Origin of the sequence: Sphingomonas sp., assembly GCF_036731925.1 — a bacterium.
In the GTDB taxonomy this organism is placed as follows: domain Bacteria; phylum Pseudomonadota; class Alphaproteobacteria; order Sphingomonadales; family Sphingomonadaceae; genus Sphingomonas.
In genome coordinates this window covers 653636-708634 of sequence record NZ_DAINDJ010000002.1, presented here as the reverse complement: position 1 = coordinate 708634, position 54999 = coordinate 653636, and the positions used below count along the sequence as shown (strand labels likewise).

Genomic DNA, 54999 nt, shown 5'->3' with positions numbered 1-54999 from the left:
CACGCCGGTGCCCATGTGCACCGCGATCTTGTTCTTCTTCATCAGGTGCGTGACGCCCTGATTGAGCTGCTTGGCGACGCCGCGCGAGCGCTTCACCACCGCGTCCAGATCGGCGCTGATCTGGTTGGCGATCAGGCCATAATCCTTGGCGTGCTGCATGTAGTGGAAGATTTCCGCCGAGCGCAGCAGTGCCTTGGTGGGGATGCAGCCCCAGTTGAGGCAGATGCCGCCGAGCAGCTCGCGCTCGACGATGGCGGTCTTCAGGCCCAGCTGGGCCGCCCGGATCGCCGCGACATAGCCGCCGGGGCCCGAGCCGAGAACGATGACGTCATAGGATTCAGCCAAGGTTTGCTTCCTTCTGCTCCCTTCCCCCTGTCAGGGGAGGGCTGGGGAGTAAATAGTGCGGACCCGGCGCATTGCAGCGCGCCGCGGTTCCGCGGGTGCATCAAGCGATCTGTTCCACGGGGCGCGGGCGCTTGTGCTCGTCGATGGCGACGAACACGAACTGTGCCTGGGTGACGAGGCAGCTTTCCTCGACATGCCGACCGCGCCGCCATGCCTGGACTTCGATGGTCATCGAGGTGCGGCCGACCTTGATCATCTCGGCATAGACCGAGACCTCGTCGCCGACCGAGACAGGGGAATGGAACTTCATTCCCTCCACCGCCACCGTCACCGCCCGGCCGCGCGAATAGCGCGAGGCGAACAGGCCTGCTGCCATGTCCATCTGGCTCATCAGCCAGCCGCCGAAGATGTCGCCATAGGGATTGGTGTCCGCCGGCATCGTCGTCACGCGGATCGCGGGCTGGCGATCCGGCGGGCCGCCATTCTGGTCAATCATTGCGATCCGCCTCCCGGGTTCCGCGCAAGCGCGCGCGATCCTCGGCATAGGCCCGCCGCAGCGGGCCGATGCCCATCACCACCACCGCGACCATCGCGACATAGGCGACGAGCCAGATGTCGTTCGTGGCGCGGCGGTACGACCAGGCGGCGAGCGACGCGATCACCATCGCCGCGAGCAAGCCCGCGATGATGTGAAGCACTTCGATCAATACGCGCACCGCCCGGCTCCGATCAGGCGATCATGCCCATCGGGGCTTCGACGAGTTCCTTGAAGATCTTCATCATCTCGGCCCCGTCCGCCCCGTCGATGGCGCGGTGGTCGAAGCTGCCGGTGGCGCTCATCACCGTCGCCACGCCCAGCGCGTCGTCGATGATGTACGGGCGCTTCTCGCCCGCGCCGATCGCCATGATCATGCCCTGCGGCGGATTGATCACCGCCTCGAACTGCTTGATGCCGTACATGCCCATGTTGGACAGGCTGGCGGTGCCGCCCTGATATTCGTGCGGCTGCAGCTTGCCCTCGCGCGCGCGCGCGGCGAGGTCCTTCATCTCGGTCGCGATGGCGGAAACCGCCTTGTTCGCCGCGTCCTTGATGATCGGGGTGATCAGGCCGGTGGGCGTCGACACCGCGACCGACACGTCGGCACGGTTGTACTTGATCAGCTTGTCGCCGGTGAAGGTGACGTTGCACTTCGGCGTGCGCGCCAGGGCGACGCCCAGCGCCTTGATCAGCAGATCGTTGACCGACAGCTTCACGCCGCGCGCTTCAAGCGCCTTGTTCAGCTCGCCGCGCAGCTTGAGCAGCGCGTCGAGGCGGATATCGACCGTGAGGTAGATGTGCGGGACGGTCTGCTTCGATTCGGTAAGGCGACGCGCGATCGTCTTGCGGATGTTCGAGAGCTTCTCTTCCTCGTGCGGAATCGAGTCGTCGTACCAGACGGCCTTGGTCTCCGCGGTCGCTGCGGGTGCGCCGACTGGTGCGGTCGTCGGCGCAGGCGCGGCGGCGGCCTGCGGAGCGGCCGGAGCGGCACCCGGCTTGGCGCCTTCGACGTCGGCCTTCACGATGCGGCCGTTCGGGCCCGAACCGCTAACGCCGGCGAGGTCGACGCCCTTGTCAGCGGCGATGCGGCGGGCGAGTGGGCTCGCCTTGACGCGCGATCCCGAAGCGGCGGCGGGCTGCGCCGGGGCAGGGGCCGGAGCCGGCGCAGGTGCAGGCGCGCTCGCGGCGGCAGCCGGTGCAGGCGCAGGGGTCGGGCTCGGCGCGGGGGCGGCGGTGGCGGACGACACGTCCTCGCCTTCGCCGGCGATCACCGCGATCACGGTACCGACCTTCACATTATCGGTGCCTTCGGCGACCAGGATCTTCCCGATCACGCCTTCGTCGACCGCTTCGAATTCCATCGTCGCCTTGTCGGTTTCGATCTCGGCAAGCAGGTCGCCGGATTTCACCGTGTCGCCTTCCTTGACGAGCCACTTGGCAAGCGTGCCCTCCTCCATGGTGGGAGAAAGTGCCGGCATCTTGATTTCGATTCCCATGAAGGTTCCCGTCGTTGGTCCTGGGGGTGGCTGGCCTCTCCTTTGCCGCCGTAAACCCTAGGGTCAAGCCCCGGTCTTGCGCTGGAGGCCGCGTCGGTCCACCTAACGCGTGACTTCAAGGAAGGGCCCCATGCGCACCTATCTGGTGGTGATCGACGATTCGCCCGAGGCCGAAATCGCGCTGCGCTTCGCCGCGCGGCGGGCGGCCAAGACGGGCGGAAACGTGGAAATCCTGGCCCTGATTCCGCCCGCGGAGTTCGTCCAGTGGGGCGGCGTGATGGCGACGATCGAGGAAGAGGCGCGCGAACGCGCCGAGGCGCTGGTGATGCGCGCGGCCGGCACATTGTTCACCGAATCCGGCCTGACGCCCTCCATCACCGTGCGCGAGGGCGACGGCGCGAAGGTGGTCCGCGAGATGCTTGCGGCCAATGGCGACATCGCGGCGCTGGTGCTGGGGGCGGCGCCCAGCGGCGCGCCGGGCAAGCTGGTCGCGCACTTCACCGGCGCGGATTCGGGCAAGCTCACCGTGCCGGTGATGATCATTCCGGGGTCGCTCGACATGGACGCGATCGACCGGCTGAGCTGATTGACCGGAGCGCCTGGGCACGTCAGCATAAGCCCATGCGCATCCTCGCTCTTTTGCCGCTCGCCCTGCTTGCCACGCCCGCCGCCGCGCAGGATCGCCCTGATCCGCAGCGCCTGAAGGCAACGGTGGAAAAACTGGTTGGCTTCGGTACGCGGCATACACTCTCCGATCCGGACAACCCCAGCCGCGGCATCGGCGCGGCGCGGCGCTGGTTTGGCGGCGAGCTGACGAAGATCGGCGCGGCCTGCGGCGGCTGCATCGAGACGAGCGAGGTCGCCCGCGAATTCAAGGGACCCCGCGCGCCGAACGGCGTGCGCATCGTCGACGTGCTCGGTATCCAGCGGGGCAGCGAGCCGGGCCGGGTGGTGATCGTGATGGGCCATATCGACAGCCGCGTCACCGACGTGATGAACGCCACCGCCGATGCGCCCGGCGCGAATGACGACGCCTCGGGTGTCGCGCTGGTGCTGGAGGCGGCCCGGATCCTGTCGAAGCACAAGTTCAAGGCGACCATCGTCTATGCCGCACTCTCGGGCGAGGAGCAGGGGCTGTACGGTGGCCAGCTGCTTGCGGAAACCGCGAAGGAACGCGGCTGGACCGTCTCGGCCGTGCTCAACAACGACATTGTCGGCAACACCATCGGCCAGGACGGCCGCCGCGCGGCGGACCGGGTGCGGGTATTCTCCGAAGGTGCGCGCGACACCGAGACGCTTGCAGAGGCCAAGGCGCGGCGTGCCGATGGCGGCGAGGATGACGGCCCCAGCCGCGCCCTCGCGAAGGCAATCCGGGGTGTTGCCGCCGCCGATCCCAAGGGATTGAAGGTGCTGATGGTCCGCCGTCCCGATCGCTTCGGCCGCGGCGGCGATCATACGCCCTTCCTCACGCTCGGTTATCCGGCGGTACGCTTCTCTGTCGGTGTCGAGAATTACGACGCGCAGCACCAGGATCTGCGCACGGAAGCGGGCAAGGTTTATGGCGATACCGTTGACCGGATGGACTTTCCCTATCTCGCCAAGGTGACGGCGCTCAACGTCGCGACGCTGCGCCGCCTCGCCAGCGCGCCCGCCGCACCGGAACCGGTGATCCTCAGCGGCGCCCTCGCCACCGACACGACCGTGAAGTGGCCGGCGGTCGCCGGCGCGGCGAAATACCGCGTCTACTGGCGCGCGGCCGACAGTGCGGACTGGGCCAGCCATGTCGACGTTCCGGCCGACAAGACCGAGACGGTTCTGAAGGGGATCATCGTCGACGATATGTTCGTCGGCGTGTCCGCATTGGCGGCGGATGGCGCGGAGAGCCTGGTGAGCTTCGGCGCCCGCCCGGTGCGCGAACGTTGAACCTTGGGCCGCATCGGTCCATAGGGGCCGTAATCGGGGGCGATCTGGTACAAGAGTCGAGTTTCAATATGGCAACCCACCCCGCTTCCGACGAACCCGCCACCCTGCTGGTGGTCGATGATGACCGCGACATCCGCCTGTTGCTCGCCAACAGCCTCGGCGCACGCGGTTATCGCGTCGAAACGGCCTCGAACGCGCGGGACATGGATGTCATCCTGGAGAAGATGCCGGTCGACGTGGTGATCCTCGACGTGATGATGCCGGGCGAAGACGGGCTTTCCGCCTGCCGCCGCATCGCCACCGCCGACGGCCCCGACGTGATCCTGCTGAGCGCGCTCGGCGAGGAGCAGGACCGGATCCTCGGGCTCGAGGTCGGCGCCGGACACTATCTGCCCAAGCCGTGCAGTCCGCGCGAGATCCTGGCGACGGTGCGCGCGGCACTGCGCAAGCGCGGCACCACCGCGGCGCCGCCTGCGGGTGACGTCTACACCTTCGAGGGCTGGCGAATCGACCTGGGCAGCCACGAGCTGTTCGATCCCGAAGGCGTGCTGGTCGGCCTGACCGACGGCGAATTCGCCGTGCTGCGCGTCTTTATCGAACGCCCGCGCCGGGTGCTGACCCGCGAGGCGCTGCTGGCAGCCGCGCGCGGTCCGGATTCGGATGCCTATGATCGCGCGATCGACGTGCAGGTCAGCCGGCTGCGCCGCAAGCTGCGCTCGGGCGCCGACGAGATCATCCGCACCGTGCGCAACGAAGGCTATCTGTTCGTGCCCCGCGTCACGCGCGCATGAGCAAGGGAACGGCGGCACCGCGATCGCCGCTGTTCCTGCGCATCTTCGCGCGGATGCTGGCCTGTGTGGTGGTGGTGCAGCTGCTCAATTTCGGGTTGCTGTTCGCCGTCCAGACGCCCAATCCCAAGCTCCACACCGTCGGCCAGATCGCGCAGGCGATGCGCGACCCGGTTGCGGCGCCCGACGGGTTCGAGGTCCGGCGCGCCGAGGCCGTCGAACCCCAGCCCTGGAACCCGCGCGCCGAGCGGACCGAGGTCGCCTTGGCGACGGCGCTGGGCGTTCGGCCGGAGCGCGTGATCCTGCGTTTCCCCGTAGGCTTCCTGCAGCGTCCGCAGGTCTATGACCGCGCCGGCGTGCCGCCCGCACCGGCGCCGGCGAACGCGGTAGCCGCGCAGGACGTGCTCGTCACCGGTGGGTTTGAAGCCTCGCTGCGCATGGCGGACGGAAGCTGGCGGACCGTCACCGCAGGCGCAGGGCTGGAGCCATGGCGCGTGTTCGTGGTGATGTGGCTGGTGTTGTCGGCGCTGGCGGCGGCGGTGTTCGCCTGGGCGATGGCGCAGCGCTTCGCACGCCCGATCGGCGCCTTCGCCCGCGCGGCCGAGCGGCTGGGCCGCGATCCGCGCGCGCCGCCAATCGAACTCGACGGACCCGCCGAAATCGCGGAGGCTGCCCGCGCCTTCAACGACATGCAGGCCCGGCTCAATCGCTATGTCGACGATCGCGCGACCATGATTGCGGCGGTCGCGCACGATCTGCGCACGCCGCTGATGCGACTGGGTCTTCGCATCGAGGATGCCGATCCGGCGATCCGCGCCGCCTGCGAATGCGACATTCGCGAGATGCAGGCGATGATCTCCACCGTGATGGCCTATGTCCGTGACAGCAGCCGGATCGGCGTGCGCCGGCCGCTGGATCTGCGTTCACTGGCCGAGACGGTGGTCGACGATGCCGCTGATCGCGGCGCGGCCGTCAACCTTGAAACAGGCGACCCGCTGGTGATAGAAGCGGACCCGGTGGCGCTGAAGGCGATGCTGGCCAATCTCGTCGGCAACGCGGTCAAATATGCCGGCGGCGCGGAACTGGTGCTGGAAGCACGCGAGCATGAGGCGGTGATCGCCGTCCGCGATCGCGGGCCCGGCATCCCCGATGAGGACATGGAGCGCGTATTCGATCCCTTCTTCCGCGGCGAGCGCTCGCGCAACCGTGATACCGGCGGCATGGGATTGGGCCTTGCCAGCGCGCGCGCGACGGCGCGGGCGCATGGCGGGGACATCATCCTGCATCGGCGCGAGGGCGGCGGGCTGTGCGCCACCGTAAAGCTTCCGCTTTGAATCCAGGCGCTTCGATCTAATACCCTGAGCTACTGGCTCGCCTCTCCCATTGTTGATACCGCTGTCGGCCGCGGCATTCAAAGGCTGCCGGGGACGAGGAGGAGGATCATGGGAACGCGACGCGACGTGCTCGGCGGGATCGGCGCCGGGGTCTTGGCCAGTGCGCTTGGCGGATCGGCGCAGGCAGCGCCCAAGCGCAAGCTCGGCTATGCGGTGGTCGGCCTCGGCTATTATGCCACCAAGCAGATCCTCCCCAACCTCAAGGACTGCGAATTTGCCGAGCTCAAGGCACTGGTGAGCGGCACCCCGGCCAAGCTGGAGAAGTACGGCGCCGAGTACGGCATCCCGAAGTCCCACTGGTACAGCTACGAGACGTACGATCGGATCCGCGACAATCCGGACATCGACCTCGTCTATGTCGTGCTGCCCAATTCCATGCACGCCGAATATTCGATCCGCGCGTCCCAAGCCGGCAAGCACGTGCTGTGCGAGAAGCCGATGGCGGTGTCGGTCGCGGAATGCCAGGCGATGATCGCGGCGGCGAAGAAGGCCGGCAAGAAGCTGATGATCGGCTATCGCTGCCATTTCGAGCCGTACAACCTGAAGGCGATCGAAACGGTGCAGTCCGGCGCGCTGGGCAAGCCCACGCTGATCTTCGCCGAGCATGGCTTCTACGCCTCGCCCAACCAGTGGCGGCTCGACAAGGCGCTGTCGGGCGGCGGATCGATGATGGACATCGGCATCTACAGCCTCAACGCCGCGCGCTACCTGGCGGGCGAGGAGCCGGTCGAGGTCAGCGCGATGGAATATACCGATCGCAGCGATCCGCGCTTCAAGACGGTGGAGGACCGGATCGACTGGCAATTCCGCTTCCCCAGCGGGCTGATCGCCGATTGCGTGTCGAGCTACAGCTCGAACCACAATCATTACCGCGTCACCGGCCAGAAGGGCTGGGTCGAGCTGGAGCCCGCCACCAACTATGAGGGGCAGGAGATGTGGACCCGGCTCGGCGGCAAGCGCGAGCGGGTGGTGCTGCCCAAGCCGGCCAAGAACCAGTTCGTCCGCCAGCTCGATCACCTCGCCGAGTGCGCAATGAGCGGGCGCGAGCCGATCGTCTCGGGCGAGGAAGGGCTGCGCGACATGCGGCTGATCGAGGCGGTCTACCGCTCGGCCCGCGAACACCGGGCGATCCCGCTGGCATGAAGCACGGACAGATGAACCGACGGAACCTCCTGGCGGCGGGCGCGATGCTCGCCGCTTCCGCGTGGACGCCGCTCGCCCGCGCGGCACGGCCGCTGAGGGCCGACACCCGTGCCCGTATCCAGGCGCTGCTCGGCCAGATGACGCTCGCCGAAAAGGTCGGGCAGATGAACCAGATCGCCGGCGGGCGGCAGAAATCACTCAACTCGAAGCTCGATGCGGCGATGCTCGACCGGGTGCGCAAGGGCGAGATGGGTTCGTTCCTGCATGTCGCCGGGGCCGAGCCGCTGCGCGACCTGCAGCGCGTGGCGGTGGAGGAATCGCGGCTCAAGATCCCGCTGCTCTTCGCGATGGACGTGATTCATGGCTATCGCACCATCCTGCCGGTGCCGCTGGCGCTGGCGGCGAGCTGGGATCCGAAGGTTGCCGAGCAGGCCGCGCGGATCGCGGCGGAAGAGGCCTGGGCGGCGGGGCTGCACTGGACCTTCACGCCCATGGTCGATGTCGCCCGCGATCCGCGCTGGGGCCGGGTGGTCGAAGGCGCGGGCGAGGACGCCTATCTGGGCTCGCGCATGGCCGAGGCGCAGGTCGCGGGCTTCCAGGGCGCCGATTTGGCCAAGGGCATGCGGATGATGGCCTGCGCCAAGCATTTCGTCGGCTATGGCGCGGCGGAAGGGGGGCGCGATTACGACAGCGCCGAGGTGGGGCCGCGCACGCTCAACGAAGTCTATCTGCCGCCCTTCCATGCCGCCGCACGCGCAGGCGCGGGCAGCTTCATGACCGCGTTCAACGCGCTCGACGGCGTGCCGATGACCGCCAATGCCGATCTCGTGCGCGGCTTCCTGCGCGCGCGCTGGAATTATCAGGGGCTGGTGGTGAGCGACTGGAACGCTATCCGCGAGTTGGTCAACCACGGCATCGCCGCCGATGCGCGCGAGGCCGCGGTGCTGGCGCTGAAGGCGGGCGTCGACATGGACATGGCGAGCGGCAGTTACGCCACCTACCTCGCCGAAGCTGCCACGGCCGACGCGAGCCTCGTGCCGCTGATCGACGAAGCCGTAGGCCGCATCCTCGCCACCAAGGCGCGGCTGGGGCTGTTCGACGATCCCTATGGCTTCGGCGATCCCGGGCGCGACAAGGCGCCGCTGCGGCGGACCGAGGCGCGCGATCTCGCGAAACGTTCGGTCGTCCTGCTGCGCAACGAAGGCGCGGTGCTGCCGCTCAAGCCGGGTGCCAGGCTCGCGCTGATCGGCGCGCTGGCGGACGACGCATCCTCCGCAATCGGTTCGTGGCGCGCGCGCGGGCAGGCGACCGACGCGGTGACGCTCAAGGCAGCGCTCGCGGGTGCCGACTATCAGTCGGGCACCGATCTCGCTGCGGCGGTAGAGGCGGCGAAGCGTGCCGATGTCGTGCTCGTCGCGCTCGGCGAGGACTTCAACCGCACCGGTGAAGCGCGCAGCTATGCGGAGATCGGTCTTCCCGACGGCCAGGCCGCGCTGCTGGAGGCGCTGAAGGGCACCGGCAAGCCGATCGTCGCGATCCTGATGGGCGGCCGCCCGCTCGCGCTCGAACGCGCGCTGGCCGGTGTGCCTGCCGTGCTGCAGACCTGGCTGCTCGGCATCGAGAGCGGTCCGGCGATTGCCGAGATCCTCACCGGCAAGGCCGCCCCCGGCGGTCGCCTGCCGATCGGCATGCCGCGCCGGACCGGCCAGTCGCCGCAGAGCTATGCGCACCTGCCCACCGGCCGCCCGGCCAACCCGGACCTCGCGGTGGACAGCGCGCGCTATCACGATACGGATATCGGCCCGCTCTTCGCCTTCGGGCACGGCCTCACCTATGGCGAGATCGCCTATGGCCCGCTGACGCTGGGTGCCGAGACGCTCGCCCCCGGCGGCCGGATCACCGCATCGGTGCAGGTCACCAACCGCGGCACGATGGCGGTAGAGGAAGTGGTGCAGCTCTACGCCAATGATCCCGTGGCGTCGGTCTCGCGGCCGGTGGCGGAGCTGCGCGGGTTCGCCCGCGTGCCGCTCAAGCCGGGGCAGACCCGCACCGTGCGCTTCACCCTCAGCCCTGAGCAATTTGCCTTCTGGCGCGACGGCAAGTGGATCGTAGAGCCCGGCGAGATCCGGCTGATGGCCGGCGCCTCCTCCGCCGACCTGAAGAGCGAGGCGAAGTTCCGCATTACCGCGGGGGCCGAAGGGCAGGTGCCCGCCGCCTCGCTCACCAGCAGGGTGGAAATCGCGTGATGGGCGAGCCCTGGCATACGCTGGCGATCGTCGCCGGCAGCATCGCGGCGGTCATCCTGCTGGTGCTGCGCCTCAAGCTCCAGCCCTTCGTCGCGCTGCTGCTGGTGGCGCTGGCAACCGGCCTGGTCTTCGGCAACGACCCGCAGGCGGTGATCGCCGCGATCCGCAAGGGCACCGGAGAGGCGCTCGGCTTCGTGGCAGTCGTGATCGGGCTCGGCGCGGTGCTGGGCGGCATGCTCGAAGCCTCGGGCGGCGTGCAGGCGATCGCGCGGCGGCTGCTGGACCTGTTTGGCCAGAAACGGGTGCCGTGGGCGCTCACCGCGATCGGCATTGTCGTCGGCGTGCCCTTGTTCTTCGATGTCGCCTTCATCATCCTCGCGCCGCTGCTCACCACGCTCGCGGTGCGGGCGGAGCGCCGCATCACCTATTTCGCGCTGCCGCTGCTCGCCGGCCTGATGACGATGCACGCGCTGCTGCCGCCGCATCCGGGGCCGGTCGCGGTCGCCGAACTGCTGCATACCGACTATGGCCGGATGGCGCTCTATGGCCTGATCTGCGGCATCCCTTCGGCGATCCTCGCCGGGCCGGTGTTCGCCAAGCTGGCACATGGCGCGCCGGGCTATGGCGCGATCGGCGCCCCGCCGATGCTGGACGAAGGCGCGCCGCAGACCAACGCGGTCGGCTTCGGCCCGGCGCTTGCGGCAATGCTGCTGCCGCTGGCGCTGATCCTGATCGGCACGGTTGCCGGGGAGACGATGGCGCCGGGCCTCGCGCGCTCGACTCTCGTATTCCTGGGCCATCCGTTCACCGCCTTGGTGATCGCCGTGATCGGCGCGATGCTGTGGCTGCGGCTGGTGGCGGGCGCTTCGTTCGAGGCGCTCTCCAAGATCAGCACGCGTGCGCTGGAGCCGGCGGGCCTGATGGTCCTGATCATCGGCGCGGGTGCCGCCTACAAGGAAGTGCTGATCGAATCGGGCGCGGGCAAGCAGATCACGATGGCGGTGGAGGCGGCGCAGGTCTCGATCCCCGTCTTCGCCTTCCTGCTCTCCGCTTTCGTGCGGGTGGCGCAAGGCTCGGCGACCGTCGCGATGGTCACCGCGGCCGGGCTTGCCGCGCCGCTGATCGGCGCAGCGGGGCTGGGGCCGGACCGGATCGCGCTGGTCACTGTCGCGATCGGATCGGGCGCGACCATTGCCTCCCATGTCAACGACACCGGCTTCTGGCTGGTGAAACAGTATCTCGGCCTCACCGAAGCACAGACCTTCCGCAGCTGGACCATCGGTGCCACCATTGCAGGCCTGACCAGTTTCGCCATGGCGCTGCTGCTGTGGCCGTTCGTCTGAGAGGATCCTGACCATGTTCGCCACCACCCGCCGCACCCTGCTGGGCGGCCTCGCTGCGTTGCCGCTCCTGCGTGGCATCGCCCATGCGGCGGGCGCGGGGACGATCACGCGGCTGGATCCGGAACTCGACACGCTGCTCGACGTCGACTCGCCGCTCGAGGTGATCGCCAGCGGCATCCAATGGGCCGAAGGGCCGGTGTGGATTCGCGACGGCGCGGTGACCGGGGGCGCGGCGGGCGGGGCAAGCGCGTTTGATCGCAGCTACCTGCTCTTCTCCGACGTGCCGGCGAACATCGCCTATCGCTGGGACGGCAAGGGCACCCGGCCCTTCCTTGTCCCCTCCGGCCTCGCCGGGCCGATCCCCAAGGGGGTGCGCGAGGCGGGATCGAACGGGATGATCCAGGGCCGCAAGGGCGAGCTGCTGATGGCGGACAGCGGCACCCGCGCCATCGCGGCAGTCGATCTGGAGACCAAGCAGAAGACGATCCTGGCCGGCACGTACCAAGGCAAACGCTTCAACAGCTGCAACGATCTGGTGCAGGCGAAGAACGGCGCGATCTATTTCACCGACCCGCCCTATGGCTTCACCGACGGCGACCAGTCGCCGCTCAAGGAACTGGCGTTCAACGGCGTGTACCGGCTCGATCCCAATGGCACGGTGCACCTGATCGAATCGAAGCTGACCCGGCCGAACGGCATCGGCCTGTCGCCCGACCAGCGGACGCTCTACGTCTCGGTTTCGGACGATGCCGCGCCCTATACCTGGGCGTACAGCCTGGGTGACGACGGCCTCGCGGCCGGCCGCAGGATCTTCCTCGATCATCGCGCCGGCACGGCGGCGGGACTGCAGGGCCATGCCGACGGGATGAAGGTGGCGGCGAGCGGGCATCTTTATGCCAGCGGCCCGGGCGGCATCCATGTCGTCGCGCCGGATGGTCGGCGGCTGGGGCTCATTTCCACCGGCAAGAAAGCGGCGAACTGCTGCTTCGGGGAGGACGGGAAGACGCTGTTCATCACGTCCAGCGACGAGGTGTTCCGCCTGCGACTGCGCGCCTCCGGCTGGTAAGCGGCGCGGCCGCCGCGTAGAGCCGGGGCGATGTCGCAAGCCGAAGCCATTCCTGCTGCCACCGTGATCGTGATGCGCGAGGTGGCGGACGGGCCGCCCGAGCTGCTGATGGTCGAGCGCTCGCGGGCGATGGCGTTCGCGGGCGGCGCGCTGGTATTCCCCGGCGGGCGAATCGATCCGGGCGATCATCTTCTCGCCGGCGCCCATGAAGACGCTGCCGCGCGGGTCGCCGCGATTCGCGAGACGATCGAGGAGGCGGGGCTGGCGCTCGGGCTCGATTGCGACGCCGATACGCTTGCGGGGATGCGTGCGGCGCTGCACGGGGGCGACTCGTTTGCGCAACTGCTCACCCAGGCGGGCCTGGCACTCGATCTCGACGTGCTGGTGCCGTTCGCGCGCTGGCTCCCCTACGGGCTGCCGCACCGGGTGTTCGACACGCGCTTCTATCTCGCTCGCGCGCCCGAAGGCGCGGTGCCGCAGGTCGACGGCAGCGAGAATGTCCGGCTGTGCTGGAGTACCGCCCGGGACGCGCTGGACTCGGCGGACCGTGGTGAGGCGACGGTGATCTATCCCACCCGCCGCAATCTGGAACGGCTGGCGCCGTTCGACGGTTTCGAATCGGCAATGGACCATGCTCGCCGCTTCCCGATCGAGCCGATCACCCCGTTCGTCGAGTCGCGCGGCGGGATCGACTGGCTCTGCATCCCGGAAGGGCTCGGCTACCCCGTCACCGCCGAGCGGATGGACCGTGCGGTGCGCGCGTGAAGGCGCTGAAGCAGACGGTATGGGTGCTGTTCGTCTTCGCGCTGATCGCCGGGGGCGCGCTGCTGCTGCTGATGTGGACGCGCAGCCGCCCGCAGGACGTGCCGTGGACCCCGCTCGACCTATCGCAGCCGATCGGCGCCTTCACCGGGCGAAAGCTGGCGGGGCTCGGCGCCGAGGACGGCCAGTGCCGGGCGCTGCTCACCCAGGCAGGCGTGCGCTACGAGAAGCTGGCGCCCGTGCAGCGGCAGGGCGAATGCGGCTATGCGAACGGCGTGCGCTTCACCCAGGGTGGATCGCGGACGATCGGGTTCAGCCCGGCGTCGCTCGGCACCGCCTGCCCGGTGGCAGCGGGGCTGGCGCTGTGGGAGTGGAACATCGTCCAGCCCGAGGCGCAGCGGCATTTCGGCGCGCGGGTCGTGCGGATCGAGCATTTCGGGAGCTATTCGTGCCGGCGCATGTATGGCCGGACGACCGGCGACTGGAGCGAGCACGCCAGGGCCAACGCCGTGGACATCGCTGCCTTCGTGCTGGCCGACGGGCGGCGGGTGAGCGTGCTCAACGACTGGAAGGGGGAAGGGGAGAAGCCGGCCTTCCTGCGCGCGGTGCGGGACGGCGCCTGCCGGCTGTTCGCGACGGTGCTGTCGCCCGACTATAATGCCGCCCACCGCGACCACCTCCATCTCGACCAGGCTCCACGCGGCGAGATGGGGTGGCGGGCGTGCCGCTAGCCGCCTTTGGCGCCTTCGTTGCGGCCCGGAAGTGCGCCAGGCGCACTTCCGCAAGAACACCTCAGTTCGGCAGCGCGTTGGTGTCGATCTTTTCGACCCATTGCGGGAAGAAGCTCGGCTGGCGGTTCGACCAGCCCGAGGCAGTCGCCGCGGCTTCGCTGATCGACTGGAGCAGCTTGCGGCGCAAATCCGGATGGAGGTGCGGCAGGGCCGAGGCCGAGCAGAACGCCGCCGGCAGCCACGGCCGCACTTCCGCGCCGAGCAGCCGCTCGTAGAGGAAGCGATAGGCGGAGAAGGTGGTCAGCCGGCCCTGGCCGAGATCGAAGGCGGAGAGCGTCACCAGCGGTGCCATGAACGGTTCGATCGCGCCGAGATCATTGTCGTTCGGCATCATCGCACGGACGTCCTTGAGGCGCTCATAGATGCGCGCCTGGGCACGGATGCTCGCGGCCTCGACCACATCGCGCGACCAGCGCGACAGCGCATCGTCGCGCTCCAGGCCTACGTCGAGCGACCGGCGCACATAGCGCTGGGTGCCGGCGGCAAAGCCTGCGAATTCCTTCATCTCTGCCAGCGTCATCGCGCCTTCGGCCGGTTTTGCTCGTGAAGCCATCGTACGTCTCCCGCTCGGTTCCTTTTGGCCCGTGGGATGGATCATGCTCCGCACTGGTTAACGCAGAGCTTAATGACCCCCTCCGTATCCCCACGAGCATTGGTACCTAAAATGTGCTGCGGTGCAACATTGGTTTGCGACGAACCGATGACACTAAGGGAACTTCCTTAGGTATCTGATTTGATGCCGTATTTTCCCGGAGGGTGCGGGCGGGGTCCCATAGCGGGCAATCGATTATCCCTTGCGTGACGGAATGCCGCGCGCGGATGGTTCCCATCGTTCAGAAACGGTTCAGCGCACCTCGTCGGTGCATTCCAACGGTTCGTCGGATCGACGAGCCGCAGGGCTGTACGTCCGTCCTATAGTTTGGCTAGCAACCCTCATCCACTTCCTTTCCTGACCGGGGGGTCCTGAAGATGTTCACTCGTTTCGCAGCGCGTTTTGCGCTGATGGCGGCGTGCGCCCTGATGACTGTCGTTCCCGCTCAGGCGAAGGGCACCTTCTGGCAGTGCGTCACGTTCGCGCGCCAGGCCTCGGGCGTCGAGCTTCGCGGCAATGCCTGGACCTGGTGGGAACAGGCCGCCGGTCGCTACCAGCGCGGCGAGACCCCGAAGGTCGGCGCGGTGATGTCGTTCCAGCGCACCGCCCGCATGCCGATGGGCCATGTTGCCATGGTGTCGCAGGTGGTCAGCGATCGCGAAGTGCTGCTGACCCACGCCAACTGGTCGACCCCCGGTGCCGTCGAGCGCGACGTTCGTGCCGTCGACGTCTCGGCCAAGGGTGACTGGAGCGAAGTGCGCGTGTGGTACGGCCGCACCGGCGGCCTCGGCATCTCGGCCTATCCGGTCAACGGCTTCATCTATCCGGGTTCGGCGCCGGCGAACGACTGGGCCAATGTCCAGGTCGCAGCGCTCAGCCTGCCGGCGCTGACCCAGGTCGCGTCGAACTGATCACGCGCGGCGTGAAGCGCAGCGCGACGCCGTTCATACAGTAGCGCTTGCCGGTCGGCTTCGGCCCGTCGTCGAAGACATGACCCAGATGGCCGCCGCAACGGCGGCACCGCATTTCGGTCCGCTCCATCCCCAGACTGCGATCGCTCCGCGTTACCACCGCATTCGCCAGCGGCGCATAGAAGCTCGGCCAGCCGGTGCCGCTGTCGAACTTGGTGGTGGAGGCGAACAGCGGCAGCGCGCAGCCGGCGCATGCGAACACGCCCTTGCGGTGCTCCTTGTTGAGCGGACTGGTGAAGGGATATTCGGTGCCGCCATTCCGCAGCACGTTATAGGCCGCGGGGCTCAACTGCTTCTTCCACTCCGCGTCGGTCCGCTTGAAAGGAAAGTCGGGCAGCGGCGCGGCGGGGGCATTGCCGCACGCGAACAGCGGCAGCGCCGCGGTGGTAGCTGCTGCGGCTGCGAGGAACTGGCGGCGATCGATCGGCATGGCGAACATCTCTGCGGGACGGAATCGATATAGGTTCGGTTGTGCCGCCCGAAAGGTTGCGCGCTGCCCGTGAATTTCCTGCTCGCGGGGCGCGGAGAAAGGCCGCTTTGCCGCCGCGCGCATGGTGAAGGATTGATTTCCCGGGGCCAGTGTCACAAGGCTGCAAAGCTTTTGTCACAGGGGGGTGGGGAGCTTGTTCGGCGGGGCGCCGGGCAGGCTGGTTCGCCGGGAGTCGTTTCGAATGTCATCTATCGCCAAGGCGCCGAAGAACGATGCGGTTCGCGGTGCGGTGCACCGCCACGAGCACCTTTCGAAGGAAGGCATCCTCGAACGCGCCTTCACTTTCGCCTTCCGGGGGCTGGTCTATGCCCAGATCTGGGAAGACCCGGTGATCGACATGGAAGCGCTGCAGATCACGCCGGACAGCCACATTGTCACCATCGCTTCGGGCGGCTGCAACGTCTTCTCGTATCTGACGGCGAACCCCGCGAAGATTACCGCGGTGGACCTGAATCCGGCGCATATCGCGCTCAACAAGCTCAAGCAGCAGGCTGCGCTGCGGCTGCCGGACTATGAAGCGTTCCACCGCTTCTTCGGTCTCGCCAACCGGCCCGAGAATATCGACGCCTACAAGACCTATCTGCGCGGGGCCCTGGACGACACGTCGCGCGCCTATTGGGAAGGCCGCGCGCCGAACGGCGTGCGCCGGATCAACGGCTTCAAGACCGGCTTCTACCGCCAGGGCCTGCTCGGCCGGCTGATCGGCTTCGTCCATTGGCTGGGCCACCGCTATGGCATCGACCCTAAGGAGATCCTGCAGGCAAAGTCGATCGAGGAACAGCGTCACATCTTCGAGACGCGCTTTGCGCCGTTCTTCGACAAGAAGCTGCTGCGCTGGATGGTCGACCAGCCTGCGGCGCTGTTCGGCTTCGGCATTCCGCCGGCGCAGTATGACCTGCTCAAGGTCGACGACCAGGAAGGCATCACCGGCGCGCTGCGCAGCCGCCTGCGCAAGCTCGCCTGCGACTTCGACCTGAAGGACAATTTCTACGCCTGGCAGGCGTTCGGCCGCGGCTATGGCGAGCATGAGGGCGCGCCGCTGCCGCCCTATCTCGAGCGCAAGAACTACGAGCTGGTGCGCGACCGCGCCGACCGGGTGGAGATCCGCCACACCAACTATGCCGATTATCTGGAATCGATGCCGGCGCAGTCGCTCGATCGCTACATCCTGCTCGACGCGCAGGACTGGATGACGGACGAGCAGCTGACGCGCATCTGGACGGAGATCACCCGCACCGCCAAGCCGGGCGCGCGCGTACTGTACCGCACCGCCGCCGTGCCGGACGTGGTGCGTGGCCACATCCCCGACGAGCTGATGAATCAGTGGCAGTATGAGGATCAGGCCAAGCTTGACGACTGGACGCGGCGCGACCGTTCGTCGGTATACGGCGCGACCCATGTCTGGACGTTGAAGCCGCACGCATGAGCGCCAAGGCCGGGGCGAGCGACCAGAAGGGGCTGATGGACGCGACCTATGCGCTCCATCGCCACTTTTACGATCTCACGCGCAAATTCTACCTGCTGGGCCGCGACCGGCTGATCCGCGAACTGGCGCCGCCGCCCGGCGGCACCGTGCTGGAGGTCGGCTGCGGCACGGCACGCAACCTGATCGTTGCCGCCAAGCGCTGGCCGAATGCGCGCTTTCATGGCTTCGACATCAGCGAGGCGATGCTGGACACCGCGCGCAAGTCGGTGGCCAAGCATGGCCTCAGCGACAAGATCACCCTCGCGCAGGGCGATGCCGGGGCGTTCGACGTGGGCACGCTGTTCGGTCTGGAACAGGTGGACCGCGTGTTCATGAGCTATACGCTGTCGATGATCCCGCCCTGGAAGGAAGCGATCGCGCTGGGTGCCAAGGCGCTCGCGCCGGGCGGCAGCCTGCATATCGTCGACTTCGGCCAGTATGAGCGGCTGCCCGGCTTCGCCAAACGCTTCCACTTCAAGGAGCTGAACGCCTTTCACGTCTACCCCCGCGCCGATCTGCGCTCGGTGGTGGAGGGCATCGCCGCCGAGCAGGGGATGAATGCGGAGTTCCGGTCTTCGTTGCGCGGCTACACCTGGAGCGCAGTGCTCAGGCGGCCCGCCTGACATTGCCGTACCAGTCGTCGATCCACCCGGCGATCTGTCGCAGGCGCGGCGGGATATAGTGGCAGGCGTCGACCATCTCTTCGGGCGCGATACGGCCGGTCAGTTCCAAAAGGTCGATCATCGCCGGATATTGGCCGGCCAGCTCGCGCCATAGCGCGTTCCAGGCGATGCCATCGTTCCGCGCGAAGGCTCTGCTGATCCGCGCTTCGGGATAATAGCAGCGGGCAGGCGCGTCTTCGGGGGGCAGGATCACGAGCATGCGTCGCGTGCCATCCGCCATCGCGTCGCAAAATGCCCTGGCGCATGCCGCATAGTTCTCCCCGTCAAAGGGCACCTCGCGTTCCTCCCAGCGGAACGGGAGATAGTCGGTGGCAGCGGCGAACACGAGATGCTGGGGGAAGATCTGGTCGCGATACGCGCCCGTCTTCATCATCGGCAGGCTGAAGAGCCGCGGGTTGGCGTCGAATTCGATCTCGTCGGCAAATCGGCTGTAGTGCTGAAGCGCGCCCGATTGGCAGTCACAGATGATCCGCATCGCCGCGTTGGCGCGCTGCTTGCCCTCCTTGGCGCGGATGCGGGCGAGATTCGCAGGATCGGTCACCGGCGCGAAGGTGATCCCGACGGCAGCTTGTTCGGGCAGGGGCTTCCGCAAGCGCTTGAAGTCCGGAGGGCAATAGAAGCAGAATAGCCGCTGCAGCATCGCCGCCTCGATCCCCATGTGCATCACCCGGCACGAGAGCACGAAATGCTCGATCTCCCGCGTGTCGGGATTGGCGGATATGAAGCCGACAAGCCCGTAGTCGCCATATTTGTCCCACACGAACACGCCGTGCGTATCGTGAAGATCAATGCGCATGATGTATTCGCTCATCGAGCCGGGGTCGACGCGGGAGCCGGTATAATTGAGCTGGTTGGAGCGGTTGATGAGCTCTTCGATGCGATCAGCGAACTGAACGTTCTCCGTCAGCCGCGTGAACAGCACGTGGATATCGCTCGCCGCGAGAAAGGCTTCGTTGCTGATCGCTCCGGCGGTGCGTTCATCGACCTTGGCTTGCAGTACCCGGTATTCCGCTACGCGATCGCGGGCGACGTGGCGGTGGTCCGCCAGGATGCGTTCGAGCAGAACGTCGCATTCGGCCGCTGTCGCGTCGATCGTCCGGATGCCAGGACAAGCGGCGGCAACCTCGTGCAAATTGTGGGGATTGTCGTCGAGGAACAGCACGTTGAGCGGGCGGAGCTGCATGTCCTCGATCAACTGGCGGACTGCCTCGCCCTTCGGGACAAAAGCGATCCGCGGAAAGACGAAGGCGTCCCACAGGCCGAATGCCTCGAGCCGCGTCCGCGCGACGGCGGGATCGTTCTTCGAGCAGATCGCAGAGACGATGCCATGGCCATTCAATGCCCGCACGATTTCCGCACGCCGCGCAATGAGTTGTACCTCGTCGCCCTCGGCGAGCGTGCCGTGCCACAGCGTGTCGTCCAGGTCCCAGATCAGCAGCTTCGGCTTGAACCCGTTCCAGGCATCGATGGCGAACCGTGCCCACTCCGCCGCTTCGGCAAAAACATCGCCGCGCCGCTTTGCCTCTGCGGCGAGGATGGAGAGCGCATCCTGCGTGTCGCCCTCGGCTGCAGCCAGCGCCGTGTCGCAAAGCAACATCTGATCGGAAAAGCGCGTGACGTCGAAGCCGCCCTCGCCACAAAGCGCAAGGTGGAGCAATGCGCGGATGTCTCGGGCCAGCGTCCGCGGCGTCTGCATCAGCGCACGCGACGTATCCAGCACGCGGTTAGCCTCGATGCCTTCGCTCGCGGTGCTCAGGATCTGCACAAAGGCAGCCTGGGCCATCTGCACGTCCCAGTGCGGGGCCCGTACCGCCAGTTCTGCCAGCACTGGTGCCAGCGCATCCACGCCGGCGTGCGCCAGCCGAGCGAACATTGCGTCCCACGCACTCTCGGCGACTTCCGAACCCTCAGCGGGACGAACCAACAGCTCCTGCATCCCCGATCCTCCGGCGCAGCGCCAACGGACGGCACTACGGTTGTTTCAGGGGTATCTTAGGAAAATGCGGAGGGCAGCGTTAACGATGTTCGATATTCTCTAGGCCGCCAGCCGGAGTTCGAGCCGTCCCCAGATCTCGACGAGCGCATCCACCAGTTCGCGCATCATCGCTTCGTCATGCGCGGGCCCGGGGGTGAAGCGCAGGCGCTCGGTGCCGCGTGGAACGGTCGGGTAGTTGATCGGCTGCACGTACACGCCGTATTCGGCGAGCAGTACGTCGCTGATCTTCTTGGCCTTTACCGGATCGCCCACCATCAGCGGCACGATATGCGTGGTGGAGGGCAGCACCGGCAGTCCGGCCTCGGCCATCAGGCGCTTGAGCGTCGCGGCAGCGGCCTGTTGCCCGTCGCGCTCGACGCTCGATCCCTTCAGGTGCCGCACGCTCGCCAGCGCGCCTGCCACCAGCACCGGCGACAGCGAGGTGGTGAAGATGAAGCCCGGCGCATAGCTGCGGATCACGTCGATGATCACCTGGTCGGCGGCGATATAGCCGCCCATCACGCCGAACGCCTTGCCCAGCGTGCCCTCGATGATCGTCAGGCGATCGGCCAGCCCCTCGCGATCCGAGATGCCGCCGCCGCGCGGGCCGTACATGCCGACGGCATGAACCTCGTCGAGATAGGTCAGCGCGTTGTACTTGTCCGCCAGGTCGCAGATCTCGGCGATCGGGGCGATGTCGGCATCCATCGAGTAGACGCTCTCGAACGCGATCAGCTTGGGAAGCGCCGGATCGTCTGCGGCCAGCAGTTCCTCGAGATGGGCGAGATCGTTGTGGCGCCACACCCGCTTCTCGCAGCCGGAATTGCGGATGCCCGCGATCATCGAGGCGTGGTTGAGCTCGTCCGAATAGATGATGCAGCCCGGCATGACCTTGGCGAGCGTCGACAGCGTCGCTTCGTTCGAGACATAGCCGGAGGTGAACAGCAGCGCGTTCTCCTTGCCGTGCAGGTCGGCCAGCTCGCGCTCGAGATCGATGTGGTAGTGCGTGTTGCCGCCGATGTTGCGCGTGCCGCCAGAGCCCGCGCCGACATCGTGCAGCGCCTCTTCCATGGCGGCGATCACCTTGGGGTGCTGCCCCATCGCCAGATAGTCGTTCGAGCACCACACCGTGATCGGCTTCGGGCCGTTATGCCCGGCGAAGCAGCGCGCATTGGGGAACATCCCCTTGTTGCGCAGGATGTCGATGAAGACCCGGTAACGCCCCTCGGCATGGAGGCGGTCGATGGCCTGGGTGAAGACCCGCGTATAGTCGATCGCGGGTGCGGGGGCGTCTTGGCGCTGCATGGATCTGTTCTCTACGCCTAACTTTTCAGCAATTCCAGCACGTGAACCACCGTATATGCCCGATGCTGCTTCGGGTGCATGGGTGGCGGGATCTGCATCCCGGAGATGGGGCGCGCGGTGCAGCTTTCCACCGCCCGTCACTCATGAAGATTCTTCACGCGATTGATCGATGTTTGCGCAAGATCGGGGATCTGCAGCTCCGATTATGGTAAACAGCATCATCGGGGACGACTCGAGGCGGACGCGGTCCGCGGCTGCGAGACGATGGTGCTCCCGCTTGTGACCGGAGGGCAGGCAAATGGGCAGGAACGACAGCGAGTATTTCGAGAAGCGCGCGCGGCAGGAGCGCGAGCGTGCGCGAAATTGCGACGATAGCAGCGCCCGGCGCGTGCACGAGGAAATGGCCGATCGCTACACCGCCCAGCTTGCGCTGCGGGATCCGCAGTCGCTTCTCGGCGATTTCGCCTGAGGCCTACAGCGTTTCGATCCGGCTGAGGCCGTAACGCGCCAGCGCCGGTGCCAGCGCATCGGCACGATGATCGCGGGCGGTAAAAACGGCACGTCCCGGCGGAAGATCGGTCGGCCAGCTCTGATCGCGGGTGAGATAGGCGATTCGTCGCGCGATGCCCGGTCCCCCATCCACGAACTTCATCCCCGGAGGGGCAATGGCCCGCATCTCCGGCTCGAGGAGCGGGAAATGGGTGCAGGCGTTGACGATCACGTCGATGCGTTCGCCGCCCGGCTGGCGGAACAGGCCGTCCAGTTCCGCGGCGATCGCCGCCGGAGCGATGGCGTTCCCCGCAAGCTTGGCTTCCGCCAGTTCCACAAGCGCCGCCGATCCATGGCGCAGCACCGTGCAGTCGCCGGCGAAGCGCGCGGCGAGATCGTCGACATAGGGCTGGCGCACCGTCGCGGCGGTGCCGAGCACGCCGATGGCGCGGGTGCGGCTGATCTCCGCGGCGGGCTTGATCGCCGGCACGGTGCCGACGATCGGCAGATCGAGCGCGGCGCGCACATGCTGGAGCGCGATGGTGGAGGCGGTGTTGCAGGCGATCACGATCAGCCGCGGATCATAGCGCTCCGCAAGCCGCCCGAGCAGCGCCGGCACGCGCGCGGCAATCTCCGCCTCGCTCTTGGTGCCATAGGGGAAGCCCGCCGAATCGGCGACATAGACCAGCGGCGCCTGCGGCAGCAGCGCGGTGGCGGGGCCCAGCACCGACAGCCCGCCGACGCCGGAATCGAAGAAGAGGACGGGGCGACGATCAGCCATGCACTCGCCATGGCCGAGCGGTGCCGCCGCCGTCAACGCGGGGCGCCGACCTGCGCGTGCATGCAGGTCATTGCGTTCGGGTAAGGGAAACGGCTAAACGCGGGAACGAAAGGGGGCCACATTGCCCACGGAAGTTCCATGGATGGCCCCCGCCGGGGTCTTGTTGCTGGGGTATCTGCTTGGTTCGATCCCGTTCGGGGTGCTGCTGACGCGCGCCGCCGGGGCGGGGGATCTCCGCCAGATCGGATCGGGCAATATCGGCGCTACCAACGTGCTGCGCACCGGCCGCAAGGGCCTGGCGGCGGCGACGCTCCTGCTCGACATGGCCAAGGGCGCGGTGGCGGTGCTGCTGGCCGCCGCATTCCTGCCGGGCGCAGGTGCGCTGGCGGCGACCGCGGCGTTCATCGGCCATTGCTATCCCGTTTGGCTCAAGTTCCGCGGCGGCAAGGGCGTGGCGACGCTGATGGGGGTGGTGCTGGCGCTCTACTGGCCCTGCGGCCTCGTCTATGCGGCGGTGTGGCTGGGGCTGCTGGCGACGGTGCGCATCTCCTCGGTTTCCGGCATGGCCGCGGCGATCAGCGCACCGGTCAGCGCGGCGTTCTTCGGCCGCATCGATCTGGTGCTGATGCTGCTCGCGCTGGCGCTGATCGTGCTGTGGAAGCACCGCGAGAATATCGACCGGCTGCTCAGCGGGGCCGAACCCAGGGTCGGCAGCAAGCGTGGCTGACGGGCGGGAGCCGCGGCTGAGGCTGCTGCGCTCCGCCAATGTGGGCCCCGTTACCTATGCCCAGCTGATCGGCCGTTACGGTTCCGCCGAAACGGCGCTGGAAGCCCTGCCGATGCTCGCCGCGCGCGGCGGCGGCCGGGCGCCGCAGATTGCCGACGCCGGGGCCGTTCGCCGCGAGATCGCTGCGGTCGAGCGGCTGGGCGCCCGCTATCTGTTCCTCGATGATCCTGGCTATCCGGCGCTGCTGGCCCAGCTGGAAAACGCGCCGCCTGCGCTGATCCTGCGCGGCGACGCGGGGCTGCTGGCGCGGCCCTGCGTGGCGATGGTGGGCGCGCGCAACGCGTCGGCCGCGGCGTGCCGCTTCGCACGGCAACTGGCGATCGGCCTGGTCGAGCATGGCGCGACCGTCGTGTCCGGCCTCGCGCGGGGCATCGACACCGCCGCGCACCAGGGCGCGCTGGCGGGGGGTACGGTAGGCGTGATCGCTAGCGGGATCGACATTGTCTTCCCGCCGGAGAACGCCGAACTGCAGGAGCGGGTGGCGGCGCAGGGCCTGCTCGTCACCGAACAGCCGCCGGGCACCGAGCCGCTGGCGCGCTTCTTTCCGGCCCGCAACCGCATCATCGCCGGGCTGTCGCTGGGCACCGTGGTGGTGGAGGCCGCACCGCGTTCGGGAAGCCTGATCACCGCGCGGATCGCGGCGGAGGCGGGGCGCGACGTGATGGCGGTGCCCGGCTCGCCGCTCGATCCGCGGGCGCAGGGCTGCAATCTGCTGATCCGGGAGGGCGCGATCCTGGTCCAGTCGGCTGCGGACATCTGGGAAGCGGTGCGACCGATCGACCCGCGCGGCGTGCGGGCGCCGGACGGCCCTTTCGCGGCGGCGCCCCCGGAGGATGCCAGCGATGCCGAACGCCGCAGCGTGGTGGACCTGCTCGGCCCGGTGCCGGTGAGTGTCGACGAGCTCATCCGCCAGTCCGGCTGTTCGCCGGCGGCCGTGCAGACGGTGCTGCTGGAACTGGAACTGGCCGGGCGGCTTGATCGCCACGCCGGCGCGCGGGTGTCGCTCCGCTAGAATCAGCGCAGGCCGAACGCCTGGAGGTAATAGGTGCCAACCCCGTCGCCGATCAGCAGCTGGCCGGGTCCCAGCCGCCCCACCAGATAGGCGGCACCCACCAGCAGCGAGGCGAGCACCGAGACGGTCGCCAGCGTTGCGGTCCAGCGTGGGCCCGGTGCCGGGCCGCCGCGCGCGGCCAGGATCAGCCCGGAAAATGCGAGGAACTCGAACAGCGGGTAGAAGTCCAGCCTGTAGCGGAAGTTCATGCTCACCGCGCACAGCATCAGCCCGGCGGGGATCGCGAGGCCAAGCGCGATCGCTATGCTCCGTGCGCGATCGGCGGAGCCGCGCCGGATCCAGCCGGCGACGGCGAGGCCGCCGAGCACCAGCAGCAGCGGATCGGTAAGCAGGAAGCTGCTGGGCGGCAGTTCGGCCGCATCGATCCATTTCTGGCGGGTGGCATCCAGCAGCAGGTGCCCGTCGGCGCCGCGTAGCACCCAGATCGGCGCGAAATAATAGACCAGGCCGAAGGGGACGCGGTGCAGGTTGAACAACCCCTGCTCGGCCATGCGCACCACCCGATCCGGATACCAGGCGTTGTAGTTGTAGTGGTGGTAATCGGCGAAGGTGAGCGGGTTGCCCCAGCGGCCGACATTGACGAGCGCGGTGGCGCATCCGAGCAGCACCAGCAGCAGCAACGGGCCTGCCGCCGTCGCCAGCCAGCCGCGCAACGCGGTGCGGTGCCGCAGGCTCTCCACCAGCAACAAGCCGCCAAATGCCGCCACCAGCCCGATGCCCAGCGATACCCGTGTCAGCATGGCCAGCCCGGCCGCCAGCGCCATGACGAGGAGCGCGCCGCGGCCGAGGCCGCGAAGCTGCGCATGGACTGCCGCCGCCACGAACAAGGCAGCCCATAGCGCCGCCCACAAACACACTTCCTGGTACAGGCTGAGCCGAAGAAAGCAGACCTGCGCGCCCGACAAGAGCAACACCACCGCCATGGCCTTGCCCAGCCACGCCGGCAGCCCGGGCAGTTCGGTGCGGATCAGGCGCAGCGTCCACAGCTTGGTCGCTACCATGCCGGACAGCGCAACGAGGCAGGATCCGATCGTGAAATCCAGCATGCGCCAGCCGGGGAAGAGCGTGAGGGGCAGCCGCAGCAGTGCCGGCAAGATGCCCCAATAGGCCATGACCTGCCCGCCGACGGTAAACCCCTCGCGACCGACGATCGCCGGATCGACGTCGAACCGTCCCTGGAGCAGGTGATCGAGCATCGAATTGAAGGTGAGGTCGAGCGCATGCACCTCGCGCGGCACCAGCGCCAGCGCATAGCAGGCCAGCACCGCCACAATGGCAAGCAGCAGCGGCCGGAAGCGGCGGATCGGGAAGGATCGGAGCGACATTCCGCGCCTTTGCCGCCTGTGGCGGCGGGCGGCAAGCGCGTGGCGACGCCGGGGGGCGGCGCTTTGGCGTGCGACCATCTTCATGGTGTTGCACCTTCGCCACGGTTGCCGGCCATTCGCGCGGCGGCGCGGAAACCTTTGCCCGTTGGCGGGTTACCGCGGTTGGAAAAACCCTCCAATCCAAGGGATGTACTCGTATGCGTTCAGCGTTCATCGTCGCCATCGCGGCACTCGGCTTCACCGCCACGGCGGCCCAGGCTCAGGAAACCACCAGCAGCAACGGCACCAGCTTCCGCGGCATCCGCATTGAAGCCAATGCTGGTGGCGATCGCTTCCAGTCGCAGGGCAACCATAACGACAAGTTCGGCTATGGCGGCACCATTGGGTTCGACGGCCAGATCGGCGATCGCATCGTGATCGGCGCCGAGGGCAGCTACTGGCGCGCCAATGAGTGGAACGAGAATTGCTCGGGCGGGGCTCAGGGCGGTTCCGTGTGCCACAAGTCGTTCGACGAATATGGCGCGGCGGTGCGCGCCGGCGTGCTCGCCACCCCGCAGCTGCTGATCTTCGCCAAGGGCGGCTATGTCAGCAACGAGCAGCGCAAGCGCTTCGACGCGCCGGTGGGCCAGACTTCGTACTACGACCACTTCCGCACCGATGGCTACCAGGTCGGCGGCGGCGTCGAATATTCCTTCACCGGTGAAGATGCCCGCATGCCGCTGTATGCGAACGTCCAGTATGTCCGTTCGCAGTATAACGACCACACCGCGCGTCAGCGCGTGATGGCCGGCGTGGGCCTGCGCTTCAAGTAAGCGTCGCACAGCCGAGCAAAGGGCCGGGCGTGGCAATGGCTGCGCCCGGCCCTTTGTCGTGCGCGGGCCTGGCAACTGGCAGGCTGCGTCCTACATGCGCCCGGCAAGACCCTCCCGAGGAGACACCACTATGGCCGACGCCCCCGATCCCGCGAACAACCTTCCCGCCGGCTATGTGCCGCCCCAGGTGTGGGAATGGGCGCCTGGCAATGGCGGCCAGTTCGCCAACATCAACCGGCCGGTCTCGGGCGCTACGCACGACAAGGAACTGCCGGTCGGCAAGCACCCGATCCAGCTCTACTCGCTCGGCACGCCCAACGGCCAGAAGGTGACGATCCTGCTCGAGGAACTGCTCGCCGCAGGCCATGCCGGTGCCGAGTACGACGCGTGGAAGATCAATATCGGCGAGGGCGACCAGTTCGGCAGCGGCTTCGTCGCGATCAACCCGAACTCGAAGATCCCGGCCATGGTCGACCGGTCGATCACGCCTGCGCTGCCGATCTTCGAGAGCGGCGCGATGATGATCCACCTCGCGGAGAAGTTCGGCGCGTTCCTGCCGACCGATACGGCAAAGCGCGCGCAGACGCTCAGCTGGCTCATGTGGCAGATGGGCTCGGCGCCCTTCCTGGGCGGCGGCTTCGGCCATTTCTTCGCCTATGCGCCGATCAAGATCCAGTACGCGATCGACCGCTACGCGATGGAGGCCAAGCGGCAGCTCCACGTGCTCGACACGCATCTGGCGGGCAACCGCTACATGGTCGGCGACGCGTACACGATCGCCGACATGGCGATCTTCCCCTGGTACGGCGCAGTGGTGCGCGGCGAGACCTATGCCGGGGCGGACGTGTTCCTGAACGCTTCGGACTATCCGAACCTGCTGCGCTGGGCCGCGGAGATCGCCGGGCGCGAGCCTGTCCAGCGCGGGCGCCTGGTCAATCGCGGCACCGGCCCCGAGGACCAGCGGGTGCCCGAGCGGCATGACGCCAGGGACATCGACGTGGTGCTGGATCGCATCCGCGCCGCCCAGCCGGCCTGATCCCCGCCGTCAGCGGCAGCCCTTGTCGGCCGAGGCGGCGTTGCACAGCGTCGCCCGGTCGAGCTCCGCCTTTGCCCAGGCCACCTGCTCGGCTGTGGGCACCGAACGGAACGCGACCTGCAGGATGTAGAGCTTGCCGCTGGCCGGCACGACCCGCTGGAACATCGTTTCCGGCTTGCCGGTGTTGGGATTGCGCGGGCAGTCGATCCGGATGTCGACGCCGCGTTTCCCTGCGGTCGGCGCGGACGCCACCGCACCCGTGCAGGATTGCTGCCAGCGTTCGGCCATGCGGGTGCTGAACAGCGCGGGATCCACGGCTCCGGGGAAGGTGATGCGGGTGAGCATGCGGCTCCACGCCTCCACAGTCTCCCCCTTGGCAACGCGTTCCTCGATCTCGGCACCATCGGGCGTCGATTGTTGGTAGGCCGTGGCGAAGCCGTCCGCCATCGGCCAGACCAGCTTCTCGTCAGCCTGCAGGGCAACCATCGCGATCAGTGCCAGCGCGTGCATTTCCATTCCCCCTCATCCTGCCGCGCGTGGTAGCAGCCTTGACGCGGCGGCGAAACCGGCCGCTTGACGCACCGCAGCGCCACCCCCCACCTTACACGCGTACACGTAGGGATCGATCGAACACCTCATGCAGCTTGTCATCGTCGAGTCGCCCGCCAAGGCGAAAACCATCGAGAAGTATCTCGGCAAGGACTATCGCGTCCTGGCCAGCTACGGCCATGTCCGCGACCTTCCCGCCCGGGACGGGTCGGTGAACCCTGACGAATCGTTCGCGATGGAATGGGAGACCTATGCCGACAAGTCGAAGCAGCTGAAGGCGATCGCCGACGAGGCCAAGAAGGCCGATCGACTGATCCTCGCGACCGACCCTGATCGCGAAGGCGAGGCGATCAGCTGGCACGTGCAGGAAGTGCTGCGCAACAAGAAGGCGCTCCCCAAGGAGGTCGAGCGCGTCACCTTCAACGCGATCACCAAGCCCGCGATCCTCGAGGCGATGCAGCGCCCGCGCGAGCTGGATACCGACCTGATCGACGCCTATCGCGCCCGCCGCGCACTGGACTATCTCGTCGGCTTCACGCTTTCTCCGGTGCTGTGGCGCAAGCTGCCCGGCGCCAAGTCGGCGGGCCGCGTCCAGTCGGTGGCGCTGCGGCTGATCGTGGGGCGCGAGCGCGAGATCGAAAGCTTCGTCGCGCAGGAATATTGGTCGGTTATCGCCGAGATGGAATCGGACGGCACGCCGTTCCAGGCACGCCTCGTCAAGTGGAAGGGCGAGAAGATCGACCGGCTGTCGATCGGCGACCAGGGCAGTGCCGAAGCCGCCAAGAAGGCGGTCGAGGAAGGCCGCTTCACCGTCGTCGCGGTCGAGACCAAGCCGGCGATGCGCAATCCGCCGCCGCCGTTCACGACGTCCACGCTGCAGCAGGAAGCCGCGCGCAAGCTCGGCTTCTCGGCCAGCCACACCATGCGGATCGCGCAGGCGCTCTACGAGGACGGCGCGATCACGTACATGCGTACCGACGGCGTCCAGATGGACCCGTCGGCGATCCAGGCCGCACGCAAGGCGGTGGCCGATCGCTATGACGGCTCGTACGTGCCGGACAAGCCGCGCCAGTACCAGACCAAGGCGAAGAACGCCCAGGAAGCGCACGAAGCGATCCGCCCGACCGATTTCAGCAAGGATCGCGCCGGCTCGGGCGACCATGCCAAGCTGTACGACCTGATCTGGAAGCGCGCGCTCGCCAGCCAGATGGCCTCGGCCCGCATGGAGCGCACCACCGTCGATCTGGCGGACGGCACCGGCCAGCACGGGCTTCGCGCCACCGGCCAGGTGGTGCTCTTCCCCGGCTATCTCGCGCTCTACGAAGAGGGCAAGGACGACGAGGGCGACGAGGACAGCCGTCGCCTGCCGCGCATGTCCGAAGGCGCCTCGCCGGCGAAGAAGGCTGTCAACGCCGAGCAGCACTTCACCCAGCCGCCGCCGCGCTTCTCCGAAGCCTCGCTGGTCAAGCGGCTGGAGGAACTCGGCATCGGCCGGCCTTCGACCTATGCCTCGATCATCCAGGTGCTCAAGGACCGCGCCTATGTGCGGGTGGAGAAGAACCGCTTCTTCGCCGAGGAGAGCGGCCGCCTGTTGACGGCGTTCCTCGAGCGCTTCTTCGAGAAGTACGTCTCGTTCGACTTCACCGCCGAGCTGGAAGAGGAACTGGACGACGTCTCCGGCGGCCGCGCGGCGTGGCAGGCTGTGCTGGAAGCCTTCTGGCGCGACTTCAAGCCGCGCACCACCGAGGTGATGGAGCAGAAGCCCTCCGACATCACTGCGGCGCTCGACCAGTTCCTGGAGCCCTATCTGTTCCCCGCCAAGGCGGACGGCAGCGATCCGCGGCTGTGCCCGAATTGCGGCGTCGGCAAGCTGGCGCTGCGCGGCGGCCGGTTCGGGGCGTTTGTCGCCTGCTCCAACTACCCCGAGTGCAAATATACCCGCCGCTTCGGCCAGCCGGGCGGCGAGGGGTCTGAGGACACCGGGCCGGAAGTGTTGGGTCAGGACCCCGAGACGGGGCTCAATGTCGAGCGCAAGTCGGGGCGGTTCGGGCCGTATATCCAGCTCGGCGAGGGCAAGGATGCGGCGCGCGCCTCGATCCCGAAGGACGTCGATCTCGATTTGGAATGGGCGCTCAAGCTGCTCAAGCTGCCGCGCACCATCGGCAACCATCCGGAGACGGGCAACCCGATCACCGCCTCGATCGGCCGCTACGGGCCGTATCTGGCGCATGACGGCAAGTACGCCCGGCTCCAGTCGACCGCCGAGGTGTTCGAGACCGGCATGAACGCGGCGGTGGTCAAGCTGGCGGAAGCGACGGCAGGCGGTGGTCGCCCGGCGCGCGGGGCGGCACGCGAGCCGCTCAAGGTGTTCGGGAAGCATCCGCGCACCGAGGCCGAGATCAAGCTGATGGAAGGTCGCTACGGCGCCTACCTCACCGATGGCGAGACCAACGCGACGCTGCCCAAGACGATCGACAAGGACGCGCTGACCCTTGAGGAAGCCGCCCAGCTGATCGACGCCAAGGCGGCGATGGGGCCTGCGAAGGGCAAGGCCAAGAAGAAGGCACCGGCGAAGAAGGCTGCGGCGAAGAAGCCTGCGGCCAAGGCTGGGGCGGGCGAGAAGGCCAGCGCGGCCAAGAAGCCTGCGGCGAAGAAGGCGCCGGCGAAGAAGAAGACGGCGGAGTAAGGCCCCCTTTCAAGCCCCTCCTCCTTCGAGGAGGGGTTTGGGGGTGGAGGGGTTCCAGAACACAGGTTGGTCTCTGCGAGACACAGCCCCACCCCAACCCCTCCCCTGAAGAGGAGGGGCTACGAGCGTCCCACGCTTTCGGCTGGCATTTCGCCCCAAAACCCCCCACATCGCGGCCATGGCTCCGCCACCTCCCTCGATCATCCGCGTCATCGACCTAGAGACCACCGGCGACAAGCCGCCCCTGCACGCCGTGTGCGAGATCGGCTGGCAGGACGTGGCGCTGGGCGCCGACGGCCGCTGGGAGTTGCAGGGGGAGGGGGGCAATCGCCTCGTCAACCCCGGTCGTGGCATCCCGCCGTTAACCATGGCGATCCATCACATTCGCGACGAGGACGTGGCCGACGCGCCCTATTGGCACGACGTCGCCCGTCCGATCCTCGATCCCTGGCCGCGCCGGGTGGCACTCGCTGCGCACCGGGCGACCTTCGAGGAGCAGTTCTGCACGCCCGCGCTCACCCGCGGCGCCGACTGGATCTGTACCTGGAAGTGCGCGATGCGGCTGTGGCCGGACAGTCCGGGTTTCTCCAACCAGATGCTCCGTTACTGGCGCCGCCCCGAGGGGATGGAGCACGAACGCGGCCTGCCCGCGCACCGCGCCTTCCCCGATGCCTATGTGACCGCCTTCCATCTGCGTGACATGCTCAACGAAGCGAGCGTCGCGCAGCTGATCGAATGGTCCAGCCAGCCCGGCCTGCTGCCGCGCGTCCGCTACGGCCCGGATCGCGGGAAGGAATGGAGCGAGATTTCCGAAGATTCGCTAGAGGGCTTCCTCACCGATCGCGACGAGGATGTGCGGTTTACCGCCGAGACCGAGCTGTCGCGGCGGCGCGGTGGCGCGCCGGTGGGGCGCGGCGGTTCCACGCAGCGGCTGTTGTTCTGACCTCTCTCAAGCCCCTCCCCTCCAGGGGAGGGGTTGGGGTGGGGCTGTGTCTCACCGAGACCAACAGGCGTTCTGGAATCCCTCCACCTCCACCCCCAACCCCTCCTCCAAGGAGGAGGGGCTTAGGAATGGCTGCTCTTGACCGAGAACTCCTTCCACCCCACCAAAGGTTAGCCCCTTTGGGGTTCCGCTAGGGCAGCGCCTCCGCTAGAGGCCAATCCATGACCAGCAGCGACCAAGCCCCTGCCGGCCGGTTCGACGGCCGCGAGCATCGCTTTGCGCTGCGCGTCTATTTCGAGGACACCGATCTCACCGGTGTCGTCTATCACGCCAATTACCTGCGCTACCTGGAGCGCGCCCGATCGGACATGCTGGATTGCGCAGGGATCGACCAGCGCGCCGTGTTCGAGGCGGGCGGCGGGGCCTATGCGGTAGCCGGGCTCGACATCCGCTACCGCGCGCCGGCGAAACTCGGCGACACGCTGGTGGTTGTCAGCAGACTGACCCGATTGCGCGCCGCCGCCGTCGATATTCAGCAAAGAGTCATGCGGAACGAAACCATAGTCGCCGAAGCGACCGTCGAGGTGGCGTTCGTCGCCCCGGGCGGTCGTCCGCGGCGGCAGCCGGCCGAGTGGCTGGCCGCGTTCGAACCGCTCGTGTGGAAGGAGAGTTAAGCGTCCATGCCGTCCGTCTCAACCGGTGCCGTCCTGTCGCCGATCCATCTGTTCCTGGAAGCCGACATCGTCGTGAAGCTGGTCATGATCGGCCTGCTGCTCGCCAGCCTGTGGACCTGGACGATCATTATCGGCTTCGCGCTGAAGGTCAGCGGCCTGCGCAAGGAAATGCAGCGCTTCGAGACCGAATATCGCGAAGCCGATGACTTCGACGAGTTCCACCGCCGCGCCGCCGGCCGCGACCAGCCGATCGCGCGCGTGTTCGCCGCCGGCGTGAGCGAATGGCGCCGCTCGACCGCGGGCAAGACGATTGACCGCGAAGGCACGCGCGAGCGCCTCGCCACCGCGATGGGCGCGACGGTCGCGATGGAGATCGACCGGCTTTCGGACCGCCTGAACTTCCTCGCCACGGTGGGATCGGTAGCACCCTTCGTCGGCCTGTTCGGCACCGTTTGGGGCATCATGCGCAGCTTCACCGGCATCGCCGCGGCGCAGAGCTCGTCGCTCGCGGTCGTGGCGCCGGGCATCGCGGAAGCGCTGTTCGCCACCGCAATCGGCCTGTTCGCCGCCATCCCGGCGGTGATCGCGTACAACCGCTACAGCCACGCCGTGAACCGCGTCGAGGCGCGGCTGAACCGCTTCGCCGACGGCTTCCACGCGACGCTCAGCCGCCGCCTGGAGATGGAGGGCTAAGCCGATGGGCATGCACCTCCCCTCCGGCAAGGGCCGCGGTCGCCGTACGCCGATGGCCGAGATCAACGTCACACCGCTGGTCGACGTGATGCTGGTGCTGCTGATCATCTTCATGGTCACCGCGCCGCTGCTGACCGCCGGCGTGCAGGTGAACCTGCCCGAAAGCCGCGCCAAGGCGCTCGACCAGGAGCAGAAGCCCGTCCAGATCTCGATCGACGACAAGGGCCAGGTGTTCCTCGACAACGACGCGGTGAGTGATGCCGAGCTGCCTGCTAAGCTCGAAGCGATTGCCGCCAAGAAGGGCCCCGACGGCAAGCCTGCCGCCATCTATTTGCGCGGTGACACTGCGCTCGGCTATGGCAAGGTGATGCGGGTAATGGGCGAGCTCAACCAGGCCGGGCTCAACAAGGTGTCGCTGCTCACCGAACCGAGCGACCAGCGCTGAGGTGAGCGAGACCATGGACCGTAGCGAGCGAGTCGGGCTCGGCGTTTCGATCGTGGCGCATGCCGCGGTGTTCGCCGCGCTGACGCTCAGCTTCCTGAAGACACCGCCGCAGGAAGCGCCCAAGGCGATTCCGATCGAGATTTCGCTCGCTGACAAGGTGGGGCTGGAAAGCAGCGCGCCGGTGCCGAGCCAGGAGGAACTGGCCGCCAAGAAGTCGCCCGTAGAGGCGCCTGTGGAACCCGAGGCAGCGCCGCCGCCGTCCCCGGAGCCGCAGCCGCAGCCCAAGCCGCAACCCGCGCCGCCGCAGCCCCAGCCGGCCCCGCAGCCCAAGCCCCAGCCGCCGCAGCCCAAGCCTGCGCCGGCGGAGAAGCCGCAGCCCAAGCCGAAGCCGGCGCCTGCCGAAAAGCCGCAGCCGGCCAAGGCCGCGCAGCCTGCCAAGCCCGCGCCGCCCTCCAAGGCGGCTCCTGCCAAACCCAGCAACGCGCCGTCGCAGAGCGCGGCAACCGGCAGTGCGCGCCGGCCGGTGAAGCCGACCGGCAATCTCGCGGGGCTGGACCTCGGCCGATCGAACAACAAGACCAACAGCACCGCACTGCAGAACCCCGGCAGCAAGGCTTCTGCGGAGGAGGTGGCAAGCTTCCGCGGGGCGATTGCTCGGCAGATCCAGCCTTGCGCCAATCGCCAGGTCACTCCCGGCCCGGGTGCCGAGCGGATTCGCGTGCTGCTGCGCGTGAACTTCAACCCGGATGGTTCGCTGGCGGGCGATCCGGACATTACCGGCGTACAGGGGAACGATGCGACCAATGGTCGGTATGTGGAGCGGGTGAAGGATCTGGCGATCGCCACCTTCAAGGGCTGCACGCCGATCCGTGGGCTGCCCGCCAATCTCTACGCCGTGCCGAGTGGCTGGAAGAGCCTGGCGTTCAGCTACAAGCTGCCTGGATGAGGATGAAGCGATGAAATTCAAGTTTGCGGCCCTTGCGACGGTCTGCCTCGCGACTGCGGCCCATGCCCAGACCACCCCGCCGCCGATCGCCAACAGCCCGGAGGCGCAGGCCCAGGCTGGCCAGCAGGGTGGGGCGCAGCCGGTGATCGACATCGTCGGCGGCATCTCCGCGCCGATGCCGATCGCGATCCCCACTATGCCGACTTCGGCAGTGGTGGATACGCCCGCCGGCTCCACCGACGTGCTGGGCCAGAAGCTCGCCGACATCATCACCAACGATCTGCGCGGCTCGGGCCTGTTCACCCCCGTGCCGCCGGCGCAGCTGCGTACCGTCGCCTTCCCCGAAGTGACCGCGCCCGCCTATGACTATTGGGGCGGCACTGGCGCACAGTCGCTGGTGCAGGGCTATGTCCGCGCCAATTCGAACGGCACGCTGACGGTCGGCTGCTACCTGTACGACGTGTCGTCGAAGGTCGAGCTGATCCGTCAGGGCTTCGTCGTGTCGCCGGGCGACTGGCGCCGTGCGGGGCACAAATGTGCCGACGCGATCTATGCGCGCCTCACCGGCGAAGGGCCCTATTTCGACACGCAGGTCGTCTACATCGCCGAGAGTGGGCCCAAGAACCGTCGGCGCAAGCAGCTGGCGATCATGGATCAGGATGGTGCCAACCACCGCTTCCTCACCAACGGCCAGTCGATCGTGCTGACGCCGCGGCTGAGCCCCAGGCTCGACGCAATCCTGTACATGAGCTTCGAGCGGGATCGGCCGTCGATCCACATCTACGATCTCAATTCGCGGCAGGACCGCACGCTGGTTTCCAACGTCGCGCTCAACTTTGCGCCGCACTGGTCGCCCGATGCGCGCTGGGTGCTGTTCTCGATGTCGGTGGGCAGCAATACCGACCTGTACCGTGTGCCGGCGAGCGGGGGCACGCCCCAGCGCCTGACCAATTCGCCCGGCATCGACACCGGCGGCAGCTATTCGCCGGACGGATCGAAGATCGTGTTTGAAAGCGATCGCGGCGGCACCCAGCAGCTCTACGTGATGAACGCGGACGGCTCCAACCAGCACCGCATCAGCTTCGGCGGCGGACGCTATGCGGCGCCGGCGTGGAGCCCGCGCGGCGACCAGATCGCCTTCACCCGCATGGGTGGCGGCGCGTTCCGCATCGGCGTGATGAACCCCTCGGGCGGCGGCGAGCAGCTGCTCACCAACAGCTGGGGCGACGAAGGGCCGAGCTGGGCCCCCAACGGCCGCGTCATCATCTTCTTCCGTTCGGCCCAGGGCTCGGGCCGGCCGGACCTGTGGACGGTGGACCTTACCGGCCGCGCGACGCGAAAAGTGCCGACGCCGCTCGATGGTTCGGATCCAAATTGGGGCGCCGTGCGTCCCTGATACCGAGTAGAAACCGTAGCGTAACGATTGCGCGCCATGCGCAACACCAGTCACAAGGAGGATTTCATGACCAAGCTCGTCCCCAGCCTGATGCTCGGCGTTGCGCTCGTCGCCACCGCAGCGTGCTCGAAGAAGCCGCCGAAGGAGCTTCCGCCGGCGCCGACCGAGACTCCGACGGCGCCGAGCCAGCCATACGGCAATGGCGAGACCACGCAGGCGACTCCGCTCTCCGAGCAGTTCCGCCGCGAAGTGACGAGCGACACGATCCACTTCGGGCTCGACCAGTATGACGTCGATCAGGAGTCGCGTGCGGTTCTCGACAGCCAGGCCAAGTGGCTGGTCGCGCACCCCAACGTCCGCATCACCCTGGAAGGGCATTGCGACGAGCGCGGCACCCGCGAATACAATCTGGCGCTCGGCGACCGCCGCGCCAATGCCGCGAAGAACTATCTGGCGGCGCAGGGCGTCTCGGCCGATCGCATCACCACGATCAGCTACGGCAAGGAACGCCCGGTCGCGACCGGCTCGGACGAAGCGAGCTGGGCGCAGAACCGCCGCGCGGTGACGCTCGTCCTCAACTGAGGACAGGCGCAGCGCCAGGGAAATCGGCCGCCGGGGCAGACGCTCCGGCGGCCTTTTTCATGCCCGCCGATTCCGCTTGTCGCTTTCCCGGATTCGATATAAATATGATATCATAATTCAGGAGGGAAAGATGACGGACGTACGGAGCACCGCACCCGCATTGCGCCAGAGCAGCGAATCGGTGGCGCACACCACCAGCGGCTATGGCATGTTGCTCGTCGCGGCGGCGGCGCTGGTCGCAGGCGGGCTGGCGGGGACGCAGATCGACCGGCTGCCGGACTGGATGGTTGTCGCCGGGATCGTGCTGGCGGCGCTCGTCTTTCTGTTCGTGCTGTCCGGCTTCTACCTGCTCCAGCCTAACCAGGCGGCGGCGATCCTGCTGTTCGGCGACTATCGTGGCACCGATCGCACCACGGGCCTGCGCTGGTCCTGGCCCTGGCTGATCAAGACCAAGGTCTCCGTCCGCGCCAACAACATGATCTCGGACAAGATCAAGGTGAACGACCTGCGCGGCAACCCGATCGAGATGGCGGCGCAGGTAGTGTGGCGCGTGACCGACACCGCCCAGGCGCTGTTCGACGTCGACGACTACAAGGCATTCGTGAACGTCCAGATTGAGGCGGCCGTGCGCACCATCGGCTCGCGCTACCCCTATGACGATTTCGAGCATCAGGAAGTGACGCTGCGGGGCAATCACGACCAAGTGGGCGGCGAGCTGCGCGCCGAACTGATCGCGCGGCTGGCGGTGGCGGGCATCACCGTCGACGAATGCGGCTTCACGCATCTTGCCTATGCGCAGGAGATTGCGGGCGCGATGCTGCGCCGGCAGCAGGCGCAGGCCGTGGTGGCGGCGCGCAAGGCGCTGGTGGAGGGCGCGGTGGGCATGGTGGAGATGGCGCTCGACCAGCTTTCGGCCAAGAACGTCGTCGAGCTGGACGACGAGCGGCGCGCGGCAATGGTCTCGAACCTGATGGTGGTGCTGTGCGGCGAACGCGACACCCAGCCGGTGGTGAATGCTGGCTCGCTCTACCAGTAAGGCCGTATCGTGAGCGTACCCCCGCAGAAGAAGGCGTTTCCGCTCCGTCTCGATCCGGCGCTTCATGCTGCGATCGAGCGGAGCGCGGCGGCCGATCTGCGCAGCATCAACGCGCAGGTGGAATGCCTGCTGCGCGAGGCGCTGGCCCGGCGCGGCGTGAAGCTCGCCGATCCGGTGCGGCCGAAACGGGGGCGTCCGCCCAGGACTTCGCAAGGAGATGACGAATGACCGAGGATCGCATCCGCCCGAGCTATTGGTTCAAGCCACGAATGTTCGGCTATGGCGCCACGCCGGTGACCTGGCAGGGATGGGCGCTGACGATCGGCTATGCAGTGGCTGTCGTCCTGCTGGCCAACCATCTTGGCCGTACACACCCGTTGTACCTCTGGCTGCTGCTGCCAATGACGCTCGCGCTGCTCTGGGTCAGCTGGGCGAAGACCGACGGCGGCTGGCGCTGGCGCTGGGGTCGCTGATCCCTACGCCGCGCAAGTCAGGGCAGGCCCGTCGCCATCGTCATTGGCCGGGCAACGCCGCTGCGGCCGCGCGCGCCGGCTGCGCGGAAGGCGCCGGGCGAAGCGCGCCGTCAGCCAGAGGCGGAGCCCCCGGATGCGTAGCGTCGTGAACACGGCGGTTGCCGTCACCGCCGCATCCAGCAGGGTGCCCAGTTCCAGCATGCTCGCGCCGGCGAGCACGTCCGGGGCCACCATGCTCAGGAACAGCCGGCCCTCGGCTTCCATCAGCCACAGGATGGCGGCGGCGCCGGCAAGCAGCAGCAGGATCAGCAGCACGTCTCCGCGCGACCATCGGTTCAGCCAGCGGGCAGGGGCTTCGACCAGTGCCGCGCGCAACCGGCGCCCGACCGGAGTATCGCCCGCGACCAGCAGTGCCAGCCACAGCAGAAACAAAGCGCCCTGAATCATCTTGCCGCCCCCAATCTTGCGGCAGGAATGGGGGATCGGATCGCGGATTGCCAGCCCGCCACGGAAAAATGGCTTTCTCCGCTTGCCTGTTCCGCTTATGTACCGGCCATGTTGCTGCCCGCCCGCATCGCGTCGCATAGCCCCGCTTCTCCGGATTCCCGCCGATGATCGCGCATCTTCGCGGTGCGCTGGCGTCGAGCGGCGCCGATCACGCGGTGATCGACGTGAACGGCGTCGGCTATCTTGTCGGCGCCTCGGCCAAGACGCTCGACAAGCTGGGCGCGGTGGGCGAGCAGGTCACCATCCACACCGAAATGCTGGTCAGCGAAGATTCGATCCGGCTGATGGGCTTCGCCACCGCCGACGAGCGCGACTGGTTCAAGCTGCTGACCAGCGTGCAGGGTGTGGGCGCCAAGGTCGCGTTGGCGATCCTGTCGATCCTGGCGCCGCAAGAACTGCGCACCGCCGTCGCCCGTGCGGATGCCGCCACGATCGCGCGGGCCAATGGCGTCGGGCCGAAGCTGGCCCAGCGCATCGTCAACGAGCTGAAGGACAAGGCGGGCGGCCTGGCACTGGGCGGCGTGGGCGCAGCGGCGGCCCCCAGCGGCGGGGCTGCGGCCGATGCCGTGTCGGCGATGCTCAACCTCGGCTTCAAGCCGGCAGAGGCCGGCGCGGCGGTGAACGCCGCCAGCGACGAACTCGGCCCCGCGGCGACGCTCGACGCGCTGGTCCGCCTCGCGCTGCGCAAGGCGGCGAAGTAGGGGACTCCATGGAAATCGAAGTCTCCGCCGAGGCCAAGGACAAGCGCCTCAACCGCCGCGTCGCGATTACCGTCGTCCTTCTCTCGGTCGCCACGGGCCTGTGCAACATCAAGGACGGCAATATCGTCCAGGCAATGCAGCAGGCGCAGTCCAGCTCGGTTGACCTCTGGAACGAATATCAGGCGACAAAGACCAAGCAGCACCTCGCCGAAACCAGCCGCGTGCAGATCGCCGCCGTCGCGAGCGATCCGGTTCGGGTCGCGCCGGTCCTGAAGGCGCTGGATGGCGACATCGCCAAATACAAGGTCGAGGCGCCGAAGCTGGCCGAACAAGCCAAGGCGCAGGCAGCCTTGTATGACGCGCTGAACGTGCATGACGACCAGTTCGATGCCAGCGACGCGGCGATCGCCACCGCCATCTCGGTCGCAGCGGTCTCTGCGCTGGCGGAGAGCAGCTGGCTGCTGGCGGTCGCCTGGGTGTTCGGCGCATTCGGGCTGTTCATGGGGCTGTGCGGCTTTGCCGGCTGGAGCTTTCACCCGGACGTGCTGAGCACGCTGCTGGGATGACGCGCGGCGTGCGCCTAGAGCAGCGGCGTCGGCAGATCCTCGCCGGCGAAGTGCGCGTGGAGATTGGCCAGCACCAGCGCCGCCATCGCCGCGCGGGTCTCCACCGTGGCGCTGCCCTGATGGGGCGCGAGCACTACCTGCTCCATGCTGCGAAGCGCTTGCGGAACCTGCGGTTCCTCGGCGAACACGTCGAGGCCGGCGCCGAGGATCGTGCCCGCCTGCAGCGCCGCAATCAGCGCCGCTTCGTCGACCAGGCTGCCGCGCGCGACATTGACGAGCACGCCGTCCGGTCCGAGCCTGGCAAGCACCTCGGCATCGACGATCTTCTCGGTCGCAGCGCCGCCCGGCGCGGCGAGGATCAGCACGTCACTCGCCTCGGCCAGCGCGGCGATGTCGGGCAGATAGCGCCATTCCACCGGTTTCTCGCTGCGGGCGGTGTAGAGCAGTTCGCCCGCGAACGGTGCGGCCCGTTCGGCGATGGCGGTGCCGATCTTGCCCAGCCCGAAGATGCCGATGCGGCGACCGCTGGCGCGCCGGCCGAGCGGCGCCTTCCAGCCGCCGCTGCGCACTGTAGCGTCATTGGCCGCGACACGGCGGAACACCGCCAGCATCAGCGCGATGGCGAGGTCCGCGACATCCTCGGTCAGCACGTCGGGCGTGGTCGTCACCCGCACGCCGCGCGCCCGCAGCGCATCGAGGTCGAGCCCGTCATAGCCCACGCCATTGATCGCGACGATCTCGAGCGCAGGCAGGGAATCGAGCATCGCCGCATCCAGCCGCATCTGGCCCCCGCCGACGATCGCGCGGGTTGTGGCCGGCGGTTCGCCCTCGTGCAGCGTGAAGCGGGTGGCCAATTCGGCGCGGAGCGCGTCCGAGATGGCGGTGGCGAGATACAGATCGACCATGTCCGGCCAGATGCGCCTTCGTTCGCTGCTTTGCCAGTACCTCCCATCGACCGGCGCACGCGCGGCGGCTACAGCGTGATTGCCTTGCCATGACCGACACCGATCGCCTCCTCACCGCCGGCCGCCGCGCCGAAGACGTCGATGCCGCGCTGCGCCCGAAATCGCTCGACGAATTCGTCGGCCAGAAGGCTGCGCGCGAGAATCTGCGGGTGTTCATCGATGCTGCCAAGGCGCGCGGCGACGCGCTGGACCATGTGCTGTTCTTCGGCCCGCCGGGGCTGGGCAAGACCACGCTGGCCCAGATCATCGCGCGCGAAATGGGGGTGGGGTTCCGCTCCACCTCGGGGCCGGTGATCGTCAAGTCGGGCGACCTGGCGGCACTGCTCACCAATCTCGAGGACGGCGACGTGCTGTTCATCGACGAGATCCACCGCTTGAATCCCGCGGTGGAAGAGGTGCTGTACCCCGCGATGGAAGACCGCGCGCTCGACCTGATGATCGGCGAAGGCCCCTCGGCGCGCAGCGTGCGGATCGATCTCCCGCGCTTCACGCTGGTCGGCGCGACGACTCGGCAGGGACTGCTGACGACGCCGCTGCGCGATCGCTTCGGCATCCCGGTGCGGCTGCAATTCTACACCGTGGACGAACTCGAGCGGGTGGTGACGCGCGCGGCAGGGCTACTCGGCCTGGACATCGCAGCCGATGGGGCGCGCGAAGTGGCGCGGCGCTCGCGCGGCACGCCGCGCATCGCCGGGCGGCTGCTGCGCCGGGTGCGCGATTTCGCCAATGTGTTCGGCGAGGCGGTGGTGCATGCCAAGGTGGCCGATGCGGCGCTCAACCGGCTGGAGGTGGACGGGCTGGGGCTCGACGCGATGGACCGGCGCTATCTGATGATGATCGCCGACGTCTATCGCGGCGGCCCGGTGGGCGTGGAGACGCTGGCCGCCGGACTCAGCGAGCCGCGCGACACGGTCGAGGAAGTGATCGAACCCTATCTGATCCAGCTCGGCCTGATCGCGCGGACGGCGCGCGGGCGATGCCTGAACGGGCCGGGATGGAAGCATCTCGGGCTCAACCCGCCGGCAGGGTCGCAGGACGGGCTGTTCGACTGACGCGTTTTCTGGCTGTTTGATTGCCGCATTTTCCGAGCCGTTGACTGTGTAAACGGCCAAGTTGAAAATGCTCTAGGCGCCGTGTTCAAACCCCAGCCGGCCCGGCAGCGGCAGGGGGACGCCGGCGTCGTGCAGCGCCAGGCCTTCGCCGTCGCCGAAGGATCCAAGACACGTCGCCGCGAGCGGCAGCGGCAGCCCGGGGGGCGCGGCGAAGAGCAGCTCGTAATCGTCCCCTGCGGTGGCGGCGGCAAGGCGCGCCTCGCGGTCGCGTCCTCGAAAGGCCTGATAGTCCGCCGAAAGGGGCAGGGCGGCGAGGTCGATCGTTGCTGCAAGACCACTGGCTGCGGCCATGCGGGACGCATCGATCAGCAGGCCGTCGGACACGTCCATCATTGCATGCACACCGGGGGCGAGCGCCTGCCCCTCGGCCAGCCGCGGCGTCGGGCGGCGATAGCGGGCGAGCAGCGCTGCCGGCCCCTCGCCGGACTGGGCCACTGCGAGGCCAGCGCCGCCGTCGCCGATCGTGCCGGTGACGTAGAGCAGGTCGCCCGGCTGCGCGCCGCTGCGGGCGGGGGCACGCGGCGAGCGGCCGAGCGCCGTGAGCGACAGCGTTCGTGGTGTGCCGGCCGGCGCCTTCACCGTGTCGCCGCCGATGAGGGGGCAGGCGAACGCGGTCAGCGCCGCCTCCAGCCCCGCCAGAAACGCGCCATCCCACGCGTCATCGCCTGCGAGCGGGTAGCCGAGCAGCACGCCCTCCGGCACCGCGCCCTTGGCCGCCAAATCGGAGAGGTTCACGGCGAGCAGCTTCCAGGCGACATCCTCCGCCGGATCGTCCGGCAGATAATGCACACCCTCCACCAGCACGTCATGGGTGACGACCAGATCGCCGAGCACGGCGGCGTCGTCGCGCAACCCGCGCGCCCCGGGGTGGAGCGGCAGGTGGCGCAGATATGCGAGGAACGCGGCTTCGTTCATCCCGCCCGGCACGGGGCAGGCGGGCGCATCAGGCGCGCGCGTCCTTGGCGATCGCGTCGAGGATTCCGTTCACAAACCCCTTTTCACGGCGATCGTAAAAGGCGTCGGTCACATCCAGATATTCGCTGATGACGGCCGCGGTCGGCACATCGGGGCGGGCGAGCAGCTCATAGGTGCCGGCGCGCAGGATCTGGCGCATCGGCTTGTCGAGTCGCTCCAGCGTCCAGCCGGTGCTCAGCTTGCCCGCGATGATGCCGTCGATTTCCTCGCGCCGCGCATCGGCGCCGCTGACGATGTCATCGAAGAAGGCGATGTCGGCGTCCGCATATTCGACGTCTTCGATGATCGCGCCGAGCCGATGCTGGTGGAACTCGTGGAGCAGCGCGGGGATCGAGGTGCCCTCCATCTCGCGCTGATACAGCGCCTGGACGGCACCAAGGCGCGCGGCGGCGCGGGCCTTGGAACGGGATCTTGCTTGGGGACTTGCCATAATCTTACTCTATCACTTTAGACGGATCGCCACCGACCTTGCGTGCGCGGGCAGGCCTTCGGCTTCTGCGAGCGCAACGGCAGCGGGGCCGATCGCGGCGAGCCCGGACGGATCCAGGCTCAGGAACGAGGTACGCTTCATGAAATCGAGCACCGACAGGCCCGATGCGAAGCGCGCCCGCCGCCCGGTGGGCAGCACATGGTTGGGGCCGGCGACATAATCGCCGACAGCTTCCGGCGTGTAGCGGCCGAGGAAGACCGAGCCCGCGTGGCGGACCATGTCGAACAGCGGCTCGGCATCGTCGCAGGCGAGTTCGAGATGCTCGGGGGCGAGGCGATCGACCAGCGGCATCGCGGTGGGCAGGTCCGGCACCAGGACGATCGCGCCGTTCGCGTCCCAGCTAGTGCGCGCGGTGGCACCCGTCGCCAGCGTGGCGATCTGCGCGTCGACGGCGGCCGCGACCCGGTCGGCGAAGGCAGCGTCGTCGGTGAACAGGATCGACTGGCTTGTGGGATCGTGCTCGGCCTGGCTGAGCAGGTCGGCGGCGATCCAGTCGGGATCGTTCTTGCCGTCCGCCACCACTACGATCTCGGACGGACCGGCGACCATGTCGATGCCGACCACGCCATAGAGCTGACGCTTGGCCTCGGCCACCCAGGCATTGCCCGGGCCGGTGACGACGTCGACCGGAGCAATCGTGTCGGTGCCATAGGCCAGCGCGGCGATCGCCTGTGCGCCGCCGACGCGGTACAGCTCGTCCACGCCCGCCACATGCGCGGCTGCCAGGACCAGCGGGTTCACTTCGCCGTTCGGGGTCGGCGTGACCATCACCAGCCTTCGCACGCCGGCCGCCTTGGCGGGGATGGCGTTCATCAGCACCGAACTGGGATAGGCCGCACGGCCGCCCGGAACATAGACGCCCGCCGCATCGACCGGCGTCCAGCGAGCGCCGAGGCGGATGCCCTGCGCGTCGGTCTCGTCGCGGTCCTCGGGGCGCTGCTTGGAATGGTACGCTGCGATCCGCTCGGCAGCGAGCTCGAGTGCAGCGCGCAACTCCGGGGTGAGCCCCTCATAGGCGGCGAGGCAATCGGCGCGGTCGATCGTCCAGCCCGAGGCGGCAAGGTCGTGCTTGTCGAACAGGCGGGTGAGGTCGCGCAGCGCGACATCGCCCTCGTCGCGGACGCGCTTGATGATGTGGGTCACGTTGCGCGCGACATCGTCATCGGCTTCGCGCCGGGCGTTGACCAGCGCGGTGAAGGCGTCGGCGAAACCGGCATCGGTGGCGTTCAGGCGGATCATGCGACGGCCTTCCGGAAGCCGTCGACCAGCGGCACGACTTCGCTGGCGCGCGTCTTGAACGCGGCGCGGTTGACGATCAGGCGGCTGGTCACCTGCGCGATCACTTCCACTTCCACCAGTCCGTTCTCCTGGAGCGTGCGGCCCGAGGAGACGAGGTCGACGATGCGCGGGGCGAGGCCCAGCACGGGCGCCAGCTCCATCGCGCCGTTCAGCTTCACGCACTCGGCCTGCACGCCGCGCGCCTCGAAATGGGCGCGGGTGATGTGCGGATATTTGGTCGCGACGCGAACATGGCTCCAGCCGCGCGGATCGTCCTGTTCGGCCAGCGCCACCGGCTCGGCAACCGAGATGCGGCAATGGCCGATGCCCAGGTCCACCGGGGCGTAGAGCTCCGAATAGTCGAACTCGGCCAGCACGTCGGAGCCGACAATGCCCAGATGCGCGGCGCCATGCGCGACGAAGGTCGCCACGTCGAAGGCGCGCACCCGGATCAGGTCGATCGCGGGGTTGTTGGTCGCGAAACGCAGCGCGCGTGAGTTCTTATCGGAAAAGGCGGCTTCGGGCACGATGCCGACGGCTGCCAGCAACGGCAGCGCCTCTTCGAGAATCCGGCCTTTCGGCACGGCAAGGATCAACGGCTCGGTCATGGGTGCGGGGGCTTTACTTGGGGGGCGCCATGGGCGCAACAGGCGCCAAAGGGAGATGCGCATGGCAACCGAAGCCGAGAACCGCAAGAGTTTTGCCGTCCAGGCCGGCTATTGCGAGGCGATGGACGCGCCGATCACCGCGCGCATCTGTACCGCACTGGGGCAGGGCATCACCCGCGCCAGCGAAACCGGGCGGCGGGTGCTCGACTGGCCCGGCGAGCCGATTGCCGATGCGCTGGTGTTGCGGCTCATCAGCGGGCTGCACGCGCTCCACCGGCGCGGGGTGCCGGAACTGCGCCGCATCTTCGCAGGCGAGGAAACCGATCTCGGGCGGATTGCCGCGACTCTGGATGCCGTGCTGTGCGCCTATGACCTGCCGCTGATGCCGTGGCTCTACGGCCCGCCCCAGACCAACGAGGCGGCGCGGTCTAACGGATTGATGACCGGCCTGCTGCACCTGGCGGAGCGCTACGGCCCGCGCTTCGAACTGCTCGAGATCGGATCGAGCGCCGGCCTGAACCTGATGATCGGCCGCTATCGCTTCGATCTGGGCGGGGTGGGTGTCGGGCCGGCCGAGTCGCCGCTCTCCCTGCGGCCGGAATGGCGCGGAAGCCCGCCACCTGCGGCCGAGGTCGAGATCGTTGCGGCGCGCGGCGTGGATATCGCCCCGCTCGACCTGACCGACGACCGCGATGCCGATCGGCTCCAGGCCTATGTCTGGATCGATGCAGTCGAGCGGCAGGCGCGGCTGGAGACGGCGATCGCGATGTTTCGCGCCGCACCGGCGCGTCTGGACCGCGGCGACGCTGCAGACTGGCTCCAGGCGCGCCTCGCAGAGCCGCAGCCGGTGGGCGTCACGCGCGTTCTGATGCACTCCGTCGTCTGGCAGTATCTGCGGCACGAGGCGCAAGCGCGCATTGCCGACATGATGGCGGCAGCAGGCTCCGCCGCGACGCCTGAACGCCCGCTGGGCTGGGTGATGATGGAGCCCAATCGCGACCTTGCGGCGCAGGAGGTGCGCGTGCGCGGTTGGCCGGGCGATACGCCAATGGAACTGGTCGCGCGCACCCACGCCCACGGCGCCTGGGTGAAGGGTCTGGCGCGGCCCTACGACACGCGCCCCTATGTGATGCGGGCCTAGTTCGCCCCGCGCCGCTCCAGCCATTCCATCAAGGCGGCGGTCACCTCCTCGGGCTTCTCCCATGGCACGAAATGGCCGCCGTCGCGGACCTGGGCCAGCGTGTAATCGGGGATCAGCGTCTCCAGCCCATCCAGCAGGCAAGGCAGCAGGCCCCGATCGCGCATGCCCCAGATTACCAGCGTTGGCTGGGGCTGGAGCGGGAACGGGCCATCTATCCAGGCCGGGCGGGGCGGATCCTCGTCGACGGCCGGCACCACGATCTGGGTGGCCCGGTACCAGTTGAGCATCGCGGTGAGCGCGCCCGGCTGGCTCCATTGATCGAGGTAGATCGCCTTTTCCTCCGGCGTCACCGTCACCTGCAGATGCTCGCCGAACAGCGACAGCAGGAACTGTTCGAGCCCTGTCTTGTCCGGCGCGCGGTCGAGTTCGGTCTCGCGAAAGAAGCGGATATACTGGCTCGCGCGGCGCTGGCCGGGATCGTCGAACAGCTTGCGCTGGAAGACCTGCGGGTGCGGGGCGTTGAGGATCACCAGCCGGGCGACGCGCTTGGGCTCGCGCAGCGCTGCCATCCAGGCGATCGCGCCTCCCCAGTCATGGCCGACCAGGGTGAAGCGATCGATGTCCAACGCATCGGCCATCGCGAACAGGTCCGCGGCGATCTTGTCGGCGGCGTAGCTTTCCACCCCGTCCGGCTTGGACGAGCCTGCATAGCCGCGCTGATCCGGGGCGATCACGAAATAACGTTCGGCCAGCACCGGGATCTGGTGCCGCCAGGTGCGATGCGATTCGGGGAAGCCGTGGAGCAGGATCACCGGTGGATTGGCAGGATTTCCGGCCAGTGCGACATTCAGGGTAACGCCCGTTGCCAGGGGTAAGGTCGTCTGTCGGATTGCGGTCACTCGGCTCTCCCTGTCTCCGGACAACGCCGCCCCAGCGCTGCCCGGCCTTTGCCCAGGCTCTAAATGCGCCGGATGCGCAAAAGCCGCAAGCCAAGGAAAACTTAGGGGTAACTAACCGTCTTAGGTACTTCAGGGATCGGAATGAATTCCTTGTCGTCGTTCGGAACCTTGGGGAAAGCGCCGGCCTTCCAGTCTTCCTTGGCCTGATTGATCCGGTCGCGGCTGGAGCTGACGAAATTCCACCACACATGGCGCGGCGTGGCGAACGCCTCGCCCCCGCAGAACATCACCCGTGCCCCGCGTTCGGACCGCAGCGTGGCGCGCACGCCCGGGCGCAGCAGATACAGCGTCATCGGCACCAGCGGCATGCCGTCGAGGCTCGCCTCCCCCGTCGCGACATAGAGCGCGCGCTCGTCCGCCGCGGCATCGATGGGCAAGCTGGCACCGCCCTCCAGCGCGATGTCGCCATAGATGGTCTGCGCATAGGTGGTGGTCGGCGCCGAGACGCCCCACAGCTCGCCCATGATCACCCGTGCGCGGGCGCCGTGCGCCTCGACGATCGGCAGGTCGGCGGCGGCAACATGCTCGAAGGCGGGATCCATCTCTTCCAGTGCCTCGGGCAGTGCGAGCCAGGTCTGGATGCCGGAAAGCTCGGGGCCCTTGGCGCGCTCGGCCGAAGGCGAGCGTTCCGAGTGGACGATGCCGTGGCCCGCGGTCATCAGGTTCACTGCGCCGGGTTCGATCGTGGCGAACGTGCCCAGCGAATCGCGATGGTCGATCGCGCCGGCGAACAGATAGGTGACGGTGGCGAGATTGATGTGCGGATGCGGCCGGACGTCGATGCCGGTGCCCACGTCGAGGATGGCGGGGCCCATCTGGTCGAAGAAGATGAAAGGGCCCACCATGGTCCGCGGCCGCGAGGGGAGGGTGCGATGCACCTTGAAGCCGCCCAGGTCGTGCGTGGTCGGCTCGATCGTCTGGATCACCAGGTCGTCGCGCATCGTTGATCTCCGTTTCTGCTGGTAGCGGGATAGCCGCTCGCGGCCGGCGCGCCCAGCCAAACCAGGGGATAGGATCGTCAACGCAGCGTTTCCGGCGGCCCGGGACAGTCTGTTACAACTCCAACGTTGTAATTGCGAATCGTTCGCGTTATCGCGGCCCCTCTGTCCCAGCCGAGATTGCCGCCACCCGATGCACGCCCCGTCCCCAACTGCTGCCCCCCGCAAGCGCAGCCGCAAGAGCTTCTGGCTCAAGCAGCTGCACACCTGGCACTGGATGAGTTCGGCGATCAGTCTGATCGGGCTGCTGTTGTTCGCGATCACCGGCTTCACGCTGAATCATGCCGCCGACATCGAAGGCGCGCCGCAGACCGTGGACCGGGCGGCGCAGCTGCCGCCCGCGCTGCTGCCGCTGGTGCAGCCGGACGACAAGCCCGATGCCAAGCAGCCGCTGCCCGCGCCTGTCGCCGGGTGGCTGCGGAGCAACCTGCAGATGCCGGCCGACGGCGTCGCCGAATGGTCCGCCGACGAAATCTATCTGGCCAAGCCGCGCCCGGGGGGCGACGGCTGGATCGCCATCGAGCGCGACACCGGCAAGGTGACCAGCGAAGTGAGCTCGCGCGGCTGGATCGCCTATCTCAACGATCTCCATAAGGGCCGCAATGCCGGCACCGCATGGAAATGGTTCATCGACATTTTCGCCTTTGCCTGCCTGGTGTTCACGCTGACCGGGCTGGTGCTGCTGTGGATGCATTCCAAGCATCGCAAGAGCACCTGGCCGCTGGTCGCCGCCGGTCTTGCCATTCCTGCGCTGATCGCGCTGTTCCTCATCCACTAAAGGGGGTTTCATGCAGTTTCGCCTGACCGCATTCACCACTGCCGCGCTCGGCGCCGGCGCGCTGCTGCCGAACGCGGCCGCGGCGCAGACCATGGACCTGTCGATCGAACTGCCGCGCATCCGGGTGGCGGAATATCACAAGCCCTATGTGGCGGTGTGGCTGGAGAAGGAGGGGCAGACGCCCCGCACGCTCTCCGTCTGGTATGATGTCGACAAGCGCGGCGGCGAGGGCACCAAGTGGCTGCACGATCTGCGCCAGTGGTGGCGCGCCTCGGGCCGCACGATGAGCTTTCCCGCCGACGGCGTGAGCGGTGCGACTCGCGCGCCCGGCGTGCAGAAGCAGCGCCTGGTCGCGGGCAAGGGCGGCATGCCGGCGCTGACCCCCGGCCAGTACACGCTGGTGGTGGAAGCCGCGCGCGAGGTTGGCGGCCGCGAGGTCGTGCGCCTGCCCTTCGCCTGGAACGGCAGCAGCGCCACCGCCACGGCCAAGGGCGCCGCCGAGCTCGGCGCCGTTTCGTTCACGCTCAAGCGCTAACACGGGGGATCCAGCATCATGAAGTTCCGCAAGCCGCTTTTCGCGCTCGCCGCCGTCACCGCGCTGGCCGCACCGGCCGCCATTGCCCATCGCATGTGGCTGTTGCCGTCGTCGACGGTCGTCTCCGGCACCGACAATTGGGTGACGGTGGACGCCGCGGTGTCGAACGACCTGTTCTATTTCGATCACCGTCCGCTGGGCGTCATTCCTACGATCACTCAGCCCGACGGCAGCGAGGGCAAGGCCGAGCACCACAATATCGGCCAGTTCCGCGCGACCTTCGACGTGCATCTGACGCAGCAGGGCACGTACCGGATCGCAGTGGTGAACCAGGGCGTGTTCGGCCGCTACACGCTGAACGGCGAGACCAAGATGATCCCGCGCGGCACCACCAAGGCGCAGCTCGCCAGCGTGATCCCGGCAGGCGCCACCGACGTGCAGACCACCGAGATGCTGGCGCGCAACGAGATCTTCGTGACGCAGGGCGCGCCGACCAGCACCGTGTTCAAGCCGACGGGCCAGGGCATCGAGCTGGTGCCGGTGACGCACCCGAACGATCTGGTGGCGGATGAGCCCGCCACCTTCCAGTTCCTGCTCGACGGCAAGCCGGCGTCCGGCCTGTACGTGACCACCATTCTCGGCAACGGCCGCTATCGCGCGGCGCCGAAGCAGATGGAACAGCGCACCGACGCGGCAGGCAAGGTGACCATCAAGTGGCCCGAGGCCGGCATGTACTGGATCAACGTGACCCAGAATGCGCCGCAGCCGGAAGGCGAAGGCCAGCGCCCGCAGCAGGCCCAGGGTGCCGGGGCGCGTCCCGCAGCGGGCGCACCGCAGGGCATGGGGGGCGTTCCCTCCGGCCGCCGGGTCGGCTACACGACCACGCTGGAGGTACTGGCACCCTGATCGCCGAAGCTCGTATTGCCGTTCCCGAAAGCCTGTCGCCGGCGGCGTTCCACCGGCGGCAATCGGCTGCGCCTGTCGCAACCTTCGGCGGCGCGACGATGGGCACGACCTGGCGACTCGTCGTCGTCGATCCGCCCGAAGACGTGCGCGAGACCGTGCAGGGCGTGCTGATGCGGATGATCGCCGAGTTCAGCCATTGGGAGCCGGGGTCGCGCGTCGGCCGGTTCAACCGGGGGATGCTCGGCCACTGGCACCCGCTTTCGCCCGAGGCGGCGCGGGTGCTGGACGCTGCCTTCGCGGTGCACGAAGCCAGCCGCGGCGCCTTCGATCCGGCCGCGGGGGTGCTCGCCGACCTCTGGGGCTTTGGGCCGGCGGGTACGCGCCACGACGTACCGAGCGCCTATGCGATCGGCGAGGCGAAGATCATGTCCGGTGCGCGGCACCTGGAGTTCGACCGCCAGCAAGCACGCATCCGCCGGCGCGAGGCGGTGCAGGTCGACCTGTCGGGCATCGCCAAGGGCTATGCCGTCGATGCGGTGGCGGAGCGCCTGATCGCGCTGGGCATCGAGGACTTCCTGATCGAGATCGGCGGCGAGCTCCGCGGCGAGGGGATCAAGCCCGACGGCCAGCCCTGGTGGGTAGAGCTGGAGCCGGTGCCGGAAACCACGCTGGCGCCGGTGCGCATCGCGCTCCACGGCCTCTCGGTCGCGACCTCGGGCGACTATCGCCGTTTCTTCGAGCGCGACGGGCGCCGCTACGCGCACAGCATCGATCCGCGTACCGGCTGGCCGATCGACAATCAGGTGGTCTCGGTATCGGTGCTGCACCGCGAAGCGATGTTCGCTGATGCATGGGCGACGGCGCTCACCGTGCTGGGGCCCGCCGGCATGATTCTCGCCGAGCAGCAGTCGCTCGCCGTGCACATGGTGGTGCGTGACGGCGCGGCAATTTCCGAGCGCCTGTCGCCTACCCTGCAGGCGATGCTCGGCTGACGCCAGGCGCCGGAATCGGCAGTGCGCCTTCCGGTTTCGCTTGCGCAGCGCAACAAAAGGCGTAGATTCGCCTCCAACTTCGGTGCTGCACAAGGAGCAGGGATTAGCGACGTTTTGGCTTGAGCTGTAGGATTGTGGGATCGCCGGTCTTGCCGGCATCTGTTCCGCGATTTGGCTGTTGCTGTGTCGTCCTGCCTGCGCAACCGAAGTCCTTCGGCCGCGCATCCCGCCCGACCTCCACCTGACCATTGACCAACCGGTCCGATCAGTTCGGCCGCGCGCATCCACGCGTGGGCGACATCAAGGTCGCCCCCGCCCGAACGTGGCGCGGGAGGACGCTTCTCCTCCATTTTCATGGACTTGAGAAATGGCATATCAACCGGGGAATTTCGGCGGCGGCTTCGGCATGTTCCGGCTGCTGGGGCGCAGCTGGCTGTGGATCACCATCGCCATCGCGCTGGCCATCTTCGGCCTGAGCAGCTTCGCGCGGGTCGAGCCGGGGCAGGTGGGCATTCGGGTGAACAACATCGCAGGCGGCGTGCGGCCGGAACCGCTGTCCGTTGGCTGGTACGTCGCGCTGCCGGGCACGCACATCTACCAGTATCCGGTGTTCACCCGCACCTATACCTGGACGGCGTCGCACACCGAGCAGAGCCCGATCGACGAGGCCTTCAGCTTCCAGGACAAGAACGGCCTCTCGCTGCGCGCCGACGTAGGCGTGTCCTACCATGTCGATCCGGCGCGCGCGTCGATCCTGTTCCAGCGGTATCGCACGGACATGGACGAGATCATCGCGGGTCCGTTGCGTAACGCGATCCGCAATGCGATTGTCGAGCGCGCAGCGCAGCTAGGCGTCGAGGAAATCTACGGCACCCACAAGGCCGAGCTGATCGCCACCGCGACCAGGCGGGTGCAAGCCTTCTTCGCACCCGTCGGTCTGCAGGTCGAGCAGATCTACTGGGCGGGCAACATCGTCGTGCCGGAGGCGGTGCTGAACCAGATCAACGCCAAGATCGCCAACGAACAGCAGGCGCTGGCGGCGAAGGCCAATGTCGAGACCGCAAAGGCCGATGCCGAGGCACGCATCGCCAAGGCCGCGGGCGATGCCAAGGCGATCCAGGTCGAGGCGGAGGCGATCCGCACCAATCCGGAGATCGTCCATCTTCGCGCGGTGGAGAAATGGAACGGCCAGCTGCCCACCTATATGGGCGGCACCGGGCCGGTGCCCTTCCTGGGGGTGAAGTGAACCAAAGGACGCCGGCAGCGATGCCGGCGTTTCCTTGACTTCTGGCCCATGCGGCGCATGTGGGAGGGATGGCGCAGGACTCTCCCCTCGATCGGCTTCGCGACGTGCTCGCGGGCACCGCGCGCGCGCTTTCGGGTGCCGACGAACTCGAATTCGGCTTCACGGCCGATGCGCCGTTCCAGAGCGGCAAGACCGTCAAGGTGCCGATGCCCGCGCGCACGCTGCCGCCCGAGCAGGTGGCCGAGGCGCGCGGCTTTGCCGACAGCTTCGCGCTGCGGATGCGTCACCACGATGCGACGCTGCACGGTCGCACCGCACCGCGCGAGCCGGTCGCCCGCGCCGTGTACGACGCGATCGAGACGGCCCGTGTCGAGGCGCTGGGCTCGCGCGGCTATGCGGGGATTGCCGACAATCTCGAACAGGCGCTGGCGATGCGACTGCGCTCGGACCCGATCGGCCGCGCCCGCACCCGCGACGAGGTGCCGCTGTCGACCGCGCTCGGCCTGATGGTCCGCGAGCGGCTGACCGGCCGCGAGTCGCCGTCGAGCGCCGCGCTCGGGCTTGGGCTGGTCCGCGACTGGGTCGAGGAAAAGGCGGGATCGGACCTCGATGCGATGGCGATGGCCATCGACGATCAGAACGCCTTTTCGGCTCTCGCTGCCAAGCTGCTCCAGGACCTCGAGCTGACCGAGGGCGAGATGGTCCCCGACGAAGCCGATGAAGGGGGCGGCGAGGACGAGGGCCAGGAAGAACAGCAGGAACAGGGCGAAGAAGAAGGCGAGTCCCAGCAGCAGCAGGGCGAGGGGCAGACCGAGGCACGCGGCGAGCAGCGTGAGTCTGAACAGGGCGAGGAAGGCGACCAGGAGCAGCAATCCGAAGGGATGGACGACGGCGACGGCGAGCCGGGCGACGACGGCGACGAAGGCATGATGCCCGTTCGCCCCAACCGCCCGTGGAGCGACCTGCCGCCCAGCTTCGAATACCGCGCCTATACGACCCAGTTCGACGAGGTCGTCGCCGCCACCGACCTGTGCGACACCGACGAGCTGGAGCGGCTGCGCTCGTATCTGGATCAGCAGCTGGTGCATCTGCAGGGCGCGGTGACCAAGCTCGCCAACCGCTTGCAACGGCGCCTCATGGCGCAGCAGAGCCGCAGCTGGGACTTCGACCAGGACGAGGGGCTGCTCGATGCGGCGCGGCTGGCCCGCGTGGTGGTGAACCCGATGCAGTCGCTCAGCTACAAGGTGGAGCGCGACACCGAGTTCAAGGACACGGTGGTCACGCTGCTGATCGACAATTCGGGCTCGATGCGCGGCCGCCCGATCTCGATCGCGGCGATCAGCGCGGACATCCTTGCGCGGACGCTGGAGCGGGTGGGCGTGAAGACCGAGGTGCTCGGCTTCACCACCCGCGCCTGGAAGGGCGGCCAGTCGCGCGAGAAGTGGCTGGGCGAAGGCCGGGTCGCGCAGCCGGGGCGCCTGAACGACCTCCGCCACATCGTCTACAAACAGGCGGACGAGCCGTGGCGCCGCGCCAAGAAGTCGCTCGGGCTGATGATGCGCGAGGGGCTGCTCAAGGAGAATATCGATGGCGAGGCGTTGCTCTGGGCGCATTCGCGGCTGATCGCGCGGCCGGAAGATCGCAAGATCCTGATGGTGATCTCGGACGGCGCGCCGGTCGACGATTCGACTCTGTCGGTGAACTCGGGTTCGTATCTGGAGCGGCATCTGCGCCAGGTGATCGGCTGGATCGAGGCGCGCTCGCCGGTGGAGCTGGCGGCGATCGGCATCGGCCATGACGTGACGCGTTATTACAGCCGCGCCGTCACGATCATGGATGCCGAGCAGCTGGCGGGCACGATGGTCGAGCAGCTGGCGGCCCTGTTCGATACGGCGTGACGCAGTGGCGGCGCTGGAAGTCGTGCCGCCGCCCGGGGGCTTTCACGGGCCGGTGAAGCGATCGATCACGATCGCCGGGCACCCTACTTCGATCAGCCTGGAGCCGATCTTCTGGTCGGCGCTGGAGGCAGCGGCAGTCGACGCATCGCTCCCGCTAAGCGCCCTGGTGGCCGCGATCGACCATGCCCGCATCGGCGCCGACGATCCGCCGAACCTGGCGAGCGCGATCCGCACCTGGCTGATGGCCAGCGGGCGCGACTGAGCGGCATCCGCTCGCGTTTCTAGCGGCCGTGGGCGGCCAGC

The 54999-nt window shown here is 68.0% G+C and carries 59 protein-coding genes (1 of these 59 running past the window's edge); 40 read left to right on the top strand and 19 right to left on the bottom strand.

Features of this window, described 5'->3' with window-relative positions; genetic code table 11:
* The 4 genes from lpdA to V7E00_RS12800 form a co-directional block, all read right to left on the bottom strand.
* Window positions 1-345 carry the 5' portion of a dihydrolipoyl dehydrogenase gene (gene lpdA / locus V7E00_RS12815; protein WP_333573030.1) on the bottom strand. The gene continues 1053 nt to the left of window position 1, outside the view, so 345 of the gene's 1398 nt are visible here — the first part of the coding sequence; its start codon is at window positions 343-345; the stop codon falls past the left edge of the window.
* Window positions 346-445: 100 nt separating this feature from the next.
* Entirely contained in the window at window positions 446-841 is a 396-nt protein-coding gene (locus V7E00_RS12810; RefSeq protein WP_333573029.1) for an acyl-CoA thioesterase, read from the bottom strand.
* Window positions 834-1061, bottom strand: coding sequence for a hypothetical protein (locus tag V7E00_RS12805; protein WP_333573028.1), 228 nt, complete (start codon window positions 1059-1061; stop codon window positions 834-836). Before V7E00_RS12805 ends, V7E00_RS12810 begins: the two co-directional genes overlap by 8 nt.
* Before the next feature lie 13 nt (window positions 1062-1074).
* Window positions 1075-2379, bottom strand: coding sequence for a pyruvate dehydrogenase complex dihydrolipoamide acetyltransferase (locus V7E00_RS12800; protein ID WP_333573027.1), 1305 nt, complete (start codon window positions 2377-2379; stop codon window positions 1075-1077).
* A 130-nt stretch (window positions 2380-2509) separates the two neighbouring features.
* Here V7E00_RS12800 and V7E00_RS12795 point away from each other — a divergent pair, with 130 nt between their 5' ends.
* The 10 genes from V7E00_RS12795 (at window position 2510) to V7E00_RS12750 (ending at window position 13775) form a co-directional block, all read left to right on the top strand.
* A complete protein-coding gene (locus V7E00_RS12795) occupies window positions 2510-2965 on the top strand; it encodes a universal stress protein (RefSeq protein ID WP_333573026.1) in 456 nt (151 codons plus the stop codon).
* A 35-nt stretch (window positions 2966-3000) separates the two neighbouring features.
* The gene (locus V7E00_RS12790; protein WP_333573025.1) at window positions 3001-4302 is read left to right on the top strand and encodes a M28 family metallopeptidase; all 1302 of its coding nucleotides are present in this window, start codon (window positions 3001-3003) and stop codon (window positions 4300-4302) included.
* Window positions 4303-4370: 68 nt separating this feature from the next.
* Window positions 4371-5093 carry a response regulator gene (locus V7E00_RS12785; RefSeq protein ID WP_333573024.1) on the top strand — a complete coding sequence of 241 codons (723 nt, stop codon included), beginning with the start codon at window positions 4371-4373 and terminating at the stop codon, window positions 5091-5093.
* Window positions 5090-6424 (top strand): HAMP domain-containing sensor histidine kinase, encoded by a 1335-nt coding sequence (locus tag V7E00_RS12780; RefSeq protein WP_333573023.1) that lies wholly within the window; start codon window positions 5090-5092, stop codon window positions 6422-6424. Before V7E00_RS12785 ends, V7E00_RS12780 begins: the two co-directional genes overlap by 4 nt.
* Before the next feature lie 108 nt (window positions 6425-6532).
* The gene (locus V7E00_RS12775) at window positions 6533-7627 is read left to right on the top strand and encodes a Gfo/Idh/MocA family protein (protein ID WP_333573022.1); all 1095 of its coding nucleotides are present in this window, start codon (window positions 6533-6535) and stop codon (window positions 7625-7627) included.
* Entirely contained in the window at window positions 7624-9873 is a 2250-nt protein-coding gene (locus V7E00_RS12770) for a glycoside hydrolase family 3 N-terminal domain-containing protein (RefSeq protein WP_333573021.1), read from the top strand. Before V7E00_RS12775 ends, V7E00_RS12770 begins: the two co-directional genes overlap by 4 nt.
* Entirely contained in the window at window positions 9873-11216 is a 1344-nt protein-coding gene (locus tag V7E00_RS12765) for a GntT/GntP/DsdX family permease (RefSeq protein WP_333573020.1), read from the top strand. The genes V7E00_RS12770 and V7E00_RS12765 overlap by 1 nt, the downstream gene beginning before the upstream one ends.
* A 13-nt stretch (window positions 11217-11229) precedes the next feature.
* Window positions 11230-12282: an SMP-30/gluconolactonase/LRE family protein gene (locus V7E00_RS12760; RefSeq protein ID WP_333573019.1), complete on the top strand. Its 1053-nt coding sequence runs from the start codon at window positions 11230-11232 to the stop codon at window positions 12280-12282.
* A gap of 30 nt (window positions 12283-12312) precedes the next feature.
* Window positions 12313-13047 (top strand): NUDIX hydrolase, encoded by a 735-nt coding sequence (locus V7E00_RS12755; RefSeq protein ID WP_333573018.1) that lies wholly within the window; start codon window positions 12313-12315, stop codon window positions 13045-13047.
* Window positions 13044-13775, top strand: a complete 732-nt coding sequence (locus tag V7E00_RS12750; RefSeq protein ID WP_443019194.1) for an extensin-like domain-containing protein — start codon at window positions 13044-13046, stop codon at window positions 13773-13775. The genes V7E00_RS12755 and V7E00_RS12750 overlap by 4 nt, the downstream gene beginning before the upstream one ends.
* A gap of 61 nt (window positions 13776-13836) precedes the next feature.
* Here the strand turns inward: V7E00_RS12750 and V7E00_RS12745 are convergent, their stop codons facing one another.
* Complete coding sequence (locus V7E00_RS12745; RefSeq protein WP_333573017.1) at window positions 13837-14388, bottom strand: hypothetical protein; 552 nt, start codon at window positions 14386-14388, stop codon at window positions 13837-13839.
* A gap of 416 nt (window positions 14389-14804) precedes the next feature.
* Between V7E00_RS12745 and V7E00_RS12740 the strand changes: the two genes are divergently transcribed.
* Window positions 14805-15338, top strand: a complete 534-nt coding sequence (locus V7E00_RS12740; protein ID WP_333573016.1) for a CHAP domain-containing protein — start codon at window positions 14805-14807, stop codon at window positions 15336-15338.
* Here V7E00_RS12740 and msrB read toward each other — a convergent pair.
* Window positions 15301-15828 (bottom strand): peptide-methionine (R)-S-oxide reductase MsrB, encoded by a 528-nt coding sequence (gene msrB / locus V7E00_RS12735; protein WP_333573015.1) that lies wholly within the window; start codon window positions 15826-15828, stop codon window positions 15301-15303. The two genes, V7E00_RS12740 and msrB, sit on opposite strands and share 38 nt — an antisense overlap.
* A gap of 241 nt (window positions 15829-16069) precedes the next feature.
* On the opposite strand from msrB, the gene V7E00_RS12730 reads away from it, so the two are divergent.
* Both V7E00_RS12730 and V7E00_RS12725 read left to right on the top strand, forming a co-directional pair.
* Window positions 16070-17314: a DUF3419 family protein gene (locus V7E00_RS12730; protein WP_333573014.1), complete on the top strand. Its 1245-nt coding sequence runs from the start codon at window positions 16070-16072 to the stop codon at window positions 17312-17314.
* Window positions 17311-17976 carry a class I SAM-dependent methyltransferase gene (locus V7E00_RS12725; RefSeq protein ID WP_333573013.1) on the top strand — a complete coding sequence of 222 codons (666 nt, stop codon included), beginning with the start codon at window positions 17311-17313 and terminating at the stop codon, window positions 17974-17976. The genes V7E00_RS12730 and V7E00_RS12725 overlap by 4 nt, the downstream gene beginning before the upstream one ends.
* Here the strand turns inward: V7E00_RS12725 and V7E00_RS12720 are convergent.
* Window positions 17960-19972, bottom strand: coding sequence for a hypothetical protein (locus tag V7E00_RS12720; protein WP_333573012.1), 2013 nt, complete (start codon window positions 19970-19972; stop codon window positions 17960-17962). The genes V7E00_RS12725 and V7E00_RS12720 overlap by 17 nt on opposite strands.
* Before the next feature lie 99 nt (window positions 19973-20071).
* Complete coding sequence (gene hemA, locus V7E00_RS12715; RefSeq protein ID WP_333573011.1) at window positions 20072-21316, bottom strand: 5-aminolevulinate synthase; 1245 nt, start codon at window positions 21314-21316, stop codon at window positions 20072-20074.
* Window positions 21317-21614: 298 nt separating this feature from the next.
* On the opposite strand from hemA, the gene V7E00_RS12710 reads away from it, so the two are divergent.
* Window positions 21615-21785, top strand: coding sequence for a hypothetical protein (locus V7E00_RS12710; RefSeq protein WP_333573010.1), 171 nt, complete (start codon window positions 21615-21617; stop codon window positions 21783-21785).
* A gap of 3 nt (window positions 21786-21788) precedes the next feature.
* Here V7E00_RS12710 and murI read toward each other — a convergent pair whose 3' ends face one another.
* Window positions 21789-22586 carry a glutamate racemase gene (gene murI, locus V7E00_RS12705; protein ID WP_333573009.1) on the bottom strand — a complete coding sequence of 266 codons (798 nt, stop codon included), beginning with the start codon at window positions 22584-22586 and terminating at the stop codon, window positions 21789-21791.
* A gap of 142 nt (window positions 22587-22728) precedes the next feature.
* Here murI and plsY point away from each other — a divergent pair, with 142 nt between their 5' ends.
* Both plsY and dprA read left to right on the top strand, forming a co-directional pair.
* Complete coding sequence (gene plsY / locus V7E00_RS12700; protein ID WP_333573008.1) at window positions 22729-23313, top strand: glycerol-3-phosphate 1-O-acyltransferase PlsY; 585 nt, start codon at window positions 22729-22731, stop codon at window positions 23311-23313.
* Window positions 23306-24385: a DNA-processing protein DprA gene (gene dprA, locus V7E00_RS12695; RefSeq protein ID WP_333573007.1), complete on the top strand. Its 1080-nt coding sequence runs from the start codon at window positions 23306-23308 to the stop codon at window positions 24383-24385. Before plsY ends, dprA begins: the two co-directional genes overlap by 8 nt.
* Before the next feature lie 2 nt (window positions 24386-24387).
* Here dprA and V7E00_RS12690 read toward each other — a convergent pair whose 3' ends face one another.
* Window positions 24388-25770, bottom strand: a complete 1383-nt coding sequence (locus V7E00_RS12690; RefSeq protein WP_333573006.1) for a hypothetical protein — start codon at window positions 25768-25770, stop codon at window positions 24388-24390.
* Window positions 25771-25967: 197 nt separating this feature from the next.
* On the opposite strand from V7E00_RS12690, the gene V7E00_RS12685 reads away from it, so the two are divergent.
* Together V7E00_RS12685 and yghU are read left to right on the top strand one after the other, a co-directional pair.
* Entirely contained in the window at window positions 25968-26582 is a 615-nt protein-coding gene (locus tag V7E00_RS12685) for an outer membrane protein (protein WP_333573005.1), read from the top strand.
* 130 nt (window positions 26583-26712) lie between these two features.
* Window positions 26713-27618 carry a glutathione-dependent disulfide-bond oxidoreductase gene (yghU, locus tag V7E00_RS12680; RefSeq protein WP_333573004.1) on the top strand — a complete coding sequence of 302 codons (906 nt, stop codon included), beginning with the start codon at window positions 26713-26715 and terminating at the stop codon, window positions 27616-27618.
* Window positions 27619-27627: 9 nt separating this feature from the next.
* Here yghU and V7E00_RS12675 read toward each other — a convergent pair whose 3' ends face one another.
* Entirely contained in the window at window positions 27628-28128 is a 501-nt protein-coding gene (locus tag V7E00_RS12675) for a hypothetical protein (RefSeq protein WP_333573003.1), read from the bottom strand.
* A 127-nt stretch (window positions 28129-28255) separates the two neighbouring features.
* Here V7E00_RS12675 and topA point away from each other — a divergent pair, with 127 nt between their 5' ends.
* From topA to V7E00_RS12620, 11 genes are all read left to right on the top strand, one after another.
* Window positions 28256-30853: a type I DNA topoisomerase gene (gene topA / locus V7E00_RS12670; RefSeq protein ID WP_333573002.1), complete on the top strand. Its 2598-nt coding sequence runs from the start codon at window positions 28256-28258 to the stop codon at window positions 30851-30853.
* 178 nt (window positions 30854-31031) lie between these two features.
* Window positions 31032-31796: an exonuclease domain-containing protein gene (locus V7E00_RS12665; protein WP_333573001.1), complete on the top strand. Its 765-nt coding sequence runs from the start codon at window positions 31032-31034 to the stop codon at window positions 31794-31796.
* 221 nt (window positions 31797-32017) lie between these two features.
* Window positions 32018-32470, top strand: coding sequence for a YbgC/FadM family acyl-CoA thioesterase (locus tag V7E00_RS12660; RefSeq protein WP_333573000.1), 453 nt, complete (start codon window positions 32018-32020; stop codon window positions 32468-32470).
* A gap of 6 nt (window positions 32471-32476) precedes the next feature.
* A complete protein-coding gene (tolQ, locus tag V7E00_RS12655; protein ID WP_333572999.1) occupies window positions 32477-33163 on the top strand; it encodes a protein TolQ in 687 nt (228 codons plus the stop codon).
* 4 nt (window positions 33164-33167) lie between these two features.
* A complete protein-coding gene (gene tolR / locus V7E00_RS12650) occupies window positions 33168-33608 on the top strand; it encodes a protein TolR (protein ID WP_333572998.1) in 441 nt (146 codons plus the stop codon).
* A 13-nt stretch (window positions 33609-33621) separates the two neighbouring features.
* Complete coding sequence (locus V7E00_RS12645; protein ID WP_333572997.1) at window positions 33622-34554, top strand: cell envelope biogenesis protein TolA; 933 nt, start codon at window positions 33622-33624, stop codon at window positions 34552-34554.
* 10 nt (window positions 34555-34564) lie between these two features.
* Window positions 34565-35950, top strand: a complete 1386-nt coding sequence (gene tolB / locus V7E00_RS12640; RefSeq protein WP_333572996.1) for a Tol-Pal system beta propeller repeat protein TolB — start codon at window positions 34565-34567, stop codon at window positions 35948-35950.
* 66 nt (window positions 35951-36016) lie between these two features.
* Window positions 36017-36532: a peptidoglycan-associated lipoprotein Pal gene (pal, locus tag V7E00_RS12635; RefSeq protein ID WP_333572995.1), complete on the top strand. Its 516-nt coding sequence runs from the start codon at window positions 36017-36019 to the stop codon at window positions 36530-36532.
* A 130-nt stretch (window positions 36533-36662) separates the two neighbouring features.
* Complete coding sequence (locus V7E00_RS12630) at window positions 36663-37568, top strand: SPFH domain-containing protein (RefSeq protein ID WP_333572994.1); 906 nt, start codon at window positions 36663-36665, stop codon at window positions 37566-37568.
* Between the two features lie 9 nt (window positions 37569-37577).
* Entirely contained in the window at window positions 37578-37796 is a 219-nt protein-coding gene (locus V7E00_RS12625; RefSeq protein WP_333572993.1) for a toxin-antitoxin system HicB family antitoxin, read from the top strand.
* Complete coding sequence (locus V7E00_RS12620) at window positions 37793-38041, top strand: hypothetical protein (protein ID WP_333572992.1); 249 nt, start codon at window positions 37793-37795, stop codon at window positions 38039-38041. Before V7E00_RS12625 ends, V7E00_RS12620 begins: the two co-directional genes overlap by 4 nt.
* Window positions 38042-38044: 3 nt before the next feature.
* Here V7E00_RS12620 and V7E00_RS12615 read toward each other — a convergent pair whose 3' ends face one another.
* Window positions 38045-38488 (bottom strand): hypothetical protein, encoded by a 444-nt coding sequence (locus V7E00_RS12615; protein WP_333572991.1) that lies wholly within the window; start codon window positions 38486-38488, stop codon window positions 38045-38047.
* 164 nt (window positions 38489-38652) lie between these two features.
* On the opposite strand from V7E00_RS12615, the gene ruvA reads away from it, so the two are divergent.
* Together ruvA and V7E00_RS12605 are read left to right on the top strand one after the other, a co-directional pair.
* Window positions 38653-39249 carry a Holliday junction branch migration protein RuvA gene (gene ruvA / locus V7E00_RS12610; protein ID WP_333572990.1) on the top strand — a complete coding sequence of 199 codons (597 nt, stop codon included), beginning with the start codon at window positions 38653-38655 and terminating at the stop codon, window positions 39247-39249.
* 8 nt (window positions 39250-39257) lie between these two features.
* Entirely contained in the window at window positions 39258-39815 is a 558-nt protein-coding gene (locus tag V7E00_RS12605; RefSeq protein ID WP_333572989.1) for a DUF4337 domain-containing protein, read from the top strand.
* A 14-nt stretch (window positions 39816-39829) separates the two neighbouring features.
* Here the strand turns inward: V7E00_RS12605 and V7E00_RS12600 are convergent, their stop codons facing one another.
* A complete protein-coding gene (locus V7E00_RS12600; RefSeq protein ID WP_333572988.1) occupies window positions 39830-40720 on the bottom strand; it encodes a 2-hydroxyacid dehydrogenase in 891 nt (296 codons plus the stop codon).
* Window positions 40721-40809: 89 nt separating this feature from the next.
* Between V7E00_RS12600 and ruvB the strand changes: the two genes are divergently transcribed.
* Window positions 40810-41832: a Holliday junction branch migration DNA helicase RuvB gene (gene ruvB, locus V7E00_RS12595; RefSeq protein ID WP_084583095.1), complete on the top strand. Its 1023-nt coding sequence runs from the start codon at window positions 40810-40812 to the stop codon at window positions 41830-41832.
* A gap of 72 nt (window positions 41833-41904) precedes the next feature.
* On the opposite strand, the gene thiL is transcribed toward ruvB, so the two are convergent.
* From thiL to hisG, 4 genes are read right to left on the bottom strand one after another with little or no spacing between them, the layout of a single operon-like run.
* Window positions 41905-42807: a thiamine-phosphate kinase gene (gene thiL / locus V7E00_RS12590; RefSeq protein ID WP_333572987.1), complete on the bottom strand. Its 903-nt coding sequence runs from the start codon at window positions 42805-42807 to the stop codon at window positions 41905-41907.
* Between the two features lie 28 nt (window positions 42808-42835).
* Window positions 42836-43297 (bottom strand): transcription antitermination factor NusB, encoded by a 462-nt coding sequence (gene nusB / locus V7E00_RS12585; RefSeq protein ID WP_333572986.1) that lies wholly within the window; start codon window positions 43295-43297, stop codon window positions 42836-42838.
* A gap of 12 nt (window positions 43298-43309) precedes the next feature.
* Complete coding sequence (hisD, locus tag V7E00_RS12580) at window positions 43310-44596, bottom strand: histidinol dehydrogenase (RefSeq protein ID WP_333572985.1); 1287 nt, start codon at window positions 44594-44596, stop codon at window positions 43310-43312.
* A complete protein-coding gene (hisG, locus tag V7E00_RS12575; RefSeq protein WP_294330668.1) occupies window positions 44593-45243 on the bottom strand; it encodes an ATP phosphoribosyltransferase in 651 nt (216 codons plus the stop codon). Before hisG ends, hisD begins: the two co-directional genes overlap by 4 nt.
* A gap of 61 nt (window positions 45244-45304) precedes the next feature.
* Between hisG and V7E00_RS12570 the strand changes: the two genes are divergently transcribed.
* Window positions 45305-46384, top strand: coding sequence for a DUF2332 domain-containing protein (locus V7E00_RS12570; protein WP_333572984.1), 1080 nt, complete (start codon window positions 45305-45307; stop codon window positions 46382-46384).
* Here the strand turns inward: V7E00_RS12570 and V7E00_RS12565 are convergent.
* Both V7E00_RS12565 and V7E00_RS12560 read right to left on the bottom strand, forming a co-directional pair.
* Entirely contained in the window at window positions 46381-47283 is a 903-nt protein-coding gene (locus V7E00_RS12565; protein ID WP_333572983.1) for an alpha/beta fold hydrolase, read from the bottom strand. The genes V7E00_RS12570 and V7E00_RS12565 overlap by 4 nt on opposite strands.
* Window positions 47284-47384: 101 nt before the next feature.
* Window positions 47385-48284 (bottom strand): pirin family protein, encoded by a 900-nt coding sequence (locus V7E00_RS12560; RefSeq protein ID WP_333572982.1) that lies wholly within the window; start codon window positions 48282-48284, stop codon window positions 47385-47387.
* Between the two features lie 190 nt (window positions 48285-48474).
* On the opposite strand from V7E00_RS12560, the gene V7E00_RS12555 reads away from it, so the two are divergent.
* From V7E00_RS12555 to V7E00_RS12525, 7 genes are all read left to right on the top strand, one after another.
* Window positions 48475-49119, top strand: a complete 645-nt coding sequence (locus tag V7E00_RS12555; protein ID WP_333572981.1) for a PepSY-associated TM helix domain-containing protein — start codon at window positions 48475-48477, stop codon at window positions 49117-49119.
* Window positions 49120-49129: 10 nt separating this feature from the next.
* Entirely contained in the window at window positions 49130-49654 is a 525-nt protein-coding gene (locus V7E00_RS12550) for a DUF2271 domain-containing protein (RefSeq protein WP_333572980.1), read from the top strand.
* 18 nt (window positions 49655-49672) lie between these two features.
* On the top strand, window positions 49673-50560 hold the full coding sequence (locus V7E00_RS12545) for a DUF4198 domain-containing protein (RefSeq protein WP_333572979.1): 888 nt from the start codon (window positions 49673-49675) through the stop codon (window positions 50558-50560).
* A gap of 98 nt (window positions 50561-50658) precedes the next feature.
* Window positions 50659-51552 (top strand): FAD:protein FMN transferase, encoded by an 894-nt coding sequence (locus V7E00_RS12540; protein ID WP_333572978.1) that lies wholly within the window; start codon window positions 50659-50661, stop codon window positions 51550-51552.
* Between the two features lie 367 nt (window positions 51553-51919).
* Complete coding sequence (locus tag V7E00_RS12535; protein ID WP_333572977.1) at window positions 51920-52798, top strand: prohibitin family protein; 879 nt, start codon at window positions 51920-51922, stop codon at window positions 52796-52798.
* 68 nt (window positions 52799-52866) lie between these two features.
* A complete protein-coding gene (gene cobT / locus V7E00_RS12530; RefSeq protein WP_333572976.1) occupies window positions 52867-54696 on the top strand; it encodes a cobaltochelatase subunit CobT in 1830 nt (609 codons plus the stop codon).
* A gap of 4 nt (window positions 54697-54700) precedes the next feature.
* Window positions 54701-54958 (top strand): ribbon-helix-helix domain-containing protein, encoded by a 258-nt coding sequence (locus V7E00_RS12525; protein WP_333572975.1) that lies wholly within the window; start codon window positions 54701-54703, stop codon window positions 54956-54958.
* Window positions 54959-54999 lie beyond the last annotated feature (41 nt).

Bases quoted from the DNA above. Each gene is read 5' to 3' on its own strand.
- V7E00_RS12810 (WP_333573029.1), bottom strand. From the start codon at position 841: ATGATTGACCAGAATGGCGGCCCGCCGGATCGCCAGCCCGCGATCCGC.
- V7E00_RS12800 (WP_333573027.1), bottom strand. From the start codon at position 2,379: ATGGGAATCGAAATCAAGATGCCGGCACTTTCTCCCACCATGGAGGAG.
- V7E00_RS12795 (WP_333573026.1), top strand. From the start codon at position 2,510: ATGCGCACCTATCTGGTGGTGATCGACGATTCGCCCGAGGCCGAAATC.
- V7E00_RS12790 (WP_333573025.1), top strand. From the start codon at position 3,001: ATGCGCATCCTCGCTCTTTTGCCGCTCGCCCTGCTTGCCACGCCCGCC.
- V7E00_RS12785 (WP_333573024.1), top strand. From the start codon at position 4,371: ATGGCAACCCACCCCGCTTCCGACGAACCCGCCACCCTGCTGGTGGTC.
- V7E00_RS12780 (WP_333573023.1), top strand. From the start codon at position 5,090: ATGAGCAAGGGAACGGCGGCACCGCGATCGCCGCTGTTCCTGCGCATC.
- V7E00_RS12775 (WP_333573022.1), top strand. From the start codon at position 6,533: ATGGGAACGCGACGCGACGTGCTCGGCGGGATCGGCGCCGGGGTCTTG.
- V7E00_RS12770 (WP_333573021.1), top strand. From the start codon at position 7,624: ATGAAGCACGGACAGATGAACCGACGGAACCTCCTGGCGGCGGGCGCG.
- V7E00_RS12765 (WP_333573020.1), top strand. From the start codon at position 9,873: ATGGGCGAGCCCTGGCATACGCTGGCGATCGTCGCCGGCAGCATCGCG.
- V7E00_RS12760 (WP_333573019.1), top strand. From the start codon at position 11,230: ATGTTCGCCACCACCCGCCGCACCCTGCTGGGCGGCCTCGCTGCGTTG.
- V7E00_RS12755 (WP_333573018.1), top strand. From the start codon at position 12,313: ATGTCGCAAGCCGAAGCCATTCCTGCTGCCACCGTGATCGTGATGCGC.
- V7E00_RS12745 (WP_333573017.1), bottom strand. From the start codon at position 14,388: ATGGCTTCACGAGCAAAACCGGCCGAAGGCGCGATGACGCTGGCAGAG.
- V7E00_RS12740 (WP_333573016.1), top strand. From the start codon at position 14,805: ATGTTCACTCGTTTCGCAGCGCGTTTTGCGCTGATGGCGGCGTGCGCC.
- msrB (WP_333573015.1), bottom strand. From the start codon at position 15,828: ATGCCGATCGATCGCCGCCAGTTCCTCGCAGCCGCAGCAGCTACCACC.
- V7E00_RS12730 (WP_333573014.1), top strand. From the start codon at position 16,070: ATGTCATCTATCGCCAAGGCGCCGAAGAACGATGCGGTTCGCGGTGCG.
- V7E00_RS12725 (WP_333573013.1), top strand. From the start codon at position 17,311: ATGAGCGCCAAGGCCGGGGCGAGCGACCAGAAGGGGCTGATGGACGCG.
- V7E00_RS12720 (WP_333573012.1), bottom strand. From the start codon at position 19,972: ATGCAGGAGCTGTTGGTTCGTCCCGCTGAGGGTTCGGAAGTCGCCGAG.
- hemA (WP_333573011.1), bottom strand. From the start codon at position 21,316: ATGCAGCGCCAAGACGCCCCCGCACCCGCGATCGACTATACGCGGGTC.
- V7E00_RS12710 (WP_333573010.1), top strand. From the start codon at position 21,615: ATGGGCAGGAACGACAGCGAGTATTTCGAGAAGCGCGCGCGGCAGGAG.
- murI (WP_333573009.1), bottom strand. From the start codon at position 22,586: ATGGCTGATCGTCGCCCCGTCCTCTTCTTCGATTCCGGCGTCGGCGGG.
- plsY (WP_333573008.1), top strand. From the start codon at position 22,729: ATGGCCCCCGCCGGGGTCTTGTTGCTGGGGTATCTGCTTGGTTCGATC.
- V7E00_RS12690 (WP_333573006.1), bottom strand. From the start codon at position 25,770: ATGTCGCTCCGATCCTTCCCGATCCGCCGCTTCCGGCCGCTGCTGCTT.
- V7E00_RS12685 (WP_333573005.1), top strand. From the start codon at position 25,968: ATGCGTTCAGCGTTCATCGTCGCCATCGCGGCACTCGGCTTCACCGCC.
- yghU (WP_333573004.1), top strand. From the start codon at position 26,713: ATGGCCGACGCCCCCGATCCCGCGAACAACCTTCCCGCCGGCTATGTG.
- V7E00_RS12675 (WP_333573003.1), bottom strand. From the start codon at position 28,128: ATGCACGCGCTGGCACTGATCGCGATGGTTGCCCTGCAGGCTGACGAG.
- topA (WP_333573002.1), top strand. From the start codon at position 28,256: ATGCAGCTTGTCATCGTCGAGTCGCCCGCCAAGGCGAAAACCATCGAG.
- V7E00_RS12665 (WP_333573001.1), top strand. From the start codon at position 31,032: ATGGCTCCGCCACCTCCCTCGATCATCCGCGTCATCGACCTAGAGACC.
- V7E00_RS12660 (WP_333573000.1), top strand. From the start codon at position 32,018: ATGACCAGCAGCGACCAAGCCCCTGCCGGCCGGTTCGACGGCCGCGAG.
- tolQ (WP_333572999.1), top strand. From the start codon at position 32,477: ATGCCGTCCGTCTCAACCGGTGCCGTCCTGTCGCCGATCCATCTGTTC.
- tolR (WP_333572998.1), top strand. From the start codon at position 33,168: ATGGGCATGCACCTCCCCTCCGGCAAGGGCCGCGGTCGCCGTACGCCG.
- V7E00_RS12645 (WP_333572997.1), top strand. From the start codon at position 33,622: ATGGACCGTAGCGAGCGAGTCGGGCTCGGCGTTTCGATCGTGGCGCAT.
- tolB (WP_333572996.1), top strand. From the start codon at position 34,565: ATGAAATTCAAGTTTGCGGCCCTTGCGACGGTCTGCCTCGCGACTGCG.
- pal (WP_333572995.1), top strand. From the start codon at position 36,017: ATGACCAAGCTCGTCCCCAGCCTGATGCTCGGCGTTGCGCTCGTCGCC.
- V7E00_RS12630 (WP_333572994.1), top strand. From the start codon at position 36,663: ATGACGGACGTACGGAGCACCGCACCCGCATTGCGCCAGAGCAGCGAA.
- V7E00_RS12620 (WP_333572992.1), top strand. From the start codon at position 37,793: ATGACCGAGGATCGCATCCGCCCGAGCTATTGGTTCAAGCCACGAATG.
- V7E00_RS12615 (WP_333572991.1), bottom strand. From the start codon at position 38,488: ATGATTCAGGGCGCTTTGTTTCTGCTGTGGCTGGCACTGCTGGTCGCG.
- ruvA (WP_333572990.1), top strand. From the start codon at position 38,653: ATGATCGCGCATCTTCGCGGTGCGCTGGCGTCGAGCGGCGCCGATCAC.
- V7E00_RS12605 (WP_333572989.1), top strand. From the start codon at position 39,258: ATGGAAATCGAAGTCTCCGCCGAGGCCAAGGACAAGCGCCTCAACCGC.
- V7E00_RS12600 (WP_333572988.1), bottom strand. From the start codon at position 40,720: ATGGTCGATCTGTATCTCGCCACCGCCATCTCGGACGCGCTCCGCGCC.
- ruvB (WP_084583095.1), top strand. From the start codon at position 40,810: ATGACCGACACCGATCGCCTCCTCACCGCCGGCCGCCGCGCCGAAGAC.
- thiL (WP_333572987.1), bottom strand. From the start codon at position 42,807: ATGAACGAAGCCGCGTTCCTCGCATATCTGCGCCACCTGCCGCTCCAC.
- nusB (WP_333572986.1), bottom strand. From the start codon at position 43,297: ATGGCAAGTCCCCAAGCAAGATCCCGTTCCAAGGCCCGCGCCGCCGCG.
- hisD (WP_333572985.1), bottom strand. From the start codon at position 44,596: ATGATCCGCCTGAACGCCACCGATGCCGGTTTCGCCGACGCCTTCACC.
- hisG (WP_294330668.1), bottom strand. From the start codon at position 45,243: ATGACCGAGCCGTTGATCCTTGCCGTGCCGAAAGGCCGGATTCTCGAA.
- V7E00_RS12570 (WP_333572984.1), top strand. From the start codon at position 45,305: ATGGCAACCGAAGCCGAGAACCGCAAGAGTTTTGCCGTCCAGGCCGGC.
- V7E00_RS12560 (WP_333572982.1), bottom strand. From the start codon at position 48,284: ATGCGCGACGACCTGGTGATCCAGACGATCGAGCCGACCACGCACGAC.
- V7E00_RS12555 (WP_333572981.1), top strand. From the start codon at position 48,475: ATGCACGCCCCGTCCCCAACTGCTGCCCCCCGCAAGCGCAGCCGCAAG.
- V7E00_RS12550 (WP_333572980.1), top strand. From the start codon at position 49,130: ATGCAGTTTCGCCTGACCGCATTCACCACTGCCGCGCTCGGCGCCGGC.
- V7E00_RS12545 (WP_333572979.1), top strand. From the start codon at position 49,673: ATGAAGTTCCGCAAGCCGCTTTTCGCGCTCGCCGCCGTCACCGCGCTG.
- V7E00_RS12540 (WP_333572978.1), top strand. From the start codon at position 50,659: ATGGGCACGACCTGGCGACTCGTCGTCGTCGATCCGCCCGAAGACGTG.
- V7E00_RS12535 (WP_333572977.1), top strand. From the start codon at position 51,920: ATGGCATATCAACCGGGGAATTTCGGCGGCGGCTTCGGCATGTTCCGG.
- cobT (WP_333572976.1), top strand. From the start codon at position 52,867: ATGGCGCAGGACTCTCCCCTCGATCGGCTTCGCGACGTGCTCGCGGGC.